The sequence below is a fragment of the Lacrimispora brassicae genome, assembly GCF_054772055.1.
Map to the genome: position 1 here is coordinate 230,686 of NZ_BRYH01000048.1, position 57,671 is coordinate 288,356.

The following is a 57,671-nucleotide window of genomic DNA, read 5'->3' on the forward strand; positions in this document are numbered from 1 at the left end:
GTGGTTTCCACAACTGATGGCGCCTGGGATGACGCAGATGAATCCGGAGTCTTCGTTTCCGCCGGCTTTGATCCGCATCCTGCCCCGCCGGCAGCCGTAACCATTGCAAGACCAATTGCTGCTAATCTCTTTAATAAATTTTTTTTCATTGTACCCTCTCCTTTACTATTTGCGGTTATTTATGGTTATTCATAATCATAGCATCCGCCTATCCGCCGGGCAATGTGAACGGGACCAAACTCACACACCACAGTTGTGCATCTGCACAGTCAAATCCCAATAAGCGCTATTTTCCGCTCCTCATCTTTATTGCCGCAATATAAAGCATAATTAAATCCTTGGCGCGCCGGGGATTTTTGTTTAACAGCTCCTCAATCTTTGCCAGGCGGTAATTTAAGGTATTGCGGTGAATATGAAGCTTCTTGCAGATTTGGGAATAATTGTCATTATCCTCTACATAGGCGGAAATGGTCTCTCTTAATACCCCGTCTTTGTCCTGTTCCTCCAGCAGATGAATGATTTCTTCCAGCTCCTTAGTCATTTCAATATTATTTAAGAGACATTCCAAGGCCACCTCATGGTAGCATAAAATCCGCCTGCGGATATTTAATGTTCTGGCAATATGAAATGTCTGCATTACCGAGTTTGTTGTCCTGCTGGCAATCACATCCGGTTCGCCCACATAGCAATATTCCAGGTCCTTGCTGATGTCCATGACCTTTTCCAGTTTTGACTCCAGTCCTTTATCCGACCGGAAAAGAATCAGAAATTCATCCATTCCCTGACGGACGATGTATTCTCCCGCTGATAAGCGGCTTTTTATTGTTTCAATAATACTGTAGCGGATCCGTCCGCTGGTTATGATGACTGCGGTCCGGGATACCTTTAAATTGATTCCCAGATAGGCGGCCTGCTCATAAAATGCATCATTATACTGTTCTTTGCTCAAACCAATCCACTCATAAAGAAAATCTTTCAAACGGTTCTCTTTGATGGATGTCATATCGTTAAGCAGGCGGTTTTCGATCATCAGCACCGCAATCGACAGGCAGATCTGTCCAATTGGCATCACTTCTTCCACTTCTCCGTAAATGGCAATGACCCCAAGGATACTGTTGTTATAAATAATGGGCAGGCTGACGCCTTTGTGCTCTGTCAAAGTCTTCTCATATACCACATGAGATTCCTTCCGCTTCAATGCGGTCAGTGCACCCTGATGGAGGGCCCCAAGCCTGCTCTTATCACCGCTGGCCAGGATGACTCCGTTGGTATCCGTAATGTTTATATTATAGGGAATTATCTTCATAATCCCATCTGCAATTTTCTGCGCAACCTCTGTGTTCAGATAACTCTGATACATGTACTCTCTCACTTTCCAGGAAAGGCAGCTCTGGATTCCTCCGCCTGTTTTGTCTCAAACGAAGCCCTGACACCTAAATAGCCGTTGCACTGTTTTTAAGTCCCATATATAATCGGTTTCCCCGTCTCGGCCGAGCGGTATAATCCGGTAATCAGCCGCTGCACATAGACGGCCTGTTGGGCTGTCACCAATATCCGGGCATTGCCCATGCAGCTTTCCGCAAAATTTTTGATACTGTCATAATGCCAGTCACGTACTTCGTCAAAGGGATACGACTTGTTCTCCTGCTGCCCCTTTTCATCCCCATACAGCTCCATCGGAAAGACGCTTAGGCCCATCTTATCCCCATAAAGCCGGAGATTCCGTTTTTCTTTTTCTGCAATATGGACCGCAAATGAAGTTCTGACATGAAGGGAACTGCCATTTGCAAACTTAATGAAGCCAAACAACCCATCCTCCACTTCGTACCGTTCACCATTCCAGCTTCCCATAAGCCCGGTACCGCCTTTTTTTCCGATTCGGTCTGATGCTGTCGCACAGACATAATCAATCGCCGGATAATCCATCAGATAAGCGGCCAGATCCAGAAAGTGTGCCCCGATATCAATTAACGGCCCGCCGCCTTGCAGATCTTTGTTTGTAAAGTTTCCCCAGCCAGGAATCCCGCGCCGGCGCATCCATGTCACATCTCCCGCGTATATGGAACCCAGCTCACCGTCTTCGATCTTTTTTTTCAAAAAAGCGATCCGCTCCCCATGACGGAAGTGAAATCCATAGGTCAGAATTTTGCCCCACTGCTGTGCCTGATCCCTCATCAGTTCCGCCTCTTCCACCGTTACTGCCGGCGGTTTTTCACACAGGACATGGCAGCCATGCTCCAAAGCTAAGCAGGTCATCTCACAATGATACTTATTGGGTACACAGATGCTGACCGCATCCGGCCGTACTTCCTGAAGCATGGCATGGACATCGTCATACCAGCCGGCAATCCCAAATTCTTTTGCCGTCAGACTGGCAGCTTCCCCATTGACATCACAGACTGCTGCGACCTCCACTCCGTCTATGCTCTGATAATGATTGATATGGGAGGTCCGGGCCACCTGCCCGGCTCCGATGATTGCTACTCTTAATTCTTTCATAGTCTGCTCCGCTCTGCCTACATGAACTGTTTCATATAAGCGATGGAATCCTCATACGCCTTTAACGGGTTTTCTCCACGGATTCTTCCCTCATTTACAACGGCTCCGTCATAGCCAATCCGTTTTAAGGTCTCCATGTGCCGCTTAAAATCAATACTTCCGCTGCCTGGCTGATATCTGTGATTTTCGGCGATATGGATATGGCCGATATAGTCCTTATATTTCTCCAGTGTCTCTGAGATCTCATCCTCCTCAATTGACATGTGGTAGAAGTCCCCTGTAATCTTCACCATACAGAACTTTCCTTCGTCAATGATGGACACCCCATCCGCAGTTGTATTTAACATGTGATCCTGATAGCGGTTTAACGGCTCCAAATAAATATATATGCCACATTTGGCAGCCACCTCATCCAGTTGTTTTAAGGAATCTATTATGACTTTCCTGTCACCTTCCTGACTTCTCGGGGAAACCATCGGCGGCAGGCGGTATGTAAACATTCCCCAGGCAGCGGGAACCACGACACCGGTTCCTCCCACTTCCTTTAAGTTACGGATAATCACTTTTAAATCAGCGATTCCGTTCAGCCTCCGCTCTTCTATAAAATCACCTATCCAGCCGCGGTATCCGCCGCATGCGCTGGATACCGGAAGCCCTGATGCATCAATGGCACGTTTGATATTGTCCACCTGCTCCATCAGCACTTTCCCATCTGCCTCAAAGCATTCAAAGCCAATGGATTTCATGAACTTAAATTTCTCGGTTAATTCCCGGGGGAAAAAGTCTCTATCCTGTGTTCCCAACAGCATCATGCTTCACCTCCGAATGTTATGCCCAGCTTGATACTTTTTTCCGGTTCCCTGTCCATATAATTGCTGATTCCCTCCGCAGAATGCTCAAAGTCCACAATTGGGTCAATAATATCGGAGCAATCCAGATATCCGCTCATCAGCATCTCCCAGACCACGTCTTCAATTCTCTTCCTGTTCCACCGGGGATAATCCGGGTTGGGTTCACTGCATGCTCTTGAAAAAACTATTTTACCGTAATTATAGTGTGCTTCCTGCCCCAGCCATAAACCGGCCGGAAACGGCTTTGCAAAGGCCACATAGGCAATAGTTCCGCCATAGGCCAGCCCTTTTAAGGCAGACTGCAGCGCCTGCATGCTCCCGCTGGTTTCCAGAATCCCATCTGCCCCCAGCTTTCCCGTAAGGCGCTTTATTTCATACCCCACATCACAGACCGCCGGATCAAGGCAGAAATCAGCGCCGTGACGGACGGCAATTGCCCTTCTCTTTTCAATGGGATCTACTGCAATGACGACAGAGGCCCCTGATTTCTTTGCCAACTGAACTGCGATCTGACCGATGGCACCCAATCCGATTACTACCACATGATCGCCGGCACGGACATTGGCATCCCGAATCCCGCCAAGTGCAAACTGAGCCGGATCGTAGCAGACAGCATTCTTTGCCGAAGCGTCTTTGCTCATCTTTCTCAGCTTATAGTTGTCCACCGCATTGACAATCTGCGTTTCCTTAACCGGTCCATAAGAGCACACCCGGTCTCCTGCCTGATAATCGGTAACATCAGTGCCGGTCTCTATGACAGTCCCGACAAACATATTCCCAATGGGTAAATCACCGAATTGGATTCCCCGGGGCTCATCCTCATCCCGCTCCACAAAGACCTTCCATTCATCGTCAAACTTTCCGTCGATAAATGGTGTTGTTCCCCTGAAATCAGCCAGCTCCGTTCCATGTTTCGGGGCTGCAAATTCCACCTTGACTCTTACCTCATTACTGTTGATGGGCCGATCTTCGTACTCCTTTAAGGCAGCCACGCGCGGGGCTGCTGCAACTAACTTCCTCATGTTTTCCTCCACATTATTATAATTTTTCATTGCTGCACCGGGCACAGCGGGTTGACTCACGTTCTATAACGGCTGACGGCAGAAATATTTGTTGGTTGGTTGGTGGAACCTGGGTTTTCGGCAGTTCATGACCATTTGGCAATTTCTGAATCCTTGACAGTTCTGGGCTTATTGACAGCTCTGGGGCTTGTTGTTTTTCAAGAAGAGACTGGAGCATGGTAATGCATTCTTGAGCCAGCTTTTTAAAATCCTGATCTAATGATGACAACGCCGGGCAGGCATCTTCATTAATCGGCCCATTATCGGTGGATAACACGCCCAAATCCTCCGGTATCTTTCTGCCACATTCATAAGCCGCCTTATAGATTCCCAGAAAACGGTTGTCTCCGTTTGTGAAAATACAGTCAACCTCCTCCTGGCTTAGAAGCTCTTTTGTCTTTTCATAAGCGCTTTTCGCGTCCTTCACCCCATAGATAATCCGGCCTTTGGGAACCGCCTCCAGAAACCCTTTCACACGCAGCTTTGTGGAATAGATGTTCTGGTCATTGGTCAAATAACAGATTTTCTCAAAACCCTTTTCCTTTAAATATCTTCCCCCCTTAAAGCCCACATCAAAGTTGTCAAGACTCACCGCCGGAATATCCTGCTCCTTCGGCTGCCCCAATACCACATAAGGAGTGCCCGTTCGTTTCAAATACTTAATCCTCTGATCCCCAGCCATGTATTCCAGAAGAATTGCCCCATCGGCAATGCCGCTGGACAAAAGATTAAATCCATCGGTTTCATCTTCTTTGAATCCATGATAATCCGAAGGTGACACGATAATCTTCAAACCAATCTTGCTGGAGTAGCGAAATAAATGCTTTAACATTTCACTTCTCCATAAGTTCATATAATCACCGTTGTGCTTATCCAGAAATACAATAATGATATTTGTTCTGTTCTGTTTTAATCCCTTTGCCAAAAGATTCACCTGAAATCCACATTGCTCCATGGATTGTCTGACCATCTCCTTTGTCTTCGGACTAACCTGTTCCGGATGATTGAGTACTCTGGACACAGTTTTTAAAGATACTCCACAGTGTTTGGCTATCTGCATCATATTGGCTTTTTGAATAACCTCCACCTTCTTTCTGTCTGTTTTGTCTTACGTTGTCATTTTAAAACAGCGGTATAACTTTGTCAATTTAGCAGAGGGGTACTTTATGCATTTATTTGAAATTGATTAAGGTAATTGTTCAATTGCACAATGCAAACGGTAAATAGCCGGTACTTCATATCTGTTATTTTCTGTTTACAGGAATATCAGGGACCTGTTGACAAATAATCTCACTTCTCATACTCCCCATAGTCTTAGCTTACTGATATCAAAAAAGACTGGCAAAGCGCAGTTCCTATACCGCTTTTACCAGCCTTTTAATGTTTCATGGTGTTATGCTTTTTATTATATATTGGTGGGTATGTTCATAACAAAAACATTATGAATCACCACCTTTATATTCCTTTATAAATTTATAACAAAGAAGAATAATACTATGTAGATAAAAGGCTTCCTGCCCATTTCCTGTTTAAGGAAACCGCCTGTTGTTCCGAAAGTTCCTTATATCTCACGATATTTCTCCAATAATCATTTCTCATCAATTTCTGCTTTATGCCGCGGCCTCCATCATATTCTTTATTTTAACTTGTAATCCTGGCTTTTCATTTCAATTCAGAGTTTTTCTCTGCATGTGCCACCTTCCTCCAACTTATAAGGCAATGTTATTTCAATATTCTCTTCCTTTTCTTTTTTCTGAAATCTATCCAAAGTATGTTCAACCATCATTTTAATTGGCTGCTTAATGGTTGATAAATTGGGTGTCACCTTTTGTGAAATACTGATCCCGTCAAATCCTAATACAGATACTTTTCCGGTCACATTCAAATTCGCCTGATCAAGAGCGCCGATCACCCCCATGAAGCGATAATCGACAAAGAACTCTTTTTAGTTTCAGAAAAAAGCAAGATGACTTGTCTGATAAATTCTTAATGCTTACAGCACAAAGCGGGGAAAGGGTGAATCCAAATACCACAGGTGTTGATGCTGTAACCTCTGCTTCATTAAATTCAAATATAAAGGACGTAAGTGAAACAATTATTGAAAAAATAGATGGGTTCATTAATATTTACTAGTATAATAAGGTTCAAGGTTAGAAAGTGCCTATTTCTTGGTTATGTCTATTTTCTACGGCAGTATACCTCATAAGTAACGCAGTTGCTACTTGATTTATATCCTGTAATGTCCTTTCATTTGACACAATTCTTTCAGATAAAAATTCATAAGTTCCCCATAACGGCAATTTGTGGCGTATCCTTTCTTCTGCCTATAAAAACACCTCCAAACTGAGCAATTCTTACATCAGTTTGGAGGTCTACATAATTCTCAAGATATTTCCTGGTCATTTAATTCTGATTTTTATCTTACGCTTTCCATCGTTTCAATATATTACCTTGTAGGTAAAGTATATTATACCCTCCGGCGAAACTCCGTTCATTGTAGCGAATTTGCGTTTTCAAGCATCGAATTTCTCCATTAACTATTTTTATATAAACCAAGAGCTTTGGGAATGCACATCACTATCTTAAAAATTTTTGCGGTCTGATCTGGCTCTATATACAACACACCTCCCAGGTTTTCGATGATTTCCTCAATGATACGCAATCCAAGGCCGTGAAAATCTTTGTTTCTTTTCGTAGTCTCCGGTCTTTTGCCTGCTCCCGCCAATTCCCCGTTAAAGGAATTGACGATCTCAATCGTATCCCATTCCGAAGTCCCGCTGCTCATGATTCGAATAAACTGGTCCTGTCCAAGTATTTTACTGCAGGCTTCAATGGCATTATCAATTGCATTGGAAAAAACACAGACAATGTCCAAATCTGACATTTGACTTTTTTCAGAAAGATACGCCTGAGCCGAAAAGGAAATACCTTTTTCTTCACAAATCCTTGCGGCATCCTGAATCATTGCATCCAGCAGAACATTATTGGAATAAGATTTATGACTCAGAAGCTTCTGCTGCATGGAATTGCTCACATCATCCAGCACCTGGGTTGCTTTCTCATATTCTCTGTTTTGTAACAGAAATCTTACGGAAGTCATGATTCTTTTATAATCATGCCGGAATACACGAAAACTTTCTGTAAATTTTTTATTGGATTGATAATGGACCATTTGACGGGAAAGCTGTTCCTGCAGCTTACGGGCATACAATTCATATTTAAGCAATTCAGATACCTTCGTGGTATGGTCAAAAACAAATATCAGCCACAATTTACTTACAATACATGCCATCAAATATAAAATTGAGAACCATGATTGTTTGATCTCCATATAGTAACTGCCATTGTTCAAAACAACAAGAAGTGCCAGATTTGAAACAAGATAAATGACAACAAACCGAAGCTGTTCCTTATTATCTATTAGATTTCCGGCATTGTTGTCTGGAACAACTGCCTTACGGATAAACAAGTTAATTAATATAGATAAAAAGATAGCCAATGCCAATACGATATCATGACTGATTTCATTTTTCAGAATATCTGAAATGGTGGTATGTAGTATAACAGATAATATGGAACTGACAATGCCTCTGCTGCTGTATAAAGAAAAAACATAAATGCTGCCGGCATAAATCATTTGTATATCATTCACATAAAAAAAGAGGTAAGCGATTAACATGAACGAAATCATCATGTTTAAAATTGTAAACAAATCATTTTCAATTAAATAAAAAGGTAAGGTAGTTCCAACATCAATAACAACTGCAACTATATAAAAAAGCCAATGGTTTCTTTTCCTACGAAACACCTGCTTAAAATAAATAAGAATAAAGATATCATAAATACTAAGTAGCAAAGCAACCCTTAATAGTTGCATGATCTTTCACTCCTCATTTCCATTATTGAATAAAAACCATCTTTTCGTAAAAGCACTGATTTACAACTTCCTTATAAATCAGTGCTCTCTGTCCTTATGCCAATCTCTTTTATCATACGCATTAGTTCCAAAGCGCTTCGGAAACTTACATACTTTCTGGATGTCAGCTTTCCGATCACTCTTCCCTGCATACTGGCATTCTGACGATATTCTATCTTAACCAGCAAAGTTTCCTTTGCCCGAACAGCCTGCGAACTCATAACCGTACTGTCCTGCAACTGAATATTTTCCTTTACCAGTGTTTCCGTTTTCTCCTTACTCCTGCGGGTATACTGTTCGGCCATTCTTTTATTAAGAAACCTTGGCTGCATCGTTGGTTGAGGGGTGCCAATCCAGTCGCACATTTCATCTAATTTAAGAATCAGATCACCAATACCAAAAAAGCAGACAGGACTGTCTATATAGCAATTAAGAATTTCACCATAAAAATCTTCCCCTTTTTTCCCATGAAAACAAATCAGCATTGTACTGATGCGGTCCGTTACAGTCATATTGTAGCATATGCCCTGTATTTCTTCATTTTTCTCCATATAATCATTCTCCACTTTACTATCCTCGCTTATCGAATTTTCTTCTATTTTTCCTCGTTTTTGCCTCCGCTTACCCTATTCAGGCTACGATAGATGAATTGAAGCTCATCAAAATCAGCTTCACTTATTATTTCCACACCATACGGATAATTCCCGGTCCGATCATGTTTTATGGCATAGATGCATTGCCGCCAGTTCCTCGCTGCATTTATTCCGGATCTGCTCAGGTATTTCCTGACCAGCCTGCTGTAGGGCCAGTAAAACTTCCAAAATCTGATTCTTCATTTGGTTATATTCCCCTCGCATACTGCGCAACTGCTCCAACTCCAGGCACTGCTCTTTGACTGCCGCCTCAATCTCATCTATGAGAATATCTGCTTCCCGGACATCACAACAGTATTTTCTGAATCTTTTTATTAGTCTATCCGCTTTGATCTCTTCTATCGTCAGTACCATTTTTTTACTCCTTTCCTTTATCCCACCAATCTCCGTATTCCAGCCGCAAATACCGATTACTATGTACCGGGCATCGACGAATTCATCGCTGCATGTGGAAATCACAGGGAAACTGTCATGTTCCGTATATTCTGCACTGCTCTCAAACGTTATCTTTGATGAGGTATAGGCCAACAATGTCCCTGGTTTACCTGATGCATAAATGCCCGCACCACATGATCCGGTATCCTCCCAGGCTGCCCTGCACGTTTTCCATCCACCCGCATCCTTTAAACGGCGGAGCACCTTGTTTACATATACATAGGAAGCACCTACCTCATTGGCTATTCCTACTCCGTGACCAATGTGTCCTTTTGACAGAGAAAAATCATGATATGTAAGCCATAATCTGTAGTCATTTGCAGTTTCATAATTAACTCCTTTCCAAATCACTGTACTATACCAGACCTTGCGGGTATAATTCAAAAAATCAAGACTTTTCCATTGCTGACGCCGACTATCTTTATATCAGTTATCTCGTTCAGATTCGTATTTTTCTCTAATCAGCCATATTACGTAAATAAGCTGCAAATCCATATTGAATAAAATGCTTTGTCAAACAGCGGTCTAAAAGACTTCTTCCTGTTCCCGCTTTTTCCATTTCTGTTTTAACTGGTTTTCATATTTAATTTAGAACATGCAGAATCTGGCAATATGACAAATTATTATTTCCATTCTTATCCTATTCCTGCAAAAAAACAAAGGAAAACTCTTTTATTTTTCTGTCGCATTTTATCAAAAAACAAAGCCAAAGAGGGGGGCTGAGTTCTCAATTAGGCATTAAAAGAACTGAATTTCATATTCATCAGAAAATATCATCGATTTGTCAAGCTCACGATTTGCCCACAAAACATATCAAAATGCTAAGGATAACAAACCAGAATATTTATTTCCGGATTTCATGCTAAAAATCAGGGAATAAAACAGCCTGTGGATGGACAATATCCTGATGCAGACATAATCATTCTGGTTATGGACAACTTAAATATTCATAAACCGCCTCTGTATAAAAGATACCCGGCAACTGAAGCTCGCAGACAGACGACGCAAGAATTAAGCTTGCATCCCTTTACCTACGATAACCATCTGCTGACAATTGATTGTCAGCAGATAATTAAAATAAATATCATTGATACAATACACCAGATGCTTACAATAAAACCAATTTAAATTGCAACTCATCTAAATTAAATAGTATAATGGATAGGCTACAATAAATTTAAAAGTGTTGACAATACAATTATTTTTTTAAATTATTAATTAGGAGGCGCCAATGTTTGATCAAAATATGAACCATTTTAGAGAAAGAAATAACTATTATACTTTGGAAGAGCTTAATACAATAATCTGTCAGAACAATACAGTCTTTGATCTATATTCTGTTTTGATATCACGAAATGTTATTATTGGAAGTGATAATATCATTTACCCTGGGGTTATAATTGATTCTGATAGCATATCTACTATTAAGATTGGTAATTCCAATACATTCTTTAATAACACACATTTAGACGCTAAAAATGAGGGGATTATTGAAATAGGGGATTTCAATTCTTTCAATGATGGTCCTATGGTTATAAAAAGTAATATGAAAAATTCCCACATCATTTTTAGAAATCAAGGGCGATTTGATGGCCGGATCAGTATATTCGGCCAATGCAAATTCGGTACTGGTTCACAAATATTAGGAAATATAAATGTATACAACTGTACTTTAGAGGATGGGGTTGACTTCTCCAATCCAAATGTAGAAGAACGCGCCGGTTTAATCAAAGGTATGGGTAACGCCAAAAATCTTCAGGTTGGTAAAGGAATGGTCATAAATGGTTTTGGGGAATTTTCCCAAGAAGGTGTTGAAAAACAATTGAAATATCATCCCAAATAATCTTGAGCATATTTTGAACTTTAAATATTTTATAAAAATAACTAAATGGTAGTAAACAGTAAAACATTCGTACCTTTACAATAATGCCGCCGTAAGCCACTTATCCTTTATTACCGTGAGGTCTTTCTGGCCTAATAATTGCCCCAGCAGGAAATAAACTATGCCAAATAAGTTTCTTCAAAAATTGTGTCCCAATTTATACCAGGGATGAGGGTGGTTTGGATTTTTTCTGTGATACCGCTTTATCATTGTATTTTCCATGTTTCGAATAACTTTTCCGTTATCTGAAATAATAATACAAAAATCAAAAGCGAGGAATCCTATGAAAAATAAGACAAATGGTCTTACTGCAGGCCGCTTAACGATGATGGCTCTGGGAACCGTGATCGGCGGTTCCTTTTTTTTAGGCTCATCGGTTGCCATACAGGCTGCCGGCCCGGCAATTATTATTTCTTATCTGATTTGTGCTGTTATGGTTTATTTCATTCTATTTGCGCTTTCAGAAATGACGGTTTCCAATCCGGATTCCGCTTCTTTCCGAACATTTGCGTCTCAGTATATAAACAATGGTACAGGCTTTGTGGTGGGCTGGGTCTATTGGACCGGAATGGTCATTTCCATGTCCAGTGAGGCTACCGCAGTTTCCATATTGTTACGGACGTGGTCTCCCTCCATCTCAATCCCAATCCTGGGCACTGCTCTGATCGTCGGGGTGACGTTATTAAACCTTTTGGGTGCAAAACAGTTAAGCCATCTGGAAAGTATTCTGTCAGCAATAAAGATTATAGCTATTATCGGATTTATTCTTTTAGGTTCTATTATCATTTTTGGTATCTTACCTGGCTCCCATCCCCTAGGAAGCAGCATATTGCGATCAGAGCCATTTCTTCCCGGCGGCCTAAAAAGCCTGGCAGGAAGCATGCTGATCGTTTTATTCACCTATGCAGGTTTTGAAATCATCGGACTGGCTGCCAGTGAAACAGAAAATAAACAAAAAAATGTGCCCCGTGCCATCCACCTGACGGTTTTCTGGCTCGTAACACTTTATATTCTGTGTATTTCAGTTCTTTTGCTGCTGGTCCCCAGCGAATCCTTAAGCGAAAATGTCAGCCCAATGGTTACGGCCTTAAACCGCTATCAAATGACCTGGGCCAGCACTGCCATGACGGTTATATTGATCAGCGCAATTTTGTCTACTATGGTAGCTGCCATGTTTGGAATCGGAAGAATGCTCCGTTCTCTTGTGGATGATGGGCTTGGTCCTGCATTTTTAAGGGATAAAACCGATGTCCCCTACCGGGGAATCTTATTTTCCGGTTTGTCCATGATGCTGTTTCTGTACGTGGGATTGTTTTTTCCTGAAGTCTATCTGTTTTTGATCAGCTCAGGGGGATTTGCGTTGCTTTTCACTTATATTGTGCTCATGTATACCCATATCCGTTTCCGGAAAAAGAACGGGAAGCCGGACGGAAACTGCCGCCTGTGCGGATTTCCGTATAGTTCTCTGTTTACCATGGCCGGACTGATCATAGCCATGTTCAGCATGCCATTTTTAAAAGCACAGACCTTGGGTTTCCTTGCAGGCATCGCTCTCGTTGCTTTTTTTACGGCCTGCTATGCAATTGTAAAGGCAGCAAACAAACGGAAAATGCCCCAACAGAAACAATATCCGGCAGGAACACAGGAGCATCGCCGTATTTTGACGGAATTTTCGGAAGAAATCTATGATCCGGATATAAAAAAGAAATAATATATTTCCTCAAAAATATAATATATCTTCGCTGGTTAGACGGTAATAGAACTTTGCAGCTAAATTATTTATGACAAGCGGCGGTTTTGAAAAATACTCAGTTCAAAACCACCGCTTGCCTTTTTTAGATTGATTTCCGCTATGATTTAATAAATTTGAAAGTTCTGGTGTATTGGCCTTATTGTATTTTTTATAACGATAACGTGAGCCTTATGTAGTCCAATCTTTTGTCCGCTCCCATCTCCTCGTTCAGCCCCCTTTTAACTTTTATATTATTGGACAACTGCATTCCGTACCCATTTCCCTGTTGAATCAACAAAACAAGGTGCAGAACCCCCATGAATCCATTGATCAGCAGCCATAACACCATATGCTTCCAAATTCTTCTCCAGATAGTACCACTCATTTTTCCACTCTATCCAGCCGGTTGCCATGGAACCATCTGCATTCAGGAAATACCATTGTCCATTGTACCGAACCCAATCACCTGCTGCCATTACTCCGTTCTCATCCAAATAATACCATTTCCCCTCAACAGATTTCCAGCCAGTTGCCATATAACCGGACGGGTCAAACCAATGCCATTTTTCATTTATTTTTTTCCACTCTGACTTGGAATAAGAACCGTCTGCATTTTGGTACCACCAGCCAATAGCATCCTGTCTCCATGTGCCGGAAGATTTCGCAGCAGAACTTCCTTTGTCCGATCCTCCTGAGCCCGATGATCCGTTGCTGCTATTTGAATTAGAGCTTTCAAAAAAGTTATTATATTTTCTGAAGAATTCCATGCCTATTTCACTGTCATTTGCCGCAAGGCCAAATAGAAACGTGGAATAATCAATAGCCTGTATGGAATCTGACTCCCATGAGGTATTTAAGGCGCTGTATCTCCAGAGTATTTCATCGCCACCTGAAGGAAGCTGATAAACCCCTTTATCATTTCTGTACAAATTTACCAAGTCGTCTTTTCCGCTGGGGTTAATCGGCAAAAACCCTGAAATAATGTGGGGTGATATGATCATTTCGTCATTGTTATCAATGGAATCCGCATGATATCCTCCGCTGTCCTTACTGTTTCCTGCACCGTTCCCCCACTCATAGCTCTCCATCATGCCCGTATTGGCAGCCCATAGCTGATCTGCAAGGTATGCATTCTTTACATATTGTTTATATTTTGACGATGTGGAAAACATGTTCACCATATAGTAGGGGAACAGCAATGTAAATGATGCCAGATAATGATCATCATCATCTGTTAAAAGAGGGATTCCCTGATAGTCTTTTGTTAAAAGATTATCAGGAGTCGCATACCATTTATTCCACATTTTAACAGCACGGCTGTTGGGCTCATTAATATGTTGATTGTATGCCAGCCAGGCAACAATAATATACTCATTGTACGGAAGAGTAATCGCATTTTCATTGCCGCTGCCATCGGAATTGATGATCATATAAATTCCACCGGTATCCGGATCAGCTATGGCATCCTGAAAATCAACCTGCTGATACAATTCATCCACATAGGAACTTAATTCTGGATCATTAAAGTATTTTTTTGCAAATAAAGCCCCCGTTATGAAAATAGCTGTATCAATCGTACTGTATTCGCAGTTCCATTCTCTCTCACCTGTATCCAGATTGATAAAATGTCTGATAAAGCCATTGGATGAAACATCCGGCATAAAGCCATCCCTATGCCCAGCCATTGTTTTTGCTGTTAATCTGGCCTTTTCCAAAGCCTGACTGTCCCAGCCTTTTTTATCAGCTATTGTCAAAGACATAAATCCAATTCCTGATGCTGCTATTGAGGAAGGATGGAATGGTATCCCATCATAAAGCAGAATGCTGTCTTTGTAAACTCCTGTATCATGTCTGTACTGGTCAAATACTTCATAGCTATTTTTAAACAGCCTATTGAGTATTTCCTCATCTGACAGTGATAAATCAGGGCTCGGAATTGACAGCGTGGCAATGCTGGGACTGGCCGCTGAAACAGCGGTACTGGGGCTGGCCGCGGAAGCGGCTGTGCCGGAACCGGTCGCGGAAGAAGGCGTACCGGAACTGTCTGCTGAAGAAGCCGTATTGGAACTGTCTGCTGAAGAAGCTGTACCAATCCTGCTATATAGAGAACTTCTATTCTCCGTACCTGCCTCTGAATCTGTCTGAAACAATTCTTCATCTGACAGCAATGAATAAGGAACGGATGCTGACCATAAATCTGATTCCACATCATCCCGGTACTGCGCAGAACCTGCTAAACCTGCACATATTTCTGTCGGTGCTGACATAATCATAACGGCTGCTAAAACGGCAGATGCCCATCGTTTCAATCTCATCATTATAATTCCCCCCATAATTTAATGGCATTGTTGTAACTACCTACAGTGTCAATAAAATTTCATTTTGTTCCCCTAAAGCTGACATAACTTCATGTTTATCCAGTTTAGCACCTCCATTTCTATAAGGATTCTTAACCCTTTCAAAATTCATTACTCGTTCATTTATTTTGATACATTTAATATAATTGTCATGACCAGATATGCTGTATTTGAACGTAACCCTATGCCCGTATATTTCATAATCAAAGCATAATCCATCATATTTCCCGGATAACACAGGATCAACCACTAAACTCTGATCCTGGAACCTGATACCCAAAACATTTGTGATCAACTGGTTAATATAGATTCCGGGACCGGATGAATAAATTCTCCAGCCTGCTTTTACTTTAAGATCCCCGCAGCGAAGTTTATAAAAATCATTCTGGGCTTCATATCTGTTTTTAAAATCGCCGTCAGAACTGCTGAAATAAGCATTACTTTGTCTGTAATCCGCATTTTTCACACTATCCTGTATACAAATTGGATTTATTTTTAAAAGCATATCCATTGTATCAGCATGTTTACCCAACTTTGATATTGCCTCAATAAACCGTATATGAGCATGTACATACTGCAATCCGATTTCCCGTCCAAAATTTGAAGCAGTCTCAGCCCTCATAAAATAGGTATTGATTCCACCCTTGTATTCTGCCGGTTTACTCATTAAGCGCACGCCGTCGGCATAATATAAATGTTCATAAATAATTTTCAAATGATGATCGGCCTGCTCTCTCGTAAACAGTTCCGATATGATTCCCCGGTTAATCGGTATCAGCCGGTATTTGATCTTAGTGTCCTCATCATCAGGATGAAGAATATATTTGATTTTCTCATTGGAATCAAAATGAATAAATCCTGAAACTACATCGTCTTTCACCAGATATTTATGGTAATCATCTCTTATACCGTCAACCATGGCCTTAAGCTTTTCTTTCCCATACTTGTACGGTTCCTCTTCAACGGATTTCCGGGGAAAAACCTCATACCATTGACTTAAGGTCTCATATAGCAAGGAGGTAGTCCACCCGCTGATCATTCTCTCTCTTAATTTCTTATTCGACGGCTGTAAGGTATCATCCCAATCTCCTTCACCGTATTTCGGCAGATATGTATCTTTATAAAATTCATTTGAAATATAATCCAATTGTTTATTGACATGTTCCATCAGACTATATGATCCGGTAAAGCGGCCCTCCTGTCCCTTTTGTGAAAATGGTATCTGAGCGTTTAGAATCTCATAGTCACCTGTTACCGAAATATAATTTGCCAGGCATTTTAAAGGCCAAATCACCACATCTCCATGGCTTTCATTTTGTCTCATCGTATATCGGTCTATCATAAACCATTGCGGCCAGTTACCTGTTTCAAAAAACTGGTACGAAAAAACACGCTCAATGATCTTTCTACATTCTTTATAATCCTGCATGCACATGAAATATTCAAAAGGTCCCTGACAAACATCTCTCGTTCCCCAGGCTGCGCCTCCATATTGCTCCAATCCATGAGGCATGGTATAGTGGATCAGCATGTTCGACGTATACCAATAAACAATCTTATTTAACCGTTCCAGGTCCAAACAGCGCTGATCAGGAAAATATAGTTTAAAGTTTTTGACCAATGCCCCATAATTTTCCAGATAATTTTCCTCAGCATTTATAAAGCTGAAATCCTCTCCGGTAAACTCCCTGTTATCCACACTTCCGCAGATATACATTTTAAGGTTATTTGTTTCTGAACAGTGGAATGTATATAAATTTTCAACTCTATGAACATGATCTTTATAAAATGGACTGTCATTGTCAAAGGTCACATTGGTTCCTGAAAATTCAACTGAATAATTTAAGTCAGGATACATTTGAGATGCAGCCGAACCCTTTGGCGGAAAAAAGCTCACTTTATTGTCTGATACAGTGATTTCACCCGGCTCGTTAAACTCATCTTCTCCCATGCAAACGAAAGCAGAAATGATAAATTCATAAGAAACAGCATTTTGGGAGTTTATTTCCATGAAGATGACAGGGGAATTTAACTTTGTTCTGTTGATAATTGTCAAGGTATCATGATCCAATTGATAAACCCATTTGCAATAGTTTAATCCCATTTCAAATATGCTTGGCTGACAAAGCAATCGGAACTCATCATTTATTTTAATAAAAATACGTTGTCCGTTCATACGCATGATATTTAATGGATTTCTTATATACGACATAAAAATATTCATACTGGTATTGCCGACAACAACGTGAGAATTAAAAATCCCACTCATATAAGATGTTGTGGAAATGATATTTTCATTAACAATATCTCCGTTAAGCCGTTTTTCTTTTGCAGAAATCAGGATATTTCCATGTTGTCTTTCCACAAGCTCTTCTTTTCTCTGCAATACAATATGTTTTTCATTGTCAAAAAACGATATTAAGTTTCCACCTTCATATTCCGGGCACTGTACATGAGCATACATGCGGTCAATATCATCCTGACTGCAGATATTTCCATTTATCATGGAATTGATGTCAATGCTGTACTCAATCCTGTCAACAATCTTATAATGGTCATAAAAATCAGCCCTGCTATTGTGTATAATAGTTTCAATTTCTAAAACTTCCTTAGAAGAACCCTCCAGACTTTTTAAAACATAGCCATAAAAAACAGCATTATGATTCCCTTGCAGCTTTACTTTTTTAGTCTGTATTGCGATAAAAGGAAACTCATACTGGTAAACATAACAATCAAGCATTTCTGCTTCCAATGCTTTTATTTTTCCATTTACCTTATATTCCTTTCCGAAAAATTGAAATCCATCCGTTGAATATGCAGCATTTTCACATAAGGAGCCAAGCTGAATAAAAGCATTTTCTCCTTGCTCCTGTTGATTCTGTCTGGATAAGATTGTAAATCCGTTTTTATCAAGAACTGGTTTATGATCTATATACTGTCCGATATAGGCTTCATTTCCCACTTTGGAAAGGGCAATATCATTACAAAAAAACAGCTCAATTTCTTCTGAGTTAGAACCGGAGAGACTGACATTATAATAAAAAATATTATGATACAGATAAAATTTTACTTCATAGTCAACTCCCATAAAATTTCCGGTCCATTTCACACTGTTTTTGCCCTTGTAAAATTGACTGTTTGAATTTTTTCCCAACAGTGCAATATATTCATAGCCGTCCTGCCTGTTCAGTCTAAGATATATATTGTTTAATGATCCGTCAATCACATTTCCTTTTAAGAGATTGATATTCCTGTCTCCTGTTTTTGCTTCAAATAAATCACCGGATTCTAAAAAGCTGAATTTTAAACTGTCACTATATAATTGAATCAAATGAATACCTCCTGCATACTTCAGTAACGAACTATGCCAACATCAAAAGTCTTATATTCTGTTATTGATTTATGATTCAGGCTATTGATCAGCAGCGAACCCGCTTTATAACCCCAATCATATTTTGAGTAATCAATGGTTGACAGGGGAATACCTAAATATTGCATTAAATTAATGTTGTCAAAGCTTGACAGATCAAAGTAATTGCAAATATCCTCACCAATATCTTTAAAATAATGATACATTCCCACTACCATTTCATCATTAAATGAGAAAACAGCTTTTTTTGTTGAATAATTCAAATGCTGCCGTTTTGCAAAGTCATACCCGCTTTCATAATCAAAGTTTCCTGCAGTTACATTCAATGATATATTATTTAATTTTGCATAGTTTAAGGCTGCGGACAATCTTGCCATAGAATCAAAAGAATTTTCAGGACCTGTTAAACAGCTTATTTCCCTGTAGCCCAAACCGCTTAAATAATCCATACCCAGATTAATCCCTTTGGCATTATCCAGGGTAATACAATTGATATTCTTATGTTCAATTAACCGGTCCATTAAAACTATTTTAAGTCCTGAATCAGCATAATTTAAAAGCTCTCTTGTATTAAAATAGGAATCCAGTATAATGACGCCATCCAATACATTTTCATTCATCAACCGGTGGTTTAAAGAACCGGTAACTATGACAAACTCATATTCATTCTTTATGATGCTGTCTTTTAATCCGCTCAATACTTCACCATAAAAATAACCTCTTAAATCCGATACATAAGCACCGACAATTTTTGCCTCTTTTGTTTTCAGCATTCGGCCTGCAAAATTCGGCTTATAGTCCAGTTCTTTAATAACCTCTAAAATTTTATCCCTTGTTTCCTCTTTTACTTTCGGATTGTTATTGATAACATATGAAACCGTAGCAACAGAAACATTCGCTTTTTTCGCAACATCTTTTATTGTAACTATGATTGACCACCCTCCTTATATCCGGCAAATTAAAATCACTTTATGCCCGATGTAACACTGCCGTCTATTATATTTTTCTGGAAAAAAGCAAATACAATAATGACAGGTAATAACATGATTGCTGCTCCGGCCATTTGCAGTCCAAAGTAACCGATATAATGATTCTTCATAATATTAAGTGCCACAGAAAGTGTATAATACCTTTCGTCATTAGATAAAATCAACGGCCAAAGAAAACTGTTCCAACCGCTGATAAATGTTAAAACTATCTGAATTGACAATGCCGGCTTTATGACTGGCAATGCAATTTTATAAAAAACCTGGAGTTCAGAAGTTCCGTCAATCCTTGCTGCCTCCATAATTTCATTGGGCACTGTGCTCATAAAAGACCGGTACATAAAAATCAAATATCCGTTAGCCAGCCCCGGGAGTACAATTCCCAAATAATTGTTTGTTAATCCCACTCGATTAAGCATCAGATATACAGGTATCATTGTCACCTGGGCAGGAATCATCATGGTTGTTAAAACAATATAAAACAAAATCTCTTTCCCTTTGAACTCATATTTCTCAAAAGCAAACCCGGCAAAGGAATTTACCAGTATTCCCATGAATGAAAGCAATACAACAATAACACTGCTTATTATATATTTCTCAAATCTCAACTGTTTAAACAAGTCTATGTAATTATCTAACGTAGTACTGGTTGGCAGCAGTGTGGGAATCAGTGCACTGGCCTCTGATTCCGTTTTAAAACTTGTCACGATCATCCAAAGTAATGGGATCAGAGTAATAAAGCCGATGATAATAATGAAAACAACCATTAAGATAAGTGATAGTTTCACTCGTTTCACTTTCATCCATTTACACTCCCATTTTATCAAATTTTTTACTAATCTGAAATTGTATCATAGTCACCAGCATGATACCCGCTAATAAAACAAGGGAAGCTGTAGCCGAATAACCAAATTTGTTAAATTTGAATCCATTTTTATAAATAAACAATGCAATTGATAATGTTCCATTAAGAGGATTACCGTCTGTCATAATAAATGGTTCATCAAAAAATTGTATCCACCCTATTACAGTTGTTATGCTGACAAACATAACGGCATAGAAGATCTGAGGCAGTGTTATTTTAAGTAATTGCTGGGGGGGTCCTGCTCCGTCTATTTTGGCCGCTTCATAATATTCTTTTGGTACGCCTTTAAGGGCTGCCAGAAAGATAATCATGTTTAACCCTGATGCTCTCCAGACTGCCATTATGATTAATGATATCTTACTGATTATGGGCCCTCCTGTAAGCCAATAAACAGGGGAGATTCCAACCTTTCCCAAAAGAAAATTCAAAAGTCCGAAGACCGGGTTATACATATATAAAAAAACTACTGAAACGGCGACTATGTTCGTTACCGATGGCATATAGAAAACAGACCTCATTGCAGTAAAAAATTTTGACTCTCTGAAATTAACCAAAAGTGCAAGAAACAACGAATAGATGACAACCACAGGAACACCAAAAAATACAAAAAACATCGTATTCATTATGGATTTTACAAAGATATCATCTTTAAACAACCGGTAATAATTAGAACTTCCTATGAATTTAATTTTTGAAAAATCAGCAAGCCCCTTTAAATCCATATTAGTAAAACTAATGATCAATGCAATTACAATCGGAAAAATATAAAATATAAAAACAAGTAAAACAGCGGGTGCAACGAATAAATAAGGTATCAACCTGTTTTTTTTATTCATATTGAGTCTCCCTCAAATAACTATTTTATCTCTGCTCCTTAGCTAAAAACCCATATCAGCAGATATTGGGGTAGTTTGGAAAATGATTCCGCCCCATATTCCTTCCACTTTGCAGGATATTGTATTGCAAAGTGGAAAGGAAATACGGAATAACCCTTTTTCAGACAAGCCCTAATTTAAAATTTCCTGAACCTTTTCGTTAAATTCATTAACTGCTTCTTCAATATCTGCATTTCCTCTGTAAATAGTTTCAAAATTGATCAGCCAGGTCTGGGCTATTTCTTCAAACTGAGGAATTAAAGGCAATGATTTTGCTTTTTTCAATTGTTCGCCGAACACCATAAAATTAGGATCTTCAGATAACTTTTCACTCATGTCCCACGCCTTTGTATTTGCCGGCAGCACACTTGTTAATTCAAACCAGTCAGCCTGTGTTTCAGCGCTTGACATATAATCAATAAATTCCAGACTGGCATCAATATTTTTAGAATATTGAAAAATTGTTAAATTGGATCCGCCAAGAATAGAATCATTATTCACTGGCCCTTTAGGCAATTCAGCGGTAGCCCATTTGCCTGAAATCTGAGGAGCGTTTTCGTTTATTAAGTTAATTGTCCACGGCCCGCTGATCATCAGCGGTGCAATTCCATCATCAATCATCAGTGAAATAGGATCTACGATTGCAAGGTCAACCGGAACTTCTCCATCTTTAAAAAATGAATCCATATATGTAACTGTCTCTATAAATTCCTTACTGTCAAAATTTAAATCCGGTTCTGTACCATAAAATTTAGCACCTGCCTGATTTGCTAACATAAAAACCGTTGATTGTTCTTTCGGATCAAAAGACATACCATATTTGTCACTGCCTCTTGCACGGAGCTTAGCAGAAACATCCTTTAGCTCCTCCCATGTTTTAGGAGCTTCAGGGTATCCGATTGATTCAAGGATATCTGTTCTATAAAATAAAACCCTTGTATCAACATACCATGGAATTCCGTAAGTTTTTCCCGCAAATTGTGTTGTTTCAAAAGATCCGCTGAAAAAATTTTCTGACTTAAGATTATCATAATCTTTAAGAGAATCTGTCACATCCAGGATTGCTCCTGCATCAACAAATTCTGCCATCCATGATGTACCAAGCTGAATGACATCAGGTCCTGATTTGGACGCAACTGCTGTCAGCAGTTTATCATGTGCACCATCCCAGGGAATCGCCTGCACCTCAACTTTATACCCGGTTTTTTCCTCAAACGGCTTTGCTACGTCCGCAACTTTTTTTGCCTCTTCCCCCATTGCCCAAACTTTAATGGTGGCACTTTGTTTTTGAGAGTCTGCAGCTTCTCCCTGGGAATCGGCGGTTTTATTACCGCACCCACTTAAGAAAGCAGCAAAAGAGAAAAAAATCATAGTCAGTGATAACACTTTTGTAAACTTCATAACAAACACCCCTTTCATTCTAAACGTTTAGATTTACGATGATATAGTAACATATCCTTTGTATAAATGTCAATATTTATATTTTTTTTAAAATTATAATCATTATTTTATATATAACTTATAACTATATGTTTTATTTTAGATGAAAATATATAATTATGCACATATTTTTTGTGTTTATATTAATTTAAACGTTTCAAAAATAAATAAGATGCTTCTTCAGCTCTTTTTTACCCTCTATCTCATGGAAAGTAACAATCAAAGCACCGGCCTCACAGTCCAGAATATACCAGCACTCTGTTTTCCCCAATGCCCCTGTTCATTGCCAAATAATTCCTGATTCTCCTGCCATAATTCACTGAGCCACTTTTCTCCGTAATTGCCGCCGGTAATGTGACAATTATCGTCGGCGGGTACATCATGAATTTGCTGTATAAAGTCAGGTATTATCAATTAGCCTTTTATCAAGCCTGATTCAGCTAATTTATACTGATGAAAGAAAAACATCAGCCCTATTATGTGATGGACAAAGGACAAATACTGGCCTATTCCATTAAAATAACCGTATAAATAAAGTTTCAATAGGTCGGATGGTGAATATGGTTTTCGCCCTGTATCTTTGGTTTCGCTGTAAGCAAAGCCCGACGACATTGAAGCGATTGACGATTGCATCTATGGCTCGAACTGTATTTTCTTCATCAATAAATGCATCAAAGCATAGTGGTTCGAGACTGATTTGTTAATTCCTTCTTTATGCCGTGTTATTGACTTTTCCTCCGTTCTGTTGTATGTTCTTATTGTGTCAATTTGGGGGAGGCTTGCACAGCGTTTTCACACAGCCTCTTATATACTCCACCCCCACTAGGTTTTGTTTCCTATATGATAATTGACTGTAGAACTCTTTTTGATTTATGTACCAAAGAGTCAAATGACATTGAAAAACAATAAACTAAAAGTCAAGAAAGGTAGTTGTTAATAATGAATAGTAATGTTAGAGTTTTTAAAGATTCTATAAAAAGAGGAAATGGATTTCTGTTTTTCTGTAGTGCCGGGATTGCTTGTGGTGGTTTTCTACTCCTATGGCTTTACATAAAAGTCACATCTGGTGGTTTTGACGGTTCAAACGGAGGACTTAAATTTGATGCAGGCGGTGCCAATCTTGAAATATTAATGCTTTTGCCTGCTCTTGGATTAATCGCATTTGCCTTGTTTATTTTATTCTTTATGTACATAAAAGTTATGAAACGTTCTTTTGAATTGCATCATGACAAGATTATTTCAAAATATAAAAATGAAGTTGAAACAAGTATTAACTTTGAAGATATTAAAGAAGTGTACCGTTGCAGAACATTAGCTCAAAAAGCGATGGTTCCTTATGGGCTATTAGATGTTTTTTGTTACAGAGAATCAAAAGATGATTACTGGAAAGTTATTAGACCTGTTTTGTATGAAGGGTCAAAAAAATATAGAGGACTCGATTTAATCGAAGCTATGATTGATAAATACGTAGAGGCAAATATAAACAATGCCTTAAATGATTTAGAAAAAGGCAATCCTATTGAATTTGATTATTTAGAATACCCAAAAGGTATTTCTATGCTAAACAAGCGAGACAATTTTGATAGAACGATACTATCCTTATCAGAAAAACCTCTTGTTAATAATAACCGTACTGAAAAAGCAAAGCATTATTTAGATGTGGATACTCAAAAAATTGTTTTAACAAAAGATAGTATTACGATAGATAATATGGTTTGTTTTGAAAAAGGTGATGAAATTGTACTTCAAACATATAATCTTGGAGGCTTCATTGGTAAAAAGCCAAAAGATTTTGAAGTAGGTAAAGTAATAACAATTACAAACAATGGGAAAGAGAAAATTTCTATTGACTTAACCAGGCTTATAAATGGTGATTTGTTTTTAGAAATAGTTAAGAATTTATTAAAGTAACGAAGAAAGTATGCTTATAAATAAACACATGCCTCAAGATTAATAAGAATTTTTCACAGCGCATTATACCATTAATAGAAGCCTTAAAGATTTTTGTATTGACTTCCATTATCCATATAACATGTAATTGGCTATAGACATTTAAGTGCAACAAAAGCGGAACATGTTTGTATATAAACTTCGTTTTTTATTCGCCATATCCCGAGGATGTGAATCTATCAAATTCCAATTTGTTGCGCAGGCTGAATCTCACGAAGATTCAGCCTGTTTTCCTATTACATAAAAAAATTTGACTAAGATTAGCGAAACCCTTTGGCAACCATGTCCAACTGGATACTTGCCTGCTATCGGGACTGGCTGTCACCAGTTGTCGGACTTCTCAAGAAAAAACTTCTGGAACAGAATTATCTATATTTTGGGCGATATCCCTGGGACAGCATTTCTACAGTACCCAGAGTTCCTGGAAGACTATCTGCCATGGGATCCCGTAATACAGAAATGCCGTCAGTAACCACTAACCTCTAAGAATATCAGAAGGCCGGCAGTTTTTCTATACATCGGTTTATTTGACGGTTACGATAAAAGATAAACACCAGCCCTATTATGTGATGAACAAAGGACAAATACTGACCTATTCCATTGAACAGGATTTTTCCTATGGGAAAAAGGAGAGATTTTTTATCTATATCATAATTATGTAAAGGGCATAGCCGAAGCAATGCCCTTTGTAGTTTTATCTTACATTTACAGTTTTCTATGTCAGGCCAATTTGCTGTATAACTAAAACAGCGCCAGATCCTGCACTCAAGTCTAGAGTGGCTGGCTCACCAAGAAGAGCTAGTGAAACAGTATCACCTGCAGCCAAAGTAGCAAAAACTTCTGTTGAAGTACTATTAATATCGCCACCGATATCAACAACAGACGGGCTGTATACCGCACCGTTAATTAAAATCTGGCTGGCAAAACTGGCTGGTGTAACGATATTGACATAATACGCAATTCGATATAATCCAGCCTCATTAACCGTAAATATGGTATTTGCACCATTAGCTGTAATTTCTGGAGATAATGTTTGTTCATCCGGCAATGGAACAAGTGTAGGTGTCACTAAATTAATGGTTATGCCATCACCAGTATTATTTTGTGCAAATCCAATAACAGGATTTATAATTGAACCTGTTGGACCTGTCGGGCCGGTGTCTCCTGTTGGACCGATTGGGCCGGTTGGACCGGTATCCCCGGTTGGGCCGGTTGGGCCTGTATCTCCGGTAAGTCCAATGGGGCCGGTGGGACCGGTATCCCCGGTAAGTCCGATGGGGCCGGTGGGGCCGGTAAGTCCGATGGGGCCGGTTGGGCCGGTATCTCCGGTAAGTCCAATAGGGCCGGTTGGGCCGGTATCTCCGGTAAGTCCAATAGGACCGGTATCTCCGGTAAGTCCAATAGGGCCGGTTGGGCCGGTATCTCCGGTAAGTCCGATGGGGCCGGTGGGGCCGGTATCCCCGGTAAGTCCAATGGGGCCGGTTGGACCGGTATCTCCGGTAAGTCCAATAGGGCCGGTTGGACCGGTATCCCCGGTAAGTCCGATGGGGCCGGTGGGGCCGGTATCTCCGGTAAGTCCAATAGGGCCGGTGGGGCCGGTATCTCCGGTAAGTCCAATAGGGCCGGTGGGGCCTGTATCCCCGGTAAGTCCGATGGGGCCGGTGGGGCCGGTATCCCCGGTAAGTCCAATGGGGCCGGTGGGGCCGGTATCTCCGGTAAGTCCAATAGGGCCAGTTGGGCCGGTATCTCCGGTAAGTCCAATGGGGCCGGTTGGACCGGTATCTCCGGTAAGTCCGATGGGGCCGGTTGGGCCGGTATCCCCGGTAAGTCCGATGGGGCCGGTGGGACCGGTAAGTCCGATAGGGCCGGTATCTCCGGTGGGGCCGGCGGGGCCGGTATCTCCGGTAAGTCCGATGGGGCCGGTTGGGCCGGTATCTCCGGTAAGTCCAATGGGGCCGGTGGGGCCAGTATCTCCGGTTGGGCCAATGGGGCCGGTTGGGCCGGTTGCTCCAGTATCTCCGGTAAGTCCAATGGGGCCAGTCGGTCCAGTATCGCCGGTTGGTCCAGTGTCTCCTGTCAGACCGATGGGACCTGTCGGGCCCGTTGCCCCGGTCGCTCCAATTGGACCCGTTGCCCCGGTCGCTCCGATTGGACCCGTTGGGCCCGTTGCTCCGGTCGCTCCGATTGGACCTGTTGGACCGGTTGGACCGGTTGCTCCGATTGGGCCCGTTGCTCCTGTCGCTCCGATTGGACCCGTTGGGCCCGTTGCTCCTGTCGCTCCAATTGGACCCGTTGGGCCCGTTGCTCCAGTTGCTCCGATTGGACCCGTTGGGCCCGTTGCTCCTGTCGCTCCAATTGGACCCGTTGGGCCCGTTGCTCCGATTGGGCCCATTGGACCTGTCGCTCCGATTGGGCCGGTTGGGCCTGTTGATCCGATTGGACCCGTTGGGCCGGTCGCTCCAGTTGGACCCGTCGGTCCCGTTGCTCCAATTGGACCTGTTGGACCGGTTGCTCCAATTGGGCCCGTTGCTCCTGTCGCTCCGATTGGACCTGTTGGGCCCGTTGCTCCTGTCGCTCCGATTGGGCCGGTTGCTCCTGTCACTCCGATTGGACCCGTTGGGCCGGTTGCTCCAATTGGACCGGTTACTCCGATTGGACCCGTCGGTCCCGTTGCTCCGATTGGGCCCGTCGGGCCTGTTGCTCCGGTTGGGCCTGGACAGCCTCTAGGCCCCGTTGGCCCTGTCGCTCCCGGGCAACCTCTCGGTCCTTGACAACCTCTAGGTCCCGTTGGCCCTGTGGAGCCACAACAGCAACAACGACGACAACTAGAATTATTATTATCATTAGAATCAAAATGACTATTCATATGGACCTCCCCTACATAAATGATTTCTATATATCGAAACATTATAAAGGCATTTATATCCTTTATATTCTAGAATATGTCCGGTTGTACACGTCTGTTAATTTTCAACCAGTTTGCCTCTTTTATAGGATCTTTTATTAAAGAATCAAAGGAACTTATTATCCCGATCAGTATTATGGATTGGTACATCATTAGTAAGAGGATAAAAATAGATTCCATAAATAAATGAGGGAAATCAAATTTACCTCCTCTTCTTAAAAATAGCATTCGCCCAGCCATCAACAACAGAATCATAGACGTTAACCACCATTTTATCTTTTAGAACTGTTCCGCCATTCCATTATGTGATTAATTATTTGGCATTTACTGTATCGGCCTTAAACACATATTGTTTTTCTAGATATCCTAATTTTAATATCGTGCTTAAATCTCTTTTATCATCTTCAAAAACAAATTGCGGTTTGCCGTGGCTTCTTTTGAAATCAGTTAGAGGAAACAAAGATATTTATGGAGAATATTAGCGTTAAAAAAAAGTATTTTAAAACCTAACTTTCATCTAACCTTCATTTATGTATACTCATGGTGTAGTCGCGATACAAAATAAAAAATTAATGGAGGTTTTTAAAAATGAAATTAAAGAAAACTATGATTCCAGCTTTTGCAATAGCTTTAATCGCAGCCACAGGAGTGAGCGCATACGCAGCCAGCCCCGAACTCAGGGGCACAGTAGGCAGTATCTTTGCCGATATTCAAACCTATGCAGAAGGTGAAATGCCGGATATTCCCGCAGGTGCCGTCATGCTGAATAAAGATGTCGCAGACGAAACCGTATCCGCTGACGCAAATCTGAAAGTCTACGATGAGGATGAAATGCCATCTATACCGGACGGTGCTGAACTTTTGAAAAAAGTGGTTGTTGAAGAATAACCGAACAAATGGTAAAATTATCTCAAAGCCGCACAAATATTGTGCGGTTTTGAGGCATTAAAGAAGGTGAGAAGTTATGAAAATATTATTGGCAGAAGATGAAAAATCATTGTCCTCAGCAATTGCCAAAGGACTTAAAAAAATGGGTTACGCGGTAGACCAAACCTATGATGGGGAGGAGGCGTTGGAGTATCTTGAAATAAATAAATATGATCTTCTTATACTCGACCTCAATATGCCAAAAGTGGATGGCATTACAGTCTTGAAGACCCTTCGCAAAACAGACGCTGAGTTGAAGGTATTGATTTTATCAGCGAGAAGCGAGATTGAGGATAAGGTACTGGGGCTGGACTGCGGTGCAAATGATTATTTAGCAAAACCTTTTGATTTTGAAGAACTTACCGCCAGAGTACGAAATCTTTTGCGCTGGTCTTTTACTTATAAGGAAAGTCTCTTAATTTGCGGAGGTCTTGAACTGAACATGCTTGGCAAGACTGTTTCCGTAGACAGTTTGCCCATAAATCTTACCAACAAAGAGTATTCCATTTTGGAGTACCTGATGTTTCATATAGGAAAAGTTATCAGTACCGAAGAAATCATTGAGCATGTATGGGACAGCGAGGTTGATTTGTTTTCCAACTCCTTTAAATATCACATGCACACGCTGAAAAAGAAACTGTCAGCCGGCGGCGGAGACTTTATAAAAAATATCCGTGGGCAGGGTTATGTTATAAGAGAGGAGAACCAAGATGCATAAAATTTCTCTCAGGCTTAGGATTACTCTTTTGGTAGGACTTCTTCTTGTACTGCTTACAACGGTGCTGACGATCGTCTCAATTCTGAGCGCAAACTATTACTTTGTCACCCCCCAGTTACAGGAAGGTACTTATGAGAAAATGAACAAAGTAATTCTGGACAGCGATCCGATAGAAAGTAACCAGGATATGAATATGGATACTTTAAATAACCTCTCGATTCAAACAAAAATCACGGCCGCACAAAGAGGTTTTTCCCTTCAAAGCATCACTGTGCTAATTGCAATTATTATCTTTGGTCTCGGCGTTACCTACTGGATTATGGGGCGGGCGTTGAGGCCTCTTACAGTACTAAGTGAAAACATACACGACATCAACGAGCATAATTTAAGCAAGCCCATTGAAGAAAATATTGTTAAAGATGAGGTGGGCAGCATCACCGTTTCATTTAACGGTATGCTTGACAGGCTTAAGAACTCTTTTGAGCAGCAAAAACGCTTTTCCGCCAGCGCCGCCCATGAGTTAAAAACACCGCTTACCATAATGAAGACTTCTTTACAGGTGTTACGGCTGGACGATTTACCAAGCGCTGACGACTATAAGGACACCATTCTGGTTATGGAACAAAATGTTGACCGGCTGATTTGTATTGTCAGCGATTTGCTTTTATTATCCTCCCAGGGACAAACAGAATTGGAGGACGAAATTTCTCTGCGCACTTTGTTTTGCGGGATAGCGGAAGAACTTAAGGAGACTATTCACAGTAAAAATCTCTGTTGTATCCTACCACAAAATGACTGTCTGGTTACAGGCAGCCGTATGCTGTTGAGATCCGCTTTTTACAACCTTTTTGAAAATGCCGTCAAGTATAACAAGGACGGCGGCACGGTGGAAGCGAAACTTCAAAATTCTCTTGACGGAAAAATCTCTGTATTAATATGTGACACAGGAATCGGAATGACAGAAGAAGATGCTGCACGGGCATTCGAGCCGTTCTTTCGCGCTGAGCATTCCCGCCTGCAACAGATTCCCGGCAACGGCCTGGGGATGTCCATCATACAGACCATTATAGAACGGCACGGTGGGCAGATTTTTTTAGAAAGCAAAATTAACATCGGCACAAAAGTTACCGTAGTTCTGTAACTGATCATTTAAAAAGCAATGACCTGCTTGCTACTGATGCTATTGTCTGCGGAATCAACCTTACTGGCATGTATTCCGGTAGCATTTATTACTAACTCTGCGGGACCACCATCTTGCATATAATTCATTATTGTGGTCCCATAATCTGCGATGTTGCTGGAATTTTTAAGTATTTCCAGGAATCATATGAGATACGCCTAAAAGAATTTGATAAACAGATCCATTCAAGAGCCTTCTTTGTTACGATATCTCTATTGCATCATAGATTTCTATATAGGACTTTCTCATTTTGACTTGTACTATTTAAATATTTGTATATGCTTTTCTATTTAAACATACAAAAGCACATTCTTTATTCAACAAATACGGTCTTAAATACGCAACTGTACTACACATCGGAAGTACATCTTCAGATAGCGCAATCCCCAGAACATCTGTGATATACGCCTTGCGTTTTAACATTCTGTTCCAAACTTCCGGATACAGAGCTTCAATCTCCGCTTTTAACTTATCATCGGCCAGAATAACCGTACTCTCTGCACTGACTCCCGCGTAACCCGGAACAGAGGGAATAATATCAATCTGAAAAATCATCCCACTTTGCAGTTTTTCTTCCGACTCCTCATATATGGGGGAAGACAACCACTCTTCCTCTGCGGTTAAATGTCCCGGGCACAGATACCAATGATATTCAGCCCGAGGTAAAACAGCTTCAATCTTATTAAACAGTTCTTTTCCATTCATACCAATTCTAATGTCCTCAAGCCAACATGTATATGCCGCAAAATATGGTGCCGCAACTCTCTCAACATAATCTTTGGCGCCTTCCGGAAGTTCTTCTGCGGAATAAACAGCATAGCCGGCGCGGCTGGAAGCTCCACCCCGATATCCGACTGTTAACGAAATCGGATCTCCAATCTTAACCGTATTATTTATGGGGAACATATTAGCTTTTGTAAATCTGGGACCACTGGCAGCAATCGTAACAATACTGGTATGCTGTCCCGCCCGAACCATTACATCTCCCAGTTCCATTTCTGTAACTCCCGCTTTCAGTTTATTCATAGCATCCAGCATACAGTCAGAAGCCAATGCTGCGCCATATTCATAATGTGCAATTTCATTGGCATTATTGGTGATTCTGGCGCCTCCTTCTCCAATAAACAAAGCGGTTTCATTTGATAACAATTCTTCATTTCCAACAATATTACGGATGGTATCAACAATATAGGAAGGAATGTCGTATATTTTTTTGTTATTTTCCAGTTTACTGGTAAACAACTTCCAGCCCACCAAACCAATTCGTGTATTTTCTCTGATCCCCGCTTCCATCAGCAGTTCTTTCAAATTTTTATCTTCTCTGTCAGGCTGATTTGGCAGCGAAAACAATGAGACATGAACCGCATTAACATCAACTCTTGCTTTTGATGCTTTATTCAAGTTTTCATTTCCAAGAATCAGCGTCATATCGCCAGTTGCATTAATCACCAGCAGCGCCTCTTCAAAACGGGTAAAATATCCAATCAGATACTCAAAATTACCACTATGCTCCACATCACCATATATGACCAATTGCTCAATTCCCTGCTCATTCATCCGATTCAATATCTTACTTTTTCTTTCCTGGATCGTCTCGTCACTTAAACATACCGGAATACCAGAGCAATCTTTATCCGGCTCCTGTATCCTTTCTAATTTTATAACATGTTCTTTCATATGATTCTCCCTTCCTCCCCTTAGGGGCGTACAATTTTTATGTAATGCCATAAATAATGCTGTAAAGACACTATACTTAATAACATGTGTCACTCACAATGCAGCCCATCTATCAAATTCACTCCCTACATAATTTACCAACTGCAATAAAATGCATATCCTCAACATCCAATGGTAGTTTTACAAACACATTTGTTGTATTTTATTTATTAAAATAGTCATAATTATCAATTTTCAATCAAAACTTGTTTTTACATCAAATAATAGCATTTAAGCAACATATCGTCAATCATGGATATCAAGTATTCTTTAACGTGAAAGTTCCTTTTACAATTCTATATTTTCCCATAAAAGTATCAGAAAGAATTAAGTTATCTGGCTTCTAAAAAGATTTTTCCAAATTCAATGTGCCCATGAAAAGCGCCCCACAATCAATTAGTTTATAATCAATTGGGGGCTGCATTTTTACTGACCTTTCAACCGTCTTTTATCCGTTTTCTTTCGTTGGTAATTACTTATGATACTGCAAAAATTCTGCTCTTATCAAGCATAAACGGCCAATAAACGCCACATAAATTTGACATGGGAAGCACATCTTCACTGACGTTAATTCCCAAAATCTCTCTCATCATCTGCCGGCGCTTCTGAATTTTGACATATATCTCCGGATACTCTTTCTGCAAATCCTCTCTCAATTTTTCATCCGCCAGAATAATCCCGTCTTCACAAATTGCCTTTTTAACCGGATTAGTTCCACATGCAATGATATCACATTGCAGATGGCTTCCGTTATGCAGTTTGACGGTTGATCCTTTGGCAAAAGAAGAATTGGACCATTCGTCAGAAGAAATATTATGCCCGGGATTTAAAAGCAGCCCGTAATACTCCTCTCCCACAATCTTATGTACCACGTCATAGATATGACCAGTTTCCGCCCCGATTCTCACTGCACCATACCATGCTGCAACTGCCCTGTAGTATTCTGCATAAAATTTCTCAAATTCCTGATCCAGCCCATTATTGCAATCAGATTTATCATGAGCAGCAATTCCTGACCGGCATGTCAAACTGTATCTTTGGGAGTAACAAATAGATGCAATATCTCCTATATTCAACTCAATATCTTCCGGACTCTTTAATCCTATTTCAGAACTTTTTTCACCAAAGCAGATCATTGGATGGACATTAGCCGGATGCATATATGCCTGAACACCGCTCAACTCCAGTTCTGTAATCCCTGTCTTCATACCTTTGAAAAGCCTTAAAAAAACATTGCTCACATTTGCATTCATGTAGTCGATGACAGCAATTTCTTTTGCCGACATTACCGACATTCGAAGCCCATCCGGTAAGCCAGTAAACAAATCGGTATAATTTTGAACATCGCAAGCCATACTTTTCAAATCCTCCAATATATAGCCTGGAATATCAAACCGGTCTCTTAATACCGCTCCTTGCTTATCAGTTAAATATTTATAACCAACCACACCTACCCTGCTTGCCGCCGTAATCCCAACGGCAGCAAATATCTCCGGCAGTTCTTTCATCTGATCCCGGGGCTGCCCCTGAAGTCCAAAATTGGGATATAAAGTGACACGGACAGGATATTCAATCTTACGGGCATACCCTTCCCCTTCCGGCCCCGTAAGTAAATTAACATTCCCGCCCCGGTCAATAATATAAAGGGCTTCTTCAAATCGGGGGTCATATCCCGAAACATATTCTATATTCATAAAATGTTCCCGGTCACCATAGATAACAATATAGTCCAGACTATTTTCCCACATCTTGCCTATCAGCCGCTGAATCCGCTTCAAATAATCTTCCCTGTTAAGCGTTATCTTTTTCCCAATTGGTTCTTCCCGCAAAAAGAACTCATCGCATGGGACCAACTTTACCGTATTCAACTTATCTCACCTCATAATCTTTCAATTTTAATGTTATATTATAATCTGCCACCACTGTACCGCAGTCATTTTTCACAGCAAAAGGATATCTCTCTTTTAGAAGCTTAATGGTTTCTTTATTCTTATAAGAAATCTCTTCCAGCAGATGAAGAACCAGCAGCGGAAGAACATCATAAGAACCATCGCTTAACTTGATAAAAAAGCCCAGCCTTTCATCCCTTAATGCAAAGCACTGCACTCCCAGAGCGCCTCCCTTACAGATAATATTCTTATCCTCATGAATAACCGTGTCAAAATGACCTTTAGCCGAAAAAAGTCTGGGCGCCTTATGAATGGCCTGGCAGCAAGTCCTGGCTGCCCCCCTTATTTCCGGATTCAGGATCATATCATCGGCTGCCAGTTTCAAAAATGACCTGGCAATTTCCTTTCCTTTCACTCCAAAAACAGGAACTCCACAGCCATCGACTCCCACTTTTACTTTTTCTTCATATGTTCCCGCCATATCCGCTATAAGGGATAAGATATGTCTTTGAGCCGCACTGTCCGGTTTATAATAGTTTTTTTCATCTCCCCCTAATTCCCTTTGGATTAAAATACAGGCAATATGCTTTCCGATACAGTTATGGTATATCTTTTTCTTCTCCATACCCATACGGATCATCTCATCCCGTGTTTCCTGATGCAAAGGAAAGGCAGGCAGCATAATCAGATCCTGGTTTCTTACCTGCGCTTTTTCCATCAGCGATTCAATAAATGGTATATGGTACATCTCACACCTTTGAGAACCGCACATAAGCGCAAGTTCTTCATCCGTGATCCCATATTTATCCTTCAGTCCTAAGTACACCACAGGCATGGCCTGTATGGGCTTTGATGCGGAACGGTAAAATGCCCCATGTTCCCAATCACCTACTGAAAAAAGCGTTTCTTTCCCTACTGCTGAAATATGTCCATAAAACACACATTCTGTAATATCTCCCCGTTTCAAGGTTACCAGCGGCTCATAAACATTCATGATAAACACCTCCCTATTCCTTTACTGCACCGGAAGTAAGTCCGGAAACAATATATTTTTGAACGGTAAAAAACATGATCATAACCGGTATCAGGGTTACCATACCTGCTGCCGACATCTGACCCCAGTCAATATCATATTTTTGAACAAAATTCATAAGACCAGAGGGAATTGTCCTTCTGCTTTCTGAGGAGATCATCATAACCGCATAAAACAGTTCATTCCACGCCCCGGTAAAACCAAACACAAATACCGCAACCACTCCAGGCAGCATGGTCGGCAAAATAATCCGCCTAACCGCTTCAAATCTGCTGCAGCCGTCTATCATTGCCGCTTCTTCCAAAGTAACAGGGATTTCGCTGTAAAAGGTTGAGGCCGTAATCAGACAAAAGGGCACATTGCTCACGGTATAGCTTAGTATCAGTGCAATCGGCTTGTTGATAATGCCGATCTTTGAATACATGATAAACATGGGAATAATAGCTGTTATCATGGGTATCATCTGCGAGCAGATCAGAAATATAAAAACAAACCCTTTGCCTTTAAATTTATATCTGGCTAAGGCATAACCGCCCATAAGAGATATGACAAGTACCAATACGGAACTTGTCATGGTAACGATCAGGCTGTTTTTTATGTAAACATCAAAATGAGTCACCTTGATCATATTGATATAATTCTGCAGCGTAGGCAATTTGGGAAAAAAGGTCGGAACAAGCTGATGTATCTCCATTTTTGTTTTAAGAGATGTGATAAACAGCCAGTAAAACGGAAACAGCGTAGAAACCAGAAACACCAGCAATAATACATATTTAAAAACGTTCACCATGTTTTTCTTTAACTGATTATTCATTCATTCTCACCTGTGCTTTCATACTTGGTAATACGCAGGTAGATTACCGCATAAGCCGCCAGTATAAACATCATAAGAATTCCCACTGCTGCTCCGTATCCAAAATCCAGCGTATAAAATGCCTGGTTAAACACATACAGCGGCAAAATATTGGATGTATTGGCAGGGCCGCCATTTGTCATGACATAAATCACATCCGGTGAATTAAATACCCAGATCACACGCAGTAAAAGGGTCATTACAATAGTGGGTTTCACCAGCGGAATAATAATCATGAAAAATTGTTGTACTCCATTTGCGCCGTCAATACTGGATGCTTCCAGTATATCTGTAGAAATGGATTGCAGAGCCGCCAGTATCATAATGCCAAAAAAAGGAATCCCATACCATACCATGGCAGCAATGGGTCCCACCATAGAATACTTTTCCGTTCCCAGCCATGATATAGGTTCTGCAATCAGATGTAATCTGATCAAAACAGTATTCAGGATTCCCCCATCCTGATTAAAAATAAACTTAAAAATCAAACCAATTAAAAATCCCGAAACTGCCCAGGGCAAAAATGTTACTGCCTGATAAATACCTTTTCCAAAGAATTTGGTATTCAAAATCATAGCAATGGTAAAACCAAGTACAAATTGCAAAGAAACAACACAGAAAACCCATTTCACCGAATTCCAAATGACCATTGAAAGCTCTTTATCCTGAAACAACTTCAAATAGTTTTGAAAATCATTGAAATAAATATCCCCCGGGGTCAGTAAATTGTAATTCAACAAAGAAATACGTATACTGTCTGCAAAGGGATATCCCATCAACACCACAATAATAATAATTGCCGGGGACAAAAGCAGATATGGCATCCAGTCAGTTTTGCTCTTTTTCATAAAATTACATTTCCCTTCTCTATTAAAGCCAGAGGAATATCCCAAAAGCCGTTTGTCTGATCTCCTGTGACACCCTCCGGCACCCCAATACAAAGCCTGATTTATTTCACGTCTTTTTCGTAATTTTCTTTCATCCAGCCAGCCAGGTGAGACAGGGTTTCTTCCGCACTTTGTTTACCGGACATATATTTTTGTGTTTCCAGCTTAGAATACTCAGACAAAAAGTATCCCCACTGAGTAAGTTCCGTAGGCTGCGCCCCATAAGAAACTTTAGGATCCAGCAACTGATCCGAAAACGCCTTCATATTAGCAGATTGGAAAAACTCATCCTGCAATCCGGAGGCATAGATGGGCAAAACTCCGATTGCCTTACAATACGCGGTGTTTGCCTGTGGCGAACTTAAGTATGCTATAAATTCCGCCGCGCCTTTCTTTGCTTCTGATTTCTCTGCCATCATATACGCAGAAGTATATCCAAAGGTCATATAGTTTTTAGCGGCACCTTCCTTTACCGGCTGCCTTAAAATCTCCCAGGTCCCTTTTTCCATACTGCCTTCACAGGTTATAGCTACCTCCGGAGTCTGATTTAAGGTTGCGCACTGTCCGTTTATAAATCCTTCTACCATTTCCTTAAAGCCCCAGTTAATTGAATCGGTAGGAGCATAACCTTCCATATAGGGCTGGAAGAACTGTACAAACAAGTCCAGCGCCCGTGGATCCTCAAATATGGACCGGCTCGTTCCTTCAGGAAAAGCACCAGACACCTCCAGGTTAGAAAGCATATATTCATACAGGCGAAGATTTCCGTTATTGCCGCCTCTGAATGCAATTCCATAGCGCTGTTTGGATTTATCGGTTGTCTTTTGAATCATGTCATAGTACTGATCCCAAGTCCAGTTCTGCAGCTCATCCCCATTATACCCCAAGTCCTTCAGCCAGTCGGTACGTACAAAGATACCCTGGCAAAGGTACCCGTCCGGTATGGCATATACCTTGTCCTGGAATGTATATGCATCCTTTGCCGCCAAAATTGCTGATGAAAAATCAGATTGGGGAAGCTGGTTAAAGATATCACTGACATCTGCAATCCAACCCGCCCTGGCCAGTGTCAGCATAACTCCCACATCACCTGTGACAACATCCGGTAATGTATTGGAAGACCCCATTGTCACCAGCTTCTTATAAGCTTCATCCCAGGGTACTGAACTCATCTCAATTTTGATATCGGGATGTGCTGCCTGAAAATCCACAATTGCTTGCTCCAGAAAAGCAGTTCTCTCAGGGAATGGATTGGTATCCAAAAATGTCACCGTCTGTACCTTGCCGGACGAAATCCCACTCTCCGTCCCAGCTTCGGAAACTCCTTTTGTATCCTGTGCCGATACAGGCTGCTTACTTCCAGCACTTCCTCCACATCCGGTAAACGTAACAAGCACCAATATTATTGCCGTTAAACATGTCATCATTTTTTTCATCGAACACCCTCCTTTAATTCACATATTCTTCACTGAATACAATTTTGGTGAACCGTTCCGGAGCATGGTTATCATCTGTACCAACCTGATCCATTGCCCAGCCCACACTTTGTTCCTTTCCATTTAATCTAAGAGTTTCATATCTTCCCATAAACATCCGCCAGATGTCCTGTTCCCGGGGCGGCAGACTTCTTCCATTTGCCAGATCCTTCATGCCCTTCCAGGGAAAAGCAATCTCTGCAAACCACGATTTACTCACTCCCTCTTCAGAGCCATTCTCCCGGTTAATCTGCACTGCTGTCTGCAGACCTTCAAAATCCCAATCCATAAATGCATATCGTACTTTCCGGTCATTGGTACCTGTCCAGAATGTACTTGCATTTCTGTCATGATTTCCTCCAAATGTAAAGGCCTCTTTCTTTAATAAGCTGAATTTAGGATCATTCTGGTACACATCTTTGCTCAGATACGCATCTTGCCATACATAAAAAACTTCATAAACCGTATTCAGTGCATTCAATTCAAATTCATAATATGTATCCCCACCGTCAATAAAGATTTCAATATCATTTTCATTAAAAATAAGAGAATCCCTTTTAGTAAGCGTTGCCTTAACAAAGGGCTCTTCACACCAGAAGCCTGCATATAAATTTTCGTTATCCCACAAAAGTGCTGCTCTTGAATCATACAACGCCGGTGCTCCATCAATTACATCTATAAATCTGGCAGATTTCTCAGCCCTTTTCCACACATCTTTCTCCAGGTTACCATCAATTACAATGGGATCTTTAGTCCTTTTGCAAATATATGTGGATATCTCTTTCTCACAATAATTTGACATTTTATCCTCCTTTTTTGTATTTTATTTATTAACACCACTGGCGTTAATATAATTATTTCATATAATTATTCCATTGTCAACTGTATTTTTTATTATTTAATTATAATATTTAAGTTGTTTTATTTTTCTTTCTGGCTATTTACATATTAAAAAAATATTATATAATAGCTTTATTGGTATATTTAAGTACAAAGTGAGGAGCTATCTATGAAAACCCAAGATCAAAAAGACTTGAAATTAAACAATCTAAAGGTCGTATATAATTTAATCGAATCAAAAAAGTCTATTTCCAGAGCCGAAATAGCCAAAGGCGTTCATATGAGTTCCACCAGTATTACAAGGATCGTTTCCGACCTTACCACTCTTGGTTTCATCTATGAATCTCACGTACAAATGAATAGTATCGGACGCAGCTCCACGATTTTGTGCATCACAAAAAACAATTATTTCTTTGTATGTGCAAATATAGATTCCAACAAGATTGATCTGGCTATTACAGACTTAAGCGGGGAAATCATTGCCAGTTTACGGGAAAAATTAGCCAACCGAATTTCTCCTGAAACGGTTTGTGACCGACTGTACTCCATGTATCAGGAACTGATTCGTAAAACCGGAATAGAGGCAAAAAAAGTGGTTTCCATGGGGGTAAGCGTCATCGGCTTTGTAGACAAGCACAAACATAACATCCTCTTTGTTCCGCAGTTTAACTGGAGCAATGTGCCATTATGCGGGATGCTTTCTGAACGGTTTGGTATGGATATTTGTATTGATAATAACGTCAAATCTATCTTACGCGGAGTTTTATCTTACAGCGATAAATACGATAGAAAGAATGTTGCTTTTTTAGATGTGGGAACCGGGGTGGGAAGTGCATATGCCATCCACGGAAAGATTCTGGAAGGGGCGCAAAATACAGCCGGTGAGTTGGGGCACATTATCATTCAACCTAACGGCATTCCATGTGACTGTGGAAGAAAAGGCTGTCTTCAAACCTTTCTTGCAGAAAATGCAATCATTACAAAAGGAAAGACATATGATCGTGATATCTGCTCACTTGATGATATTATGAAACATTATGAGAAAAATACGACATGGGCTGTGGAATTAGTAAAGGAAATCAGTACTTATATATCCATAGCTATTATTAATCTTTCCTGCATGTTTAATCCTGATGTTATTTTGGTTTCCGGTGAATTATTTGAACATTGCCCTTTTATTTTTGATATGTCAATGACAAATCTTAAGGAATACATGTTTGCTGAAATGGATAAAAACCTGGAGGTATTGCTCTATGAATCCGAGAAAAACCCCAATCTTTCAGGAGCATTTCAAATTGCCAAGGACAGGTTTGTAGATGACGTATTCAAAAAAGAAATTTAACTGCAGCGAAGCTTTTTGACCCTTTGAGAATTTCCTATGGTAATGCAAAACCAGCCAACCGGAATTGTCCAATGGCTTTTATTTTTATAAGAACTGTGCTTAATACCCTTTTCCTCATCTTCAAAGGAAACTGACAAAATATAACTGATCTGCTTATGAGGATTTAGATTGTTGACAGGTCCAATAGCCATGTGAATAGTGGAGCAGGAGGGGAAAGTCATTTAATTTTCCCTCCTGCTCCACTGGCTTAGTATGGATTAGTACAGGCACCATTACTGTCAAAGTAGTAAGTTATATCATTATCCACAAGAGGACTGCTATTCATAGCTCCATTTGGTTTCATATAATACCAGCAGTTATGATAAAGAACCCATCCGGTTGTCATAGCACCGTCCTGATTCATATAAAACCATTGATTATAATCCAACTGGTTCCAGCCGGTCACCATATATCCCTGGGTATTGAAGAAATACCAGATTCCTCTTACCTGCTTCCATTCATTCTTTGGATAGCTGCTGTCGGGATTTATCATATACCAGCCGTTCTCATCCTTATACCATACAGACAGATCACCGTTGCTTGCCGGATAAGCAAATGTTTTGTTTTCGACATTGCTGCCATATCTGCTTCTGCTGCCTTTTTGGCCCGGCTCAGGGGTTGGTTCCGGTTCTGGGGTTGGTTCCGGTTCTGGGTTAGGGTCTTCTATCCCAAATTTAACGGTGACAGACCTTTGTGAGCTGCCACTGCCATATTTTACTGTAAACGTAACGATATCCCCGATTTCTAAATCTTCAAGGCCGGTGTAAGTAAGAGTAATTTCCTTTGCATCAAAGTCAATATGGGGTTCTATGTAGGCCAATTCGGATTCTTCACTATCATTGATTCTTACAGTTAAATCAATCATTTCATAGATATTCTCGTTATTGATCCCTTCTGGCAGGGAGTTCATCGTAAATACCACTAGCTTATTTTTAAGATCAGCATTAACATTGGTGATCACCAGAGTCGTTACCTCCTCGTCGACCAGGCCAACATCATCAGTGGTTAACGGTTTGTTTGTTACCGGACCGGTTCCGTTTAGCTGATAGGCTCCGGCATCAATAGCAGAATCTCTTATTTTACCTTCAATATCTTCCCTTAAGAAAGTAAGATCGACACCTTCCACATTGCCATTCCCGATCACCGGACTCTGAGATGTCGGTATGGTTATGCCGTTTATCACTTCATAATAAGCCGGACTGTTAATAAATTCAAATTCGTCAGGAATTGGCTGTTCTGCAGAATTTGAGCCACTGATCGGTGCCCCGGGATTTTTGGGATTGATAAAGTTATTCTTCACCAATGAGCCGGTGGGCGTTTTAATATTCATAATTGTCTTTTTGTCATCACTGTTAAGGATCACATTATTAACAACCGTGATATTCCAAGGCGCATAAGGTTTGGTTGCGGATGGTTCGGCACCAAATGTCATACCGATTCCTTTGTCCGATATGATGGTATTATTGGCTACAATAATGTTAGCTGCAACTCTGACATCTGTTTTGTTATCCGCGATCTCAGCACCTGCACCTGATTGTAAAACGATTCCTGAACGCTGCTGTCCGTTAAGCGACGGAGCTTCGATGTAGTTATTATAGATCCGGTGGCCACTGCCATAGGCGCGGATGCCGCCGCTGTCGGCAGCGTTATTCTGGAAGAAATAATTGCCGTAAACTTCACAGTTGTCGGCAATCCGCAGACATACGGTGCCAACGCATTCTTCGATTGTATTGTAACGTATGGTTACGTTGTGCGCCTTCACCGAAATGATTTCAATTTCACCATCCCATTGATAGAAGTAGTTGTTCTCAATGACCGAATAAGAAGGTACAGTTTCCCAGGCAGAACCGGAGCCCATATACATTCCTACCTGTATCGCTTCTAAATTGTTCGTAAAATTGGGATTGTTAATTCTTTCACCAAAGTAATTATAGTCAATCAGCGCGTGATGCTCAATTCCCTTGTACAAACGCAGCATCTCGCCTTCGTACTCTTTGCGGGTAAAAGAGTTGTGGTCAATTCGGTTATAGGTTCCGTAATTCCAGACCCAATGGTGTTTAAAGTGCCCGGACTCAGTCGGGTTGTAATCGTCGATCCGCACATTGGTCATGCGGCATTCATAGGAAAACATAGCAAAGACCACAGCACCGTCTAATTTACGCGGACTGCGTCCCCAAAAACTGACACCATCCAAGACCAGGTGGGAACCGGAGAGCGTAATTCTGGAAGCACCACTCAGTTCTACCTGTCCCTGAGTCTCCGCTTTAAGGGTTATGGGGTTATTTGCCGCTCCATTTGCGGCGAATGTAATATCCACGTCAGTCCAGACCCCATTTTTCATCACGACCGTATCACCGGGTTTCAGGATTGGAAGGATGGTGTCGATTTCTTCTTTCGTAGACACATAATATGCATTCTGCGTCTGCGGCGGTAATTGCTTTTCTAACACGTTTACAGTATATTCGGTCGTATCGTTGGAAATATTTTGTACCGAATAGACAACCGGGTTTGTAAAATCGTTTGCAGTAACTCCGCTGATTTGTGTAATTCCATTGACTTTAACGGTGGTCGTGGCCGGGAAGGGCACTCTAAACTGAGCCACAATTTCAGTTAAGTCGGTTCCCGGCTCAACTCTTAAAAGAATCTCTTTCTTAGCCTGATCAATGCTGCCCACAGTCCGGGGATTAATAAAAGCAAAACTATCAATGATTCTTGCCGACTCAGATTCCGCCTCTACGATAACGGTACAGGTATCGGTAAATGTGGTGCCTTGATAGGTGTTAGCCGCCGTTATCACCGCCGCACCGGTGCTTACTGCGGTCACAGCACCTGTTTCATTTACGGCTGCAATGTCCGGATTATCGGAACTCCAGACAATGGACTGATCAATGGAATTGACAGGCACAACGGCGGCAGATAACTGGGTTGTCTGATTTTGTAACAGACTGACCGTTTTAGGGGTTACTTCTACACCGGTTGGACTTACATATCCCGGCGGATTATAGGTTCCTTTAACCATCAGGTTGTCAAATGCGATATAATTCGTTTTAATTGCATTTTTGTCAGCTTCATGAGCCGCTTCCGCACCGGCTACACCTTCATAAATTAAGTTACTGATCCGAACTCTGACATCGTTATTGTTATCTGCCCCAACTAATTGGACGGTATATACATCCTCTCCTTCCGCCCACTGGGATTGCGGTTTTTGGTTTAATATATTTTCCGGCGCGGTGTAATCTTTGTGGTTATCTCCTTCCGGAGTATAGTAAGGGATATAACCGGCCTGCCCTTCCAGCGGCGAATTTAAGTTACCGCCCCGGTTGTTCATGACTCTGATCGGTGTATAGGTTAATCCGCCATCCACAGAATACTCCAGCAGCGCTGATACTTTTGCCGAAGTATCCAGATTGCCGGTGGCCTTTTGTTTGATGCGGATACTGAAAAAGACATCGCTGTATAAAGTGGCATCAATTGCGAAATAAGCACTTTGCTTTTTATTTGTGGTAACATCATCTTTTATTTCGCCGAATTTAAGCAGCTTGTCATCTCTGTCCGCAGCATGTAAATTCACATCAACATAGGAATTGGCTCCACTTGAAACAACCGTAGGTTTCACTAAGGATTCATTGTCATATCTGAGGTATGGAAGCAGATAGGGGGTCATCTCCGTATGGAATGTATCGATATAATAACACACATCGCCAGGCTCAGCAGTTGCCTCCGGGTCACCGTCCTTGTATAAACGCGAAATAGCTGCTCCCCGTTCAATGGTTCTTGGGCCGCCCTGTGAAACCGGTGGCGCTTTAACGGTAACAGTTACCGCATCACTGGGGGCCTTACCTGTCTCTGTTTGAACAAACGTTACCATATCACCCTCTGCCAGCGTGACTCCCGCCGGTACGTTGAGACTGGTTATTGTTCCAACTTTTATGAGGGCTGACACTTTGGAGCCGTCCGGGAAGGTTGCTTCAACGGCTGCTCCGGGTTTACCAACGGGATTGATGGTGGTTGTACCTTCATTAATGCGGAGGATCGTCGGCCAATCGGATTTACTCTGTCCGGGGACCGCATCTTCTGCCAGAACAGTAAGTTCAAACATCTTGGTATCAAAAAACCCGGAGTTTGTGATCGTTGCCGTTAAGGTCACATTCTGGCTTCCTGCTTCGGCGGCTGGTCTGGTTACCACGCCCTGATTAGTAATCAAAGCGGTATTACTGCTTTCCCAGGTTATGCCGGAATTCATGTCACCGATTGACGGAAGGAACAGGTCGCTTTTAATACTGTTTTCAGCCGTATTGTCCCTTTTAATGGAGGCAAATATCAGCTTTTCCTTGTCATTGGCAACCATCTCACCGGGGCTGATCATCTGGTCTTCCATAATAACAAGTTTACTGCGGTCATTCTCATTGGTATTTTCTTTTGACAACATATTAAAGTTTGCATTATTGCCATATTCACCAACAAACATAAGCGTTACAATGGATTGATCGGCAAGGTAGCCGGTAACGTCTAAATTATAATATTTCGTATTATTTGAGACATCAAGCGTTCCCAGGTTGACGGCATCTTCCGGAATCCTCAGTGTATTACCGGAAGTTCCGGTTTCAGAAAAGAAGCCCTGATCCGCAGCTTTGTTCCATGAAAGGGTGTTGTTTTCGTTCCAGTGGGTGATGGGTACGCCATAGACCGTAACCCGCGTATGATCGGGGCTGGAACCGCTGATCGAGCCAAAGCTGGTGGCCAGCTTCAGAATTGCCGTTCCACGGACGCCCTGATAAGCGGTGACATCGAATTTCATTAATGTGATCCGCTTGGTTGATGAGGTGTTTTTAGCTTTTAGCTGCTTATGATTTGTGGTGGTTCCGGTTCCAAAATCAACCGCATCCCGTGAACCGGCTGTACTCGTTGATTCAAAATAAGTATCGTCGGTGGGCAGAAATTCCACCGCGGCGCCGGTTCCTTTGGGCTCTCCAACGGCAGAAACACCCATTGATTCATTACCGTTTGGATCGATTGTTTTGATCGTGTAGGTGTAGACGATGCCGTTTGAAAGATTGCTGATTGTGTAACTTGCAGCTTCCTTAGAGAGGCTGGCAACCAAGAGATTGCCATTATAAATGTTGACGCCCTGAAAGAAATCTTTGGTCGGATTGATCCAGTTCAGAGTCAGTTCCTTGTCACCTGCGGTTATATGAAAACCAGTTACATCAGAAAGCATGGCGGAATTATCAAGCAGATCAGTCTCCAGATTATGTTCAATGAGATTGTTGCTGAGTGTAATAAAATAGCCGTCTTTGATCCAGACTCCATTTGTATTACCGGTAACAACATTATCTTCAATTAATACATCCTCAGGCATACCTTCTCCGCCGTTTACTGCATCGCCGTTGTCATACTCAAGTTTTATCCCCCAAAATCCAGGCGCCGTATTGCCGGTGGTCGTATTACCTCTGACAATGGTTCTGGGACCATTTTGAATTCGGATTCCCATGGCATCTGAGATTTGAGTGTTATTGGTTATGGTATTATTTTCAATAATAGTGTCAGGCGATTCTAAAAGTACGCGGATACCTGTAAAGCAATTAATGATCTCGTTGTCATGAATGTAGTTAAAAGGACCGGCATTCCGGTGGGTTGCACCAGTATTACCAACTTCGATTGCGCCGTTTTTCATAACCCCGCTGATTGTGTTATAACGAATTTCATTGAGATATTCATCTTCTCCGTGAAGGTCAATTGAGTCCAGAGCGCTATTAATATAAGTATTATTCTGTACTAAATTGTTATGGGCATAGTATTGAATCAGTGTACCATGTCTGATATAAGGACCTTCAAATGTGGAATTTTCAACAATATTATAATAAGTGTCATTGTCATATCCAAGCCTGTCCATCTTATGACCCTTACCTTGGATGGAAACTCCGTAACCGGCACCTCCACCGCCAACATCAGTCATGTTTCTAACCGTAATTCCGCTAATGGTTATATCGTGGCTTTTACTGACCCTAACGGCCATTTCTTTGGCCTTTTCAAGGACAACATCGACGATGTCTATATTATAGGACGGAACCCCTTGCCCCACGTCCTCAATATGTATTAAATAGGTTGGTTCATTGGTTTTGGCTGTGTTAAGATTTGTATCAATTACAAAATCCGGATCAGGAACATCACCCTTGACCGTCATATCAGAAATGACGATATTATTTTTGCCAAGAATTCTGATTACGCTTGTCCGGTTAGCAGTAACCGCAAAATAAGCCAAAAGTACAGTACCATCTTTGCTTTCACCACGTAAATTTACACCTGATTTCAACGCTAACATTGTGCTTGTGTTGGCATCGGCTTTTAGATTATAGACACCATCGGGGAAATAAACCTCATCACCCGGTTCTGCTGCGTTGATTGCATTCTGAATTGCAGTTTTATCGTCTAAGCCATCGTCAGCGATGGCACCATAATCGGCGACATTTATGGTCATGCCGGTTACAGCGTTTGGCGTATGAGGGAGGTACTCAGTCCCGTCAGAATGATACATCCCGGGGTTTGTAAAATCAACCGGGTTATAATTTTCTTCCGGTTCCTTCAACTCATCAACCGGATAACTTCCATCTGCCGGAGGATACGCTTGTACATCAATCACGCTGTTCCATGTATTAACTGTGTTTCCATGGCCTGTGTAGCGGATATATTTTGCATCAACACTTGTTAAAGTATCAAATGGAAAAGGCTGGATGAGTGGGCTTGTGGAGTTTTCGCTTACTCCATTGGTAATAACCCGGAGCCAATCAGTACCATTATCAGAGACATCCATATCAAATGTTGATGCCCTTTCAGTCGTAGTGTAAAAGGCGATACCAACATATCCAATCTCCTTGGATTCATTTAGCTCAAAAATTGCCCATTGGGGATCTCCGTTTGCTGACCACCGGGTGGAAGAAATACCGTCTATGGCGTTTAAAACATCGTTTCCATCATCACCGGAAGCCCAGGCCGTGACAAAATCGTAATGCAGTTGTCCGCTGGAACGTATCAGTAACTTAACCGGAGTTGAGCGGGAAGATATATTGCCGTCATAATCCTCCATGCTGACGCTGTAATAATAAAGAGACCCGCTTTTTGCAGTATCATCCTGATAGCTGTTGTCAGTTGATGTCCCGATTTCCGTGTAACCAGTTGTGCGGTCTGAGCTGCGATATATTGTATATTCAACCGCATCGTCACAGACAGACCAGGCAAGACTTGCTTCACCTGATACATTCACGGCTGTAAGACCGGTTGGTGCCGATATTGTTTTCGTTTTAGTTGAATTCGCTTTAGTTGAATTTGAAGCAGTTGCCGGTGTTGCTGGTGCAAAATCGTCGTCTGGTTCTTCATCGGATGAAACAACTGTTTGTCTGAGTTTTTCTTTTGCTTCTAAATCTGGTGGGGCCGCCATTGTGACCACTGATAAAAGTGAAGTAACCATGGTCAATACTAAGGATACACTGACTACTCTTTTGGCTTTTTTTAAATGATTACGAAAATGCCCTGTGAATTCTGAAATTCCTGTCTGTTTTTTAATCAAGAATATTTCCTCCTTTTTCTATGAATATTATCAGGCGTTTGCGAAACGCCAAAACCCGCATCATTGCGGTGTTTTTTCTTTGCAAAAATAAGATAACTCCTCACTATTATGGCCTCATAAATTCAGATACTTTTACGAACAGTTTTTAATGAATCTGATATGTTAAAACCAGTATGAAAGAAGGATTCATTGCTATGTCCAGAGAAAGAAGAAATTTTAGTGTCAAATTTAAATCAGACCTTATGATCAAGTTGCCTAAGGGTGAAAAAGATATCTCTCAAAGATAAGTCTGCCAAAGAATGGAAGGAAAAAGCGGAATATGCCAAAAAGGTTGGTCAGTTAAGCAGGCTGACTGGCTCAAAAAACCCGAAGAATCTTCACACAGATCATTCTTGCCATATGCAGCTTGGTGCATATATCTGGGGCGTGCCCCCTCCAAATATCTAACTAACTTATCCACCATATCAGTTCATTATAAAAATCTCGGATTTTTGTCTTGACAACTGAGTTTCCACGTTTGTTCATATATATAAATTTCATTCATAATATATTTTAATAAATTAGATCTTATAAAAAGATCTTTACAATTCCATAATTCATATATATGAACTCAGTTTTTTATATATACATATTATACATTTAGTTTTATCTCATGTCAATATTTATTGTGCATTCTACAACAAAAAAGAGGCTATGCTTTTCAAATCTAAATGAAGAGTGATTATTTCACAGACAGGAATCCACCGATACGCAGTTGAGATCCGTCGGTTCACGCAATAGATCCACCTGATTTTTTTACTTACATTTCACGCAATAGATCCACCCTTTGGTCTTTCTTCTGTAAAATAGTGCCAGAAGCATATGCTTCAAATTTTACAGAGAGGAGGCCGTATATTATGGCCAACAAAATCAATGTGAAGCTCATTTTGGAGCTTCGGGCTGCAAACATGACCAGAAATGGAATCGCAGCAACCAGACACATGTCAAAGAACTCTGTCAGCAATGTATTTCACATCGCTGACGCCAGAGGCATCACTTTTCAGGACGTCCGGGGGCTTTCGGATGAAGAAGTATACCGCATGTTTTATCCTGAAAAGCACCTCACAGAAAGCGTATTTTACGAACCTGATTACGGATATGTCCACAAGGAACTTAGAAGAACGGGCGTTACATTAAAGCTGCTCTGGCAAGAGTACCAGACACAGTGCAGCTCGGTGGATTCCATTCCAATGGGGTACACAAAGTACTGTTCCGGGTATGATTCCTATACAATGGCTAATCGGCTTACAAGCCACCTGGAGCATAAGCCTGGCATCATCACTGAGGTAGACTGGTCTGGCCCCACTATGTCTTATGTTGATGTTTCCACCGGAGAAATCGTTACGGTGCATCTGTTCGTGGCAACCCTTCCATACAGCCAGTATTCCTATGTAGAATGCTGCCTTGATATGAAGCAGGATACGTGGCTTTCCTGTCACGTTCACATGTATGAGTTCTTTGAAGGGGTTACCCGCCGAACGGTATGCGACAACCTCAAGACGGGAGTTATCTCCCACCCGAAAGAGGGGGACATCATTCTGAATGACAACTATGAAGCGCTGGGGCTTCACTACATGACAGCCATTATGCCGGCAGGGGTAAGGAAACCAAAGCACAAGGCATCTGTGGAAGGATCTGTTGGCAAGATAGCCACTGCCGTTATTGCCAGTCTGAGGAACGAATCCTTCTACTCTTTTGAAGAGTTAAAAACTGCTGTTCGTAAGAAACTGGACGAATTCAACCGGAAGCCGTTTCAGAAGCGTGATGGGAGCCGTTACGAGGCATTTCAGGAAGAAAAGACTTTCCTTCAGGACCTTCCGGCAATTCCTTATGAAATCGCCCAATGGATCTATAGACGCAGTGTAAACCTTGACAGCCATGTGATTTATAAGAAAAATCGGTATTCCTGCCCTTATCAGTATGTCGGTAAAAAAGCGGACTTAAAGGTGACCGATACGAATGTTGAAATTTACGTCAAAGGGGAAAGAGTCTCGACCCACAATAAGTTTTCCGACTATGCATCCAACAAGTACTCTACTCATGAGGAGGATATGCCTGATCGGTTACGCAGGACCGAATGGGATCAGGAGCGGATTACCAGATGGGCTTATTCTATAGGCCACCATACCGGAGAAGTGATTGACCGTATCTTTGCCGGTGTAAAGATAAAAGAACAGGGATATAACCCATCCCTGTCCGTCTTGAGGCTGGGTAAGACCTACACAGAAGCCCGTTTGGAGACTGCATGCGAAGTGGCTCTCATAAAGGTCAGAACGCCCCGATACCATCATCTTAAATCGATTCTTGCAGCGAATCAAGATAAGATTTACCTTGAACGCAAAACAAAGCCTGCCAAGAGTTCTTCCGGCACCGGATATGTCCGTGGAGCAGAATACTACGGAGGTGGCCGAAATGATAAATGATGAGACAAAGCGCAAGCTGCGAGATTTAAATTTGGCAGAGGTCATCGCCGCCCTGGAGATACAGCAGAGGGAAACGAACTGTATTGCTCTGCCTTTTGATGAGCGTTTTCAACGGGTAGTCGATTATCTTTACCAAGAGAAATACAATGCAAGGATACAGCGCCTGATTCAACTGTCAAAGTTCAGGCTCCCCAAAGCTGAGATGAATGATATTTATTATGACGGACGGGGACTAAACAGAAATGCAATACAGGAATTAGCCACAACACAATTCATTCATAGCAAGACGAACGTCATATTTCAGGGCTTTACTGGTTCAGGAAAAACTTTCCTGGCCTGTGCCCTGGGAAAGCAGGCATGTAAACAACGGGTACGGACAAGGTATATCAGGCTCCCTGATCTGCTTGAGGAACATGACGAAGCAACGCTTACAAGGAAAACCAATATGCGGCTGTTAAAGAGATACAGCAGCTATGGTCTGTTAATTCTTGATGAATGGCTCCTGGGAGATATCTCAGAAGAGGAACAGCACTTCCTGTTCGAATTGATAGAACGGAGGCATGACGCTGCTCCAACGGTCTTCTGCACCCAATACCGGCAGGAGGATTGGCATACACGGCTCGGCGGTGGGGTCCATGCGGATGCGATTATGGATCGAATCGTGCACAACGCAGTATGGATTGAAACCGGCTCTATGAACATGCGTGAATACTGTGCAAAACACAGGCTCTAACTTACAGGTGGATCCTAACCGTGAATCAGTGGATCTATTAGGGAATACAGGTGGTACGGAACTACGTTCCGTACCGGCTCCCTTCCTGCGAAATAATCAAAGAGCATAATATCTACATTTTCTATGTAACAAATATCCGAAGCATTTATCATATATTCACCGGTTTCACCGTCGCAACGCACCTGTACATTTATAGAATGCTTCTTTGGCTGCTCTAAGAAATGCCTGCTCTACCGCTTTCCAGCCCTTTTGCAGTATGGACAGAAAAAGGCGATATGCTCCCAATGAAAGTAGCATATCACCTTAGCGTAATATTATTTGTGATGCGGTTAGCACTTTTAGTGAAAAGAAACATCCATTAATTCATACAGATCGAGGTTGCTTCGAAATTCTGCATACGCTCATACACATGATAAAAATCGGGTGGAAGAAGATTCCTGCTTATTTTTTTATATTTCGCTTTTTCTCTTGTATTAAAAAAAATGGAATGATAAGTCCTGCGCCGATTAAAAATAATGAAAAAAATAGAAGTCCCAAAGTATTTGCTTTGTAGTCCTCACGTACCAGTTCTACATAAGATGCGTCTAAGCCAAAATATTTAACTGCTTCCTGATCTGGTTTAAGAACCTTTCCTATCACGTTATATTGGTTGGTGCTTGCTCTTGTAATTTGGTACATGTGGTTTTTATGTATAAATATGATAACCTTATCCCCATCAAGGAGGCCCTGATAAAAATAATAAGATGGTGTTCCATCGGAATCATTAAGTGTAAAACCTGTATCTTCTATATCCGTTATAAACTGTACAATGGTTCCCGTTTTCAGTTCTGTTACATCATTCAAATACAAAGGTTCTGAAAAATTCATCCAAAACTTTGTTAACACCAAGTATACAAGTATGACTATTCCCAATCCACTAATTGCTATGAATTTTATAATTCCTCTGACAGTATCCATTGATTCACCTCCTAATCGTTTAATCTAGATGGATTAAACCGTTCATGCGCTGCTGGATATCCACATATTCCGCTGCTAAAATCATAGCCAGCTTTTGAGCCTCATCAATATCATTTTTGTCTTCCTCATTCTCTTCCCCCTATTTTAGACAAAACTTCAATTTTTAATTGTATTTTTGCATCAATTGTATCCCCTTGCGTTTCATAAGCAAACTCTCCTTTTCATCAATTTGGTTTTACAAATGCATGCCAGCGTCCAGTATACATTATATATATAACAACAAAAAACTGGAAAAATCTGTATGAATAAGCCATTTGATGTACTGAAATGTCACTCTTAGGCACGTCCTATTCCAATTGCGGAAGTGGCTTGGATCCATGGGAAAGCCGGAGTTCACCCTCCATCGCCAAAGCAGAAAGGAGGAATTCCCTTATCCCAAAATCTTTAGAAAAATATCATTTAGACTTTTCCATTCACGCTTTCTGTCATCTGGAATACCTTCTACATAGGTTTTTTGCTTTCCTATTTCGTTGATAATAAAATCCCGGATAATAGGAATCTGTACACCTTTTTCTCTTTCGTCGCTCCTTTTTTTGATTTCCAGCAACTCGTCAATTCCATTACGCAGTTCTGCCGGCATATCCATTTTCATAAGATCCTCAAATAATACTGGCGGCGGACATTGGTATTCCTGTATGTATTTTCCTGCAAGCAACGGCCTTAAGGCATAAAAATACTTTTTATATTTTACCGACTCTTCCTGTAAATACTGGCTATACGTACTATTTGCAGTTCCATAATAATGATATGCTGCCACTTTCACAGAAAAGTGGGTTTTTGCCTCATCATATATCTGTTTCCATAATTCTGTCGTCTTATATACAATCGGGGATTTGCTCCATTCAAATAAAGTCGCATTTCCCCTGTAAAACTGTTTTAATGCTTTCTTTAAATCCCAGCCATTAATATCCAGCACTTCATCAAGCTGCCATTCTATAACATCCCTTGGTTCATTGAGTTTAAGATAATCTTCTTTTCTCCTGACATAAATAAACCGAACATCATAATCACTATCCGGTGAAGCAAATCCCCACGCACGGCTCCCTGATTCCACTGCATGCAGAACAATCACATTTTCATTTTTTTCAATTTCTAATAATTTTTGCTCAATTTCTTTTGTAATATCACACATTAATAATCCCCCTCTATTACTCTTTTGTTAATATACTCGACAAACGCTTCTACTTTTTCCATATCTGGATTATCTGGTAAAACACTTACTTGAACCGCCTTTTTAAGCCGTCCCTCATAATCTGCAAGTATATCATAAAATTCTCTGTCGAATGTCCCATCTTCTCGTTGAAACCCACCATTTCTTATCTTCATAAGCAAATCCAAGTCATTATTCCGATTCGTATTAATTTCACCTTTTTCCAAAATATCTATCGCCATCATAAACAATCGGATTAAATGCATGGCGTGCTTGTTCAAATGATTATCATCCTTTTTCTTATTACGTTTTCCTATCTTATCATAATCTCTCACAACATTATGCATGACAGACCACATATTTTCATAATCACGGAGCGGTAAATGTTTGTAAGCTGCATCCACAAAAATTTCCGTATCCAATTCCGGGTTTTCAGCCTTTTCTATATAAAGATGTATACTTCCTCTATCGAAACTGGCATAACGTCTCTGAAAATCCTCCAATGCATTTTTGACCGAATTTAAAATATGTCTCTCCTTTTCCGTCTGCGGCATGGAATCCCTGGCTATCGCATTTTGAAGGCGCCTCAACTGCGCACCGGCATATCCTCCAAAGGATTTTGCTGCTCTTTTGGAGAGAAAAATCCCCTTATTATTAAGAAGTTCCTGACCCAATTTCGTCTTTATCAGATACTGCTCTTCGTCCAGTCCAAGGATTTCACAAGTGTTTGGATTACACTCAAGCAGCAACTTTACTATTTTATTAAATGAATAAATCACTGTATCCGTTTTTCCATCCTCATACTGCTCAAATTCAGTTAAGCCAATAAGGTCAGAGGGCATATTTAAGGTAATGCCTCGAAAATCAATATCACTATCCGCGTTATTTGTACCATAAGCATAACTTCCACCCAAACCAAGAAGGATAATTCTATTCCCTAACCTTTCATGTTCTCTAAGGAAATTATATTCACTTGTATTCATTAGCTTTTTGAAATCTTTCATTTTCTCTCCCCTAGTATTCCGTTTCAGTCATTATTTCTCTAATTCTAATTAATCACTAAAAGGTACACCTCCACTTTCCCCCGTTTCGTCCACGGTAACATATTTTAGCTTAAGAAAAAACACATTCTATCCATTCACCAAAAATTCTGAAAGTCCTTGATTTACCCTCTTTCCGGCTTAGCAGGCAAATGGTTACTGTACGGATATTGACGGATCTGCAGCAGAGTTCCCTTCTCCCGTGTAACTTTTGGGAATAAGTGGTACATTTTTAACGATTAACCGGAGAAAATCCACCGCTGTGATATAGCCATTTGAAATGTTTATACTATTGTTTACCTATTTCAATCAGCGAACGTGCCCGGAGCAACGCAAGGCCGCCGATGAATATCACCATGCCGCATACAATCAACAGCCACTCAATTCGCACTACATCACCCAAGGGTCCGAACACAACCATTCCCAGCGGCATTGCCAACCCACTGAACATCATCATCACGCTGAATACCCGCCCCATTTTCTCCGGCTCGATTTTACTCTGGAGCAGCGTCATACTCGGCGTGCTGAACAACGGTATTGTAACGCCGCAAGTGAGCATTACGCCTAAATATACCCAAAAATCCGGCACTACACCGAGCAGAAAACCTGTCAAACCAAATAGAGCGCAAGCCATAACAATAGTGTGCGCCTTATTTTTGAAACCGCCCCACACAGAAATCAATATTCCTCCTATAACCGCGCCAGCCGAAAATGCAATTTCAATCACAGTCAGTCTCCAAACATCATCGCCGAATGTACGGGCTGCCTGAAGTGGAGTAAGCAAAGCGGAGGGCGATGCGAAAAAGTTGAAAAACGCACTGTAAATGATAATAAGTTTCAGCCACGCCTTGGAGTTTATATACCGCAGCCCCTCGCGCAGTTCGTGAAAGTATGCCTTTACACCATGCTTTACTTCCACTGTGCGCGGAACACCGGACACCGTAACAAATATCAAAACTATGCTTATGCCTATCGCCGCAGTCACCACATCAATGAAGAAAATGTACTCAATCGGTAAGAACGACAGCAATGCACCCGCTGCCATGGGTGCGACAAACATATTCAGCGACTGGATTGAGCTTTGTATGCCATTGAATCGTTGTAAACTCTCCGTCGGCACGATTTGAGGTATCATAGCGGATACAGCGGGCTGCTGTATACCTTGTCCAAATGCCCGGGCAACTACAACTATGAACATAAGCCAGATATTTTTGTTGCCAGAGATGTACACGGCCGCCAAGCCGAGGGTTATCAGCGCGATGCACGCATCGGATATTACGATAAGGTATTTGCGATTGTGCCTGTCTGCCCATACGCCCGCAAACGGCGAAATCAGCGTCATTGGCAACAGCGCTGCGCAGGTGAACAGCGTCATAATCACACCCGATTTGGTTTCAAGTGTGATTTGCCAAGTTATGGCGTGTTGCACGAGCATCGAGCCGAACATTGACACGAACTGCCCAATGATATATAATGTTGCATTACGTTTCCAGTTAGTCATTTCAGACCTTACCTCCATTGACAGTCAAGTATCCCTATTTTTTCTTCCCGCTATACCAATTCAACAAATTCCCTGGCTTTTGTCAAAACGTTTAATTTCAAATTTACAAAATCCAGATAATACTTATTTGAATACCTTAGGTGGTAAATGCCGCTTATATGCAATAGATATAACGCATTTCTATTAAATCTTCACCGCCTATTTCAATAGTCATTTTGTCTGAAGTGGGAGCAAAACCGTTTTTCTCATAAAAGGCCCTTGCTCTTAAATTATCTTCTAAAACCCATAAATAAATCCGGTGATATCCCATAATAACAAGTTCCGAAATCACCATATCTAACAATGGCTTTCCATAACATTTTCCCAAGTATTCCGGCAAAAGATAAATCGAAATAATTTCTCCCCACCCATCCATTGCTTCATCTCTTGCAGGGCCTATAGAAGAAGTTCCTATGTATACGCCATCTTCAATAAGAACAAAAGAATCCCATGGACTATTAGGTAATTTTTCAGACCATCGGGTCTCAGATAATTTATCCAAATATTGCTGCTGAACAATACCTTTATATGCTGACTTCCAACTCAACGCATAAATAGAAGCTATAGCATTAAAATTATCTGTCGGCCTTGTCTTTCTTATTTCCATTACTGTTTCCCTTCTATACTCCTTAAAATCAACACGTCTTACCTGTTTTCCATTACATAATCATGATAACATTTCTTCTGTTCTTCACTCATTCCTCCCCTAATCGTATAACTCATTCCCCTTGAAAACATGTCCTTTGTCTGTTCAAAGACTACATATGGACAAATCAGGTACTTAAGCTTGGAAAGCTGCCCTAATACTTTATAGGGATTCTGCGAAGCTCCTTTCAGGCGCTGGAAAAAACCCGACTTAACCTGGCTGCACTCCGATAGGGTCAGGCTATTCAATTGATTAAAGTCCGCCAGAAAGTCCAGATTACTACAGGATATGTCCGAAATATTTAATTCCTTTAGCTTCTTTAACTCTTTTATTATCTCATAATCCAGCCCTACGCACCCGGACACATCTAAACCAGTAAGTTTCTTTAAATTCCTTGTGCTTCAATAAACTGGTTCATCGACAGCTTTTGTTCATTTCCAGTATATATGCTTCTTTTTTTCTCATTCCTAACATTATCCCTAAACTCATTGTAATCTTCAAAACCAAGGCGCTTTATGAATTTAGAAAGTGTGGACTTGGAAATGTGGCATTTTGCTGCGACCTGGTCAATCGGCATAAACTCAACCTCGTATATCATATCCAGCAAACTTTTCGCGATATGGGCATCTGTTGAACCAAACTCACAGTCATTCAGTAAATTTAACAAACGATAAGCAACAATATACATCCATCACCCTCCCATACCTCAGTATAATTCTCTAAAATTTTCAGGTTTCATCGGGTTCCCTTTCTCAAACTAATAAAATATAACATTACCTTAAAATCAAGAAAAGAAGTTAAATAGAATAGATTCAAATACTTCAGGGTATTCCAAATTTGCCA

43 protein-coding genes and 1 pseudogene (2 of these 44 only partly in view) are annotated in these 57,671 nt (G+C 40.9%); 10 read left to right on the top strand and 34 right to left on the bottom strand.

The window, feature by feature from the left end:
• The 7 genes from ACYVD3_RS22055 to ACYVD3_RS22085 form a co-directional block, all read right to left on the bottom strand.
• A protein-coding gene (locus tag ACYVD3_RS22055) for an ABC transporter substrate-binding protein (protein ID WP_460644653.1) crosses the window boundary here: on the bottom strand, positions 1-149 show its 5' end (the start). The gene continues 1,192 nt to the left of window position 1, outside the view; 149 of the gene's 1,341 nt are visible here — the first part of the coding sequence; its start codon is at positions 147-149; its stop codon lies off the left edge, out of view.
• Between the two features lie 137 nt (positions 150-286).
• Positions 287-1,360 carry a CdaR family transcriptional regulator gene (locus ACYVD3_RS22060; protein WP_460644654.1) on the bottom strand — a complete coding sequence of 358 codons (1,074 nt, stop codon included), beginning with the start codon at positions 1,358-1,360 and terminating at the stop codon, positions 287-289.
• 95 nt (positions 1,361-1,455) lie between these two features.
• Entirely contained in the window at positions 1,456-2,499 is a 1,044-nt protein-coding gene (locus ACYVD3_RS22065; RefSeq protein WP_460644655.1) for a Gfo/Idh/MocA family protein, read from the bottom strand.
• A gap of 17 nt (positions 2,500-2,516) precedes the next feature.
• Positions 2,517-3,311, bottom strand: coding sequence for a sugar phosphate isomerase/epimerase family protein (locus tag ACYVD3_RS22070; protein WP_460644656.1), 795 nt, complete (start codon positions 3,309-3,311; stop codon positions 2,517-2,519).
• Positions 3,308-4,372 carry a zinc-dependent alcohol dehydrogenase gene (locus ACYVD3_RS22075; protein WP_460644657.1) on the bottom strand — a complete coding sequence of 355 codons (1,065 nt, stop codon included), beginning with the start codon at positions 4,370-4,372 and terminating at the stop codon, positions 3,308-3,310. Before ACYVD3_RS22075 ends, ACYVD3_RS22070 begins: the two co-directional genes overlap by 4 nt.
• A gap of 16 nt (positions 4,373-4,388) precedes the next feature.
• On the bottom strand, positions 4,389-5,474 hold the full coding sequence (locus tag ACYVD3_RS22080; protein ID WP_460644719.1) for a LacI family DNA-binding transcriptional regulator: 1,086 nt from the start codon (positions 5,472-5,474) through the stop codon (positions 4,389-4,391).
• 609 nt (positions 5,475-6,083) lie between these two features.
• Positions 6,084-6,329 carry a substrate-binding domain-containing protein gene (locus ACYVD3_RS22085; RefSeq protein WP_460644658.1) on the bottom strand — a complete coding sequence of 82 codons (246 nt, stop codon included), beginning with the start codon at positions 6,327-6,329 and terminating at the stop codon, positions 6,084-6,086.
• A gap of 53 nt (positions 6,330-6,382) precedes the next feature.
• On the opposite strand from ACYVD3_RS22085, the gene ACYVD3_RS22090 reads away from it, so the two are divergent.
• Entirely contained in the window at positions 6,383-6,544 is a 162-nt protein-coding gene (locus ACYVD3_RS22090; protein WP_460644659.1) for a hypothetical protein, read from the top strand.
• A gap of 400 nt (positions 6,545-6,944) precedes the next feature.
• On the opposite strand, the gene ACYVD3_RS22095 is transcribed toward ACYVD3_RS22090, so the two are convergent.
• From ACYVD3_RS22095 to ACYVD3_RS22105, 3 genes are all read right to left on the bottom strand, one after another.
• A complete protein-coding gene (locus tag ACYVD3_RS22095; protein WP_460644660.1) occupies positions 6,945-8,288 on the bottom strand; it encodes a sensor histidine kinase in 1,344 nt (447 codons plus the stop codon).
• 71 nt (positions 8,289-8,359) lie between these two features.
• The gene (locus ACYVD3_RS22100; RefSeq protein WP_460644661.1) at positions 8,360-8,878 is read right to left on the bottom strand and encodes a hypothetical protein; all 519 of its coding nucleotides are present in this window, start codon (positions 8,876-8,878) and stop codon (positions 8,360-8,362) included.
• A gap of 162 nt (positions 8,879-9,040) precedes the next feature.
• A complete protein-coding gene (locus ACYVD3_RS22105; protein ID WP_460644662.1) occupies positions 9,041-9,766 on the bottom strand; it encodes a hypothetical protein in 726 nt (241 codons plus the stop codon).
• A gap of 880 nt (positions 9,767-10,646) precedes the next feature.
• On the opposite strand from ACYVD3_RS22105, the gene ACYVD3_RS22110 reads away from it, so the two are divergent.
• Complete coding sequence (locus tag ACYVD3_RS22110) at positions 10,647-11,258, top strand: hypothetical protein (protein ID WP_460644663.1); 612 nt, start codon at positions 10,647-10,649, stop codon at positions 11,256-11,258.
• 322 nt (positions 11,259-11,580) lie between these two features.
• Positions 11,581-13,008 carry an amino acid permease gene (locus ACYVD3_RS22115; protein ID WP_460644664.1) on the top strand — a complete coding sequence of 476 codons (1,428 nt, stop codon included), beginning with the start codon at positions 11,581-11,583 and terminating at the stop codon, positions 13,006-13,008.
• Positions 13,009-13,280: 272 nt separating this feature from the next.
• Here the strand turns inward: ACYVD3_RS22115 and ACYVD3_RS22120 are convergent, their stop codons facing one another.
• From ACYVD3_RS22120 to ACYVD3_RS22150, 7 genes and pseudogenes are all read right to left on the bottom strand, one after another.
• Positions 13,281-15,347 (bottom strand): hypothetical protein, encoded by a 2,067-nt coding sequence (locus ACYVD3_RS22120; RefSeq protein WP_460644665.1) that lies wholly within the window; start codon positions 15,345-15,347, stop codon positions 13,281-13,283.
• A 40-nt stretch (positions 15,348-15,387) separates the two neighbouring features.
• On the bottom strand, positions 15,388-18,717 hold the full coding sequence (locus ACYVD3_RS22125; protein WP_460644666.1) for a GH36-type glycosyl hydrolase domain-containing protein: 3,330 nt from the start codon (positions 18,715-18,717) through the stop codon (positions 15,388-15,390).
• Positions 18,718-18,737: 20 nt separating this feature from the next.
• Positions 18,738-19,529: a LacI family DNA-binding transcriptional regulator gene (locus ACYVD3_RS22130; RefSeq protein WP_460644667.1), complete on the bottom strand. Its 792-nt coding sequence runs from the start codon at positions 19,527-19,529 to the stop codon at positions 18,738-18,740.
• A 24-nt stretch (positions 19,530-19,553) separates the two neighbouring features.
• Positions 19,554-19,688 (bottom strand): annotated as a pseudogene (locus tag ACYVD3_RS22135) (LacI family DNA-binding transcriptional regulator); the annotation flags it as partial.
• A gap of 32 nt (positions 19,689-19,720) precedes the next feature.
• Entirely contained in the window at positions 19,721-20,545 is an 825-nt protein-coding gene (locus ACYVD3_RS22140) for a carbohydrate ABC transporter permease (protein ID WP_460644668.1), read from the bottom strand.
• 4 nt (positions 20,546-20,549) lie between these two features.
• The gene (locus ACYVD3_RS22145; RefSeq protein ID WP_460644669.1) at positions 20,550-21,443 is read right to left on the bottom strand and encodes a carbohydrate ABC transporter permease; all 894 of its coding nucleotides are present in this window, start codon (positions 21,441-21,443) and stop codon (positions 20,550-20,552) included.
• 171 nt (positions 21,444-21,614) lie between these two features.
• Positions 21,615-22,883 carry a sugar ABC transporter substrate-binding protein gene (locus ACYVD3_RS22150; RefSeq protein WP_460644670.1) on the bottom strand — a complete coding sequence of 423 codons (1,269 nt, stop codon included), beginning with the start codon at positions 22,881-22,883 and terminating at the stop codon, positions 21,615-21,617.
• A 978-nt stretch (positions 22,884-23,861) separates the two neighbouring features.
• Between ACYVD3_RS22150 and ACYVD3_RS22155 the strand changes: the two genes are divergently transcribed.
• Positions 23,862-24,833 carry a hypothetical protein gene (locus tag ACYVD3_RS22155; RefSeq protein WP_460644671.1) on the top strand — a complete coding sequence of 324 codons (972 nt, stop codon included), beginning with the start codon at positions 23,862-23,864 and terminating at the stop codon, positions 24,831-24,833.
• A gap of 754 nt (positions 24,834-25,587) precedes the next feature.
• Here the strand turns inward: ACYVD3_RS22155 and ACYVD3_RS22160 are convergent.
• Positions 25,588-27,264 (bottom strand): BclA C-terminal domain-containing protein, encoded by a 1,677-nt coding sequence (locus ACYVD3_RS22160; protein WP_460644672.1) that lies wholly within the window; start codon positions 27,262-27,264, stop codon positions 25,588-25,590.
• A 1,101-nt stretch (positions 27,265-28,365) separates the two neighbouring features.
• Here ACYVD3_RS22160 and ACYVD3_RS22165 point away from each other — a divergent pair.
• The 3 genes from ACYVD3_RS22165 to ACYVD3_RS22175 all read left to right on the top strand — a co-directional run bounded on the left by ACYVD3_RS22165 (position 28,366) and on the right by ACYVD3_RS22175 (position 30,563).
• A complete protein-coding gene (locus ACYVD3_RS22165) occupies positions 28,366-28,665 on the top strand; it encodes a hypothetical protein (protein ID WP_460644673.1) in 300 nt (99 codons plus the stop codon).
• A gap of 76 nt (positions 28,666-28,741) precedes the next feature.
• Complete coding sequence (locus ACYVD3_RS22170; RefSeq protein ID WP_460644674.1) at positions 28,742-29,422, top strand: response regulator transcription factor; 681 nt, start codon at positions 28,742-28,744, stop codon at positions 29,420-29,422.
• Complete coding sequence (locus tag ACYVD3_RS22175) at positions 29,415-30,563, top strand: sensor histidine kinase (protein ID WP_460644675.1); 1,149 nt, start codon at positions 29,415-29,417, stop codon at positions 30,561-30,563. The genes ACYVD3_RS22170 and ACYVD3_RS22175 overlap by 8 nt, the downstream gene beginning before the upstream one ends.
• Before the next feature lie 303 nt (positions 30,564-30,866).
• On the opposite strand, the gene ACYVD3_RS22180 is transcribed toward ACYVD3_RS22175, so the two are convergent.
• The 7 genes from ACYVD3_RS22180 to ACYVD3_RS22210 all read right to left on the bottom strand — a co-directional run bounded on the left by ACYVD3_RS22180 (position 30,867) and on the right by ACYVD3_RS22210 (position 39,257).
• The gene (locus ACYVD3_RS22180) at positions 30,867-32,279 is read right to left on the bottom strand and encodes a M24 family metallopeptidase (RefSeq protein ID WP_460644676.1); all 1,413 of its coding nucleotides are present in this window, start codon (positions 32,277-32,279) and stop codon (positions 30,867-30,869) included.
• A 515-nt stretch (positions 32,280-32,794) separates the two neighbouring features.
• Entirely contained in the window at positions 32,795-34,186 is a 1,392-nt protein-coding gene (locus ACYVD3_RS22185) for an aminopeptidase P family N-terminal domain-containing protein (protein WP_460644677.1), read from the bottom strand.
• A 1-nt stretch (position 34,187) separates the two neighbouring features.
• Entirely contained in the window at positions 34,188-35,201 is a 1,014-nt protein-coding gene (locus tag ACYVD3_RS22190; protein ID WP_460644678.1) for an asparaginase, read from the bottom strand.
• A gap of 13 nt (positions 35,202-35,214) precedes the next feature.
• Positions 35,215-36,054 carry a carbohydrate ABC transporter permease gene (locus ACYVD3_RS22195; protein WP_460644679.1) on the bottom strand — a complete coding sequence of 280 codons (840 nt, stop codon included), beginning with the start codon at positions 36,052-36,054 and terminating at the stop codon, positions 35,215-35,217.
• The gene (locus tag ACYVD3_RS22200; protein ID WP_460644680.1) at positions 36,051-36,941 is read right to left on the bottom strand and encodes a carbohydrate ABC transporter permease; all 891 of its coding nucleotides are present in this window, start codon (positions 36,939-36,941) and stop codon (positions 36,051-36,053) included. The genes ACYVD3_RS22195 and ACYVD3_RS22200 overlap by 4 nt, the downstream gene beginning before the upstream one ends.
• 101 nt (positions 36,942-37,042) lie before the next feature.
• Complete coding sequence (locus ACYVD3_RS22205; RefSeq protein WP_460644681.1) at positions 37,043-38,416, bottom strand: ABC transporter substrate-binding protein; 1,374 nt, start codon at positions 38,414-38,416, stop codon at positions 37,043-37,045.
• A 13-nt stretch (positions 38,417-38,429) separates the two neighbouring features.
• Positions 38,430-39,257 (bottom strand): carbohydrate-binding family 9-like protein, encoded by an 828-nt coding sequence (locus tag ACYVD3_RS22210; protein ID WP_460644682.1) that lies wholly within the window; start codon positions 39,255-39,257, stop codon positions 38,430-38,432.
• Between the two features lie 207 nt (positions 39,258-39,464).
• Between ACYVD3_RS22210 and ACYVD3_RS22215 the strand changes: the two genes are divergently transcribed.
• Entirely contained in the window at positions 39,465-40,637 is a 1,173-nt protein-coding gene (locus ACYVD3_RS22215) for an ROK family protein (RefSeq protein WP_460644683.1), read from the top strand.
• A 247-nt stretch (positions 40,638-40,884) separates the two neighbouring features.
• On the opposite strand, the gene ACYVD3_RS22220 is transcribed toward ACYVD3_RS22215, so the two are convergent.
• Positions 40,885-48,240 carry a chondroitinase-B domain-containing protein gene (locus ACYVD3_RS22220; protein WP_460644684.1) on the bottom strand — a complete coding sequence of 2,452 codons (7,356 nt, stop codon included), beginning with the start codon at positions 48,238-48,240 and terminating at the stop codon, positions 40,885-40,887.
• 896 nt (positions 48,241-49,136) lie between these two features.
• On the opposite strand from ACYVD3_RS22220, the gene istA reads away from it, so the two are divergent.
• Both istA and ACYVD3_RS22230 read left to right on the top strand, forming a co-directional pair.
• Positions 49,137-50,702, top strand: coding sequence for an IS21 family transposase (gene istA, locus ACYVD3_RS22225; RefSeq protein WP_460644685.1), 1,566 nt, complete (start codon positions 49,137-49,139; stop codon positions 50,700-50,702).
• Positions 50,692-51,435 carry an ATP-binding protein gene (locus tag ACYVD3_RS22230; protein ID WP_460644686.1) on the top strand — a complete coding sequence of 248 codons (744 nt, stop codon included), beginning with the start codon at positions 50,692-50,694 and terminating at the stop codon, positions 51,433-51,435. The genes istA and ACYVD3_RS22230 overlap by 11 nt, the downstream gene beginning before the upstream one ends.
• A 441-nt stretch (positions 51,436-51,876) precedes the next feature.
• Here the strand turns inward: ACYVD3_RS22230 and ACYVD3_RS22235 are convergent, their stop codons facing one another.
• The 8 genes from ACYVD3_RS22235 to ACYVD3_RS22270 all read right to left on the bottom strand — a co-directional run.
• Positions 51,877-52,392 (bottom strand): hypothetical protein, encoded by a 516-nt coding sequence (locus ACYVD3_RS22235; protein WP_460644687.1) that lies wholly within the window; start codon positions 52,390-52,392, stop codon positions 51,877-51,879.
• A 430-nt stretch (positions 52,393-52,822) separates the two neighbouring features.
• A complete protein-coding gene (locus tag ACYVD3_RS22240) occupies positions 52,823-53,584 on the bottom strand; it encodes a nucleotidyltransferase domain-containing protein (protein WP_460644688.1) in 762 nt (253 codons plus the stop codon).
• Positions 53,584-54,606 (bottom strand): nucleotidyltransferase domain-containing protein, encoded by a 1,023-nt coding sequence (locus ACYVD3_RS22245; RefSeq protein WP_460644689.1) that lies wholly within the window; start codon positions 54,604-54,606, stop codon positions 53,584-53,586. Before ACYVD3_RS22245 ends, ACYVD3_RS22240 begins: the two co-directional genes overlap by 1 nt.
• A gap of 325 nt (positions 54,607-54,931) precedes the next feature.
• Positions 54,932-56,143, bottom strand: coding sequence for an MFS transporter (locus ACYVD3_RS22250; protein WP_460644690.1), 1,212 nt, complete (start codon positions 56,141-56,143; stop codon positions 54,932-54,934).
• Positions 56,144-56,297: 154 nt separating this feature from the next.
• Positions 56,298-56,789 (bottom strand): GNAT family N-acetyltransferase, encoded by a 492-nt coding sequence (locus ACYVD3_RS22255; RefSeq protein ID WP_460644691.1) that lies wholly within the window; start codon positions 56,787-56,789, stop codon positions 56,298-56,300.
• Between the two features lie 38 nt (positions 56,790-56,827).
• A complete protein-coding gene (locus ACYVD3_RS22260; protein ID WP_460644692.1) occupies positions 56,828-57,193 on the bottom strand; it encodes a hypothetical protein in 366 nt (121 codons plus the stop codon).
• A gap of 20 nt (positions 57,194-57,213) precedes the next feature.
• The gene (locus ACYVD3_RS22265; protein WP_460644693.1) at positions 57,214-57,516 is read right to left on the bottom strand and encodes a hypothetical protein; all 303 of its coding nucleotides are present in this window, start codon (positions 57,514-57,516) and stop codon (positions 57,214-57,216) included.
• 96 nt (positions 57,517-57,612) lie between these two features.
• A protein-coding gene (locus ACYVD3_RS22270) for an alpha/beta fold hydrolase (RefSeq protein WP_460644694.1) crosses the window boundary here: on the bottom strand, positions 57,613-57,671 show its 3' portion. Its footprint extends 760 nt past the window's final position; only the last 59 of its 819 coding nucleotides appear in the window; the start codon falls outside the window, past its right edge — the gene reads right to left on this strand; it ends in the stop codon at positions 57,613-57,615.

What these genes read in the sequence shown, in the direction of transcription:
- ACYVD3_RS22195 (WP_460644679.1), bottom strand. Translation starts at nt 36,054, where the DNA reads ATGAATAATCAGTTAAAGAAAAACATGGTGAACGTTTTTAAATATGTA.
- ACYVD3_RS22140 (WP_460644668.1), bottom strand. Translation starts at nt 20,545, where the DNA reads ATGAAAGTGAAACGAGTGAAACTATCACTTATCTTAATGGTTGTTTTC.
- ACYVD3_RS22215 (WP_460644683.1), top strand. Translation starts at nt 39,465, where the DNA reads ATGAAAACCCAAGATCAAAAAGACTTGAAATTAAACAATCTAAAGGTC.
- ACYVD3_RS22095 (WP_460644660.1), bottom strand. Translation starts at nt 8,288, where the DNA reads ATGCAACTATTAAGGGTTGCTTTGCTACTTAGTATTTATGATATCTTT.
- ACYVD3_RS22230 (WP_460644686.1), top strand. Translation starts at nt 50,692, where the DNA reads ATGATAAATGATGAGACAAAGCGCAAGCTGCGAGATTTAAATTTGGCA.
- ACYVD3_RS22060 (WP_460644654.1), bottom strand. Translation starts at nt 1,360, where the DNA reads ATGTATCAGAGTTATCTGAACACAGAGGTTGCGCAGAAAATTGCAGAT.
- ACYVD3_RS22080 (WP_460644719.1), bottom strand. Translation starts at nt 5,474, where the DNA reads ATGATGCAGATAGCCAAACACTGTGGAGTATCTTTAAAAACTGTGTCC.
- ACYVD3_RS22240 (WP_460644688.1), bottom strand. Translation starts at nt 53,584, where the DNA reads ATGTGTGATATTACAAAAGAAATTGAGCAAAAATTATTAGAAATTGAA.
- ACYVD3_RS22165 (WP_460644673.1), top strand. Translation starts at nt 28,366, where the DNA reads ATGAAATTAAAGAAAACTATGATTCCAGCTTTTGCAATAGCTTTAATC.
- ACYVD3_RS22070 (WP_460644656.1), bottom strand. Translation starts at nt 3,311, where the DNA reads ATGATGCTGTTGGGAACACAGGATAGAGACTTTTTCCCCCGGGAATTA.
- ACYVD3_RS22250 (WP_460644690.1), bottom strand. Translation starts at nt 56,143, where the DNA reads ATGACTAACTGGAAACGTAATGCAACATTATATATCATTGGGCAGTTC.
- ACYVD3_RS22100 (WP_460644661.1), bottom strand. Translation starts at nt 8,878, where the DNA reads ATGGAGAAAAATGAAGAAATACAGGGCATATGCTACAATATGACTGTA.
- ACYVD3_RS22065 (WP_460644655.1), bottom strand. Translation starts at nt 2,499, where the DNA reads ATGAAAGAATTAAGAGTAGCAATCATCGGAGCCGGGCAGGTGGCCCGG.
- ACYVD3_RS22180 (WP_460644676.1), bottom strand. Translation starts at nt 32,279, where the DNA reads ATGAAAGAACATGTTATAAAATTAGAAAGGATACAGGAGCCGGATAAA.
- ACYVD3_RS22255 (WP_460644691.1), bottom strand. Translation starts at nt 56,789, where the DNA reads ATGGAAATAAGAAAGACAAGGCCGACAGATAATTTTAATGCTATAGCT.
- ACYVD3_RS22210 (WP_460644682.1), bottom strand. Translation starts at nt 39,257, where the DNA reads ATGTCAAATTATTGTGAGAAAGAGATATCCACATATATTTGCAAAAGG.
- ACYVD3_RS22155 (WP_460644671.1), top strand. Translation starts at nt 23,862, where the DNA reads ATGAATAGTAATGTTAGAGTTTTTAAAGATTCTATAAAAAGAGGAAAT.
- ACYVD3_RS22265 (WP_460644693.1), bottom strand. Translation starts at nt 57,516, where the DNA reads ATGTATATTGTTGCTTATCGTTTGTTAAATTTACTGAATGACTGTGAG.
- ACYVD3_RS22245 (WP_460644689.1), bottom strand. Translation starts at nt 54,606, where the DNA reads ATGAAAGATTTCAAAAAGCTAATGAATACAAGTGAATATAATTTCCTT.
- istA (WP_460644685.1), top strand. Translation starts at nt 49,137, where the DNA reads ATGGCCAACAAAATCAATGTGAAGCTCATTTTGGAGCTTCGGGCTGCA.
- ACYVD3_RS22120 (WP_460644665.1), bottom strand. Translation starts at nt 15,347, where the DNA reads ATGATGAGATTGAAACGATGGGCATCTGCCGTTTTAGCAGCCGTTATG.
- ACYVD3_RS22130 (WP_460644667.1), bottom strand. Translation starts at nt 19,529, where the DNA reads ATGCTGAAAACAAAAGAGGCAAAAATTGTCGGTGCTTATGTATCGGAT.
- ACYVD3_RS22150 (WP_460644670.1), bottom strand. Translation starts at nt 22,883, where the DNA reads ATGAAGTTTACAAAAGTGTTATCACTGACTATGATTTTTTTCTCTTTT.
- ACYVD3_RS22115 (WP_460644664.1), top strand. Translation starts at nt 11,581, where the DNA reads ATGAAAAATAAGACAAATGGTCTTACTGCAGGCCGCTTAACGATGATG.
- ACYVD3_RS22175 (WP_460644675.1), top strand. Translation starts at nt 29,415, where the DNA reads ATGCATAAAATTTCTCTCAGGCTTAGGATTACTCTTTTGGTAGGACTT.
- ACYVD3_RS22145 (WP_460644669.1), bottom strand. Translation starts at nt 21,443, where the DNA reads ATGAATAAAAAAAACAGGTTGATACCTTATTTATTCGTTGCACCCGCT.
- ACYVD3_RS22205 (WP_460644681.1), bottom strand. Translation starts at nt 38,416, where the DNA reads ATGAAAAAAATGATGACATGTTTAACGGCAATAATATTGGTGCTTGTT.
- ACYVD3_RS22110 (WP_460644663.1), top strand. Translation starts at nt 10,647, where the DNA reads ATGTTTGATCAAAATATGAACCATTTTAGAGAAAGAAATAACTATTAT.
- ACYVD3_RS22170 (WP_460644674.1), top strand. Translation starts at nt 28,742, where the DNA reads ATGAAAATATTATTGGCAGAAGATGAAAAATCATTGTCCTCAGCAATT.
- ACYVD3_RS22075 (WP_460644657.1), bottom strand. Translation starts at nt 4,372, where the DNA reads ATGAGGAAGTTAGTTGCAGCAGCCCCGCGCGTGGCTGCCTTAAAGGAG.
- ACYVD3_RS22235 (WP_460644687.1), bottom strand. Translation starts at nt 52,392, where the DNA reads ATGGATACTGTCAGAGGAATTATAAAATTCATAGCAATTAGTGGATTG.
- ACYVD3_RS22200 (WP_460644680.1), bottom strand. Translation starts at nt 36,941, where the DNA reads ATGAAAAAGAGCAAAACTGACTGGATGCCATATCTGCTTTTGTCCCCG.
- ACYVD3_RS22085 (WP_460644658.1), bottom strand. Translation starts at nt 6,329, where the DNA reads ATGGGGGTGATCGGCGCTCTTGATCAGGCGAATTTGAATGTGACCGGA.
- ACYVD3_RS22190 (WP_460644678.1), bottom strand. Translation starts at nt 35,201, where the DNA reads ATGAATGTTTATGAGCCGCTGGTAACCTTGAAACGGGGAGATATTACA.
- ACYVD3_RS22160 (WP_460644672.1), bottom strand. Translation starts at nt 27,264, where the DNA reads ATGGGCCCAATCGGAGCAACGGGCCCAACGGGTCCAATTGGAGCGACA.